The sequence below is a fragment of the Snodgrassella sp. M0110 genome (assembly GCF_016101465.1).
GTDB classification, from domain to species: domain Bacteria; phylum Pseudomonadota; class Gammaproteobacteria; order Burkholderiales; family Neisseriaceae; genus Snodgrassella; species Snodgrassella alvi.
In genome coordinates, this window is the sequence record NZ_JACFQM010000001.1 from 503,263 (window position 1) to 560,933 (window position 57,671).

The 57,671-nt window shown below is 39.7% G+C and carries 52 protein-coding genes, 2 tRNA genes and 1 pseudogene (1 of these 55 running past the window's edge); 26 read left to right on the forward strand and 29 right to left on the reverse strand.

The genetic code is table 11. The annotated features are described in order from the left end of the window. Positions 1-23 precede the first annotated feature (23 nt). The 3 genes and pseudogenes from H3T84_RS02245 to msrAB all read right to left on the reverse strand — a co-directional run. Positions 24-99: transfer RNA gene (locus tag H3T84_RS02245), tRNA-Gly, on the reverse strand. A 107-nt stretch (positions 100-206) separates the two neighbouring features. Further along, complete coding sequence (gene pgsA, locus H3T84_RS02250) at positions 207-779, reverse strand: CDP-diacylglycerol--glycerol-3-phosphate 3-phosphatidyltransferase (protein ID WP_041879843.1); 573 nt, start codon at positions 777-779, stop codon at positions 207-209. Positions 780-1,016: 237 nt separating this feature from the next. Further along, positions 1,017-2,009 (reverse strand): annotated as a pseudogene (gene msrAB, locus H3T84_RS02255) (bifunctional peptide-methionine (S)-S-oxide reductase MsrA/peptide-methionine (R)-S-oxide reductase MsrB); the annotation flags it as partial. Between the two features lie 148 nt (positions 2,010-2,157). On the opposite strand from msrAB, the gene H3T84_RS02260 reads away from it, so the two are divergent. The 5 genes from H3T84_RS02260 (at position 2,158) to rfbD (ending at position 6,521) form a co-directional block, all read left to right on the forward strand. Continuing rightward, positions 2,158-2,646 (forward strand): GNAT family N-acetyltransferase, encoded by a 489-nt coding sequence (locus tag H3T84_RS02260; protein ID WP_198217584.1) that lies wholly within the window; start codon positions 2,158-2,160, stop codon positions 2,644-2,646. Between the two features lie 540 nt (positions 2,647-3,186). Further along, positions 3,187-3,642, forward strand: a complete 456-nt coding sequence (gene nrdR / locus H3T84_RS02265; RefSeq protein ID WP_100116926.1) for a transcriptional regulator NrdR — start codon at positions 3,187-3,189, stop codon at positions 3,640-3,642. A gap of 102 nt (positions 3,643-3,744) precedes the next feature. Beyond that, positions 3,745-4,332, forward strand: a complete 588-nt coding sequence (locus tag H3T84_RS02270; RefSeq protein WP_174833699.1) for a cytochrome C — start codon at positions 3,745-3,747, stop codon at positions 4,330-4,332. Between the two features lie 3 nt (positions 4,333-4,335). Next, positions 4,336-5,478 carry a bifunctional diaminohydroxyphosphoribosylaminopyrimidine deaminase/5-amino-6-(5-phosphoribosylamino)uracil reductase RibD gene (ribD, locus tag H3T84_RS02275; protein WP_198217586.1) on the forward strand — a complete coding sequence of 381 codons (1,143 nt, stop codon included), beginning with the start codon at positions 4,336-4,338 and terminating at the stop codon, positions 5,476-5,478. 182 nt (positions 5,479-5,660) lie between these two features. After that, positions 5,661-6,521 (forward strand): dTDP-4-dehydrorhamnose reductase, encoded by an 861-nt coding sequence (gene rfbD / locus H3T84_RS02280; RefSeq protein WP_198217588.1) that lies wholly within the window; start codon positions 5,661-5,663, stop codon positions 6,519-6,521. A gap of 59 nt (positions 6,522-6,580) precedes the next feature. Here rfbD and H3T84_RS02285 read toward each other — a convergent pair whose 3' ends face one another. Together H3T84_RS02285 and H3T84_RS02290 are read right to left on the reverse strand one after the other, a co-directional pair. Next, complete coding sequence (locus H3T84_RS02285) at positions 6,581-7,018, reverse strand: DNA polymerase III subunit chi (RefSeq protein WP_198217590.1); 438 nt, start codon at positions 7,016-7,018, stop codon at positions 6,581-6,583. Between the two features lie 12 nt (positions 7,019-7,030). Then, complete coding sequence (locus H3T84_RS02290) at positions 7,031-8,440, reverse strand: leucyl aminopeptidase (protein WP_198217592.1); 1,410 nt, start codon at positions 8,438-8,440, stop codon at positions 7,031-7,033. 131 nt (positions 8,441-8,571) lie between these two features. Here H3T84_RS02290 and lptF point away from each other — a divergent pair, with 131 nt between their 5' ends. From lptF to H3T84_RS02305, 3 genes are all read left to right on the forward strand, one after another. After that, positions 8,572-9,681, forward strand: coding sequence for an LPS export ABC transporter permease LptF (gene lptF, locus H3T84_RS02295; RefSeq protein WP_198217594.1), 1,110 nt, complete (start codon positions 8,572-8,574; stop codon positions 9,679-9,681). Then, complete coding sequence (gene lptG, locus H3T84_RS02300; RefSeq protein WP_100116918.1) at positions 9,681-10,769, forward strand: LPS export ABC transporter permease LptG; 1,089 nt, start codon at positions 9,681-9,683, stop codon at positions 10,767-10,769. Before lptF ends, lptG begins: the two co-directional genes overlap by 1 nt. Positions 10,770-11,232: 463 nt before the next feature. Beyond that, positions 11,233-11,925 carry a hypothetical protein gene (locus tag H3T84_RS02305; RefSeq protein ID WP_174833693.1) on the forward strand — a complete coding sequence of 231 codons (693 nt, stop codon included), beginning with the start codon at positions 11,233-11,235 and terminating at the stop codon, positions 11,923-11,925. A 182-nt stretch (positions 11,926-12,107) separates the two neighbouring features. Here the strand turns inward: H3T84_RS02305 and H3T84_RS02310 are convergent, their stop codons facing one another. From H3T84_RS02310 to H3T84_RS02325, 4 genes are all read right to left on the reverse strand, one after another. Beyond that, the gene (locus tag H3T84_RS02310) at positions 12,108-13,628 is read right to left on the reverse strand and encodes a catalase (RefSeq protein ID WP_100116328.1); all 1,521 of its coding nucleotides are present in this window, start codon (positions 13,626-13,628) and stop codon (positions 12,108-12,110) included. A gap of 293 nt (positions 13,629-13,921) precedes the next feature. Then, entirely contained in the window at positions 13,922-14,269 is a 348-nt protein-coding gene (erpA, locus tag H3T84_RS02315; protein ID WP_025330995.1) for an iron-sulfur cluster insertion protein ErpA, read from the reverse strand. Positions 14,270-14,323: 54 nt separating this feature from the next. After that, positions 14,324-15,370 (reverse strand): N-acetyl-gamma-glutamyl-phosphate reductase, encoded by a 1,047-nt coding sequence (argC, locus tag H3T84_RS02320; protein ID WP_174833796.1) that lies wholly within the window; start codon positions 15,368-15,370, stop codon positions 14,324-14,326. Positions 15,371-15,401: 31 nt separating this feature from the next. After that, positions 15,402-17,273, reverse strand: coding sequence for a potassium transporter Kup (locus H3T84_RS02325; RefSeq protein WP_232346081.1), 1,872 nt, complete (start codon positions 17,271-17,273; stop codon positions 15,402-15,404). A gap of 445 nt (positions 17,274-17,718) precedes the next feature. Between H3T84_RS02325 and rimP the strand changes: the two genes are divergently transcribed. The 4 genes from rimP (at position 17,719) to rbfA (ending at position 23,120) form a co-directional block, all read left to right on the forward strand. Then, the gene (gene rimP / locus H3T84_RS02330; protein ID WP_198217602.1) at positions 17,719-18,201 is read left to right on the forward strand and encodes a ribosome maturation factor RimP; all 483 of its coding nucleotides are present in this window, start codon (positions 17,719-17,721) and stop codon (positions 18,199-18,201) included. Between the two features lie 47 nt (positions 18,202-18,248). Beyond that, the gene (gene nusA / locus H3T84_RS02335; RefSeq protein WP_174833690.1) at positions 18,249-19,736 is read left to right on the forward strand and encodes a transcription termination factor NusA; all 1,488 of its coding nucleotides are present in this window, start codon (positions 18,249-18,251) and stop codon (positions 19,734-19,736) included. A gap of 10 nt (positions 19,737-19,746) precedes the next feature. Next, positions 19,747-22,668 carry a translation initiation factor IF-2 gene (gene infB / locus H3T84_RS02340; RefSeq protein WP_198217604.1) on the forward strand — a complete coding sequence of 974 codons (2,922 nt, stop codon included), beginning with the start codon at positions 19,747-19,749 and terminating at the stop codon, positions 22,666-22,668. Between the two features lie 80 nt (positions 22,669-22,748). Continuing rightward, entirely contained in the window at positions 22,749-23,120 is a 372-nt protein-coding gene (gene rbfA, locus H3T84_RS02345; protein ID WP_025330989.1) for a 30S ribosome-binding factor RbfA, read from the forward strand. A 76-nt stretch (positions 23,121-23,196) separates the two neighbouring features. On the opposite strand, the gene H3T84_RS02350 is transcribed toward rbfA, so the two are convergent. Beyond that, a complete protein-coding gene (locus tag H3T84_RS02350) occupies positions 23,197-23,682 on the reverse strand; it encodes a YbhB/YbcL family Raf kinase inhibitor-like protein (RefSeq protein WP_198217606.1) in 486 nt (161 codons plus the stop codon). 218 nt (positions 23,683-23,900) lie between these two features. Here H3T84_RS02350 and H3T84_RS02355 point away from each other — a divergent pair, with 218 nt between their 5' ends. Continuing rightward, positions 23,901-24,593: an alpha/beta fold hydrolase gene (locus tag H3T84_RS02355; RefSeq protein ID WP_037474799.1), complete on the forward strand. Its 693-nt coding sequence runs from the start codon at positions 23,901-23,903 to the stop codon at positions 24,591-24,593. A gap of 526 nt (positions 24,594-25,119) precedes the next feature. On the opposite strand, the gene H3T84_RS02360 is transcribed toward H3T84_RS02355, so the two are convergent. From H3T84_RS02360 to eno, 4 genes are all read right to left on the reverse strand, one after another. Next, entirely contained in the window at positions 25,120-25,614 is a 495-nt protein-coding gene (locus H3T84_RS02360) for a YbaK/EbsC family protein (protein WP_198217608.1), read from the reverse strand. A gap of 51 nt (positions 25,615-25,665) precedes the next feature. Further along, positions 25,666-26,043, reverse strand: a complete 378-nt coding sequence (locus H3T84_RS02365) for an STAS/SEC14 domain-containing protein (protein ID WP_198217610.1) — start codon at positions 26,041-26,043, stop codon at positions 25,666-25,668. Positions 26,044-26,315: 272 nt separating this feature from the next. Then, positions 26,316-26,639 (reverse strand): cell division protein FtsB, encoded by a 324-nt coding sequence (gene ftsB, locus H3T84_RS02370; RefSeq protein ID WP_198217619.1) that lies wholly within the window; start codon positions 26,637-26,639, stop codon positions 26,316-26,318. Positions 26,640-26,668: 29 nt separating this feature from the next. Next, on the reverse strand, positions 26,669-27,952 hold the full coding sequence (gene eno, locus H3T84_RS02375) for a phosphopyruvate hydratase (RefSeq protein WP_198217621.1): 1,284 nt from the start codon (positions 27,950-27,952) through the stop codon (positions 26,669-26,671). Between the two features lie 466 nt (positions 27,953-28,418). On the opposite strand from eno, the gene H3T84_RS02380 reads away from it, so the two are divergent. After that, a tRNA-Ser gene (locus H3T84_RS02380) sits at positions 28,419-28,511 on the forward strand. Positions 28,512-28,806: 295 nt separating this feature from the next. After that, entirely contained in the window at positions 28,807-30,786 is a 1,980-nt protein-coding gene (locus H3T84_RS02385; RefSeq protein WP_198217623.1) for a ligand-gated channel protein, read from the forward strand. Between the two features lie 215 nt (positions 30,787-31,001). Here H3T84_RS02385 and H3T84_RS02390 read toward each other — a convergent pair whose 3' ends face one another. The 14 genes from H3T84_RS02390 to leuC form a co-directional block, all read right to left on the reverse strand. Beyond that, positions 31,002-31,760, reverse strand: a complete 759-nt coding sequence (locus H3T84_RS02390) for a TatD family hydrolase (protein WP_037474264.1) — start codon at positions 31,758-31,760, stop codon at positions 31,002-31,004. Positions 31,761-31,802: 42 nt separating this feature from the next. Continuing rightward, positions 31,803-32,252, reverse strand: coding sequence for a ProQ/FINO family protein (locus H3T84_RS02395; protein ID WP_037474262.1), 450 nt, complete (start codon positions 32,250-32,252; stop codon positions 31,803-31,805). Positions 32,253-32,375: 123 nt separating this feature from the next. Next, positions 32,376-33,473 (reverse strand): chorismate synthase, encoded by a 1,098-nt coding sequence (gene aroC, locus H3T84_RS02400; protein ID WP_198217631.1) that lies wholly within the window; start codon positions 33,471-33,473, stop codon positions 32,376-32,378. Positions 33,474-33,725: 252 nt separating this feature from the next. After that, complete coding sequence (locus H3T84_RS02405; RefSeq protein WP_198217634.1) at positions 33,726-33,968, reverse strand: hypothetical protein; 243 nt, start codon at positions 33,966-33,968, stop codon at positions 33,726-33,728. Between the two features lie 353 nt (positions 33,969-34,321). Further along, positions 34,322-35,467 (reverse strand): AAA family ATPase, encoded by a 1,146-nt coding sequence (locus H3T84_RS02410; RefSeq protein ID WP_198217636.1) that lies wholly within the window; start codon positions 35,465-35,467, stop codon positions 34,322-34,324. Next, complete coding sequence (locus H3T84_RS02415) at positions 35,464-36,327, reverse strand: RNA ligase family protein (RefSeq protein WP_198217638.1); 864 nt, start codon at positions 36,325-36,327, stop codon at positions 35,464-35,466. Before H3T84_RS02415 ends, H3T84_RS02410 begins: the two co-directional genes overlap by 4 nt. Positions 36,328-36,898: 571 nt before the next feature. Then, positions 36,899-37,435, reverse strand: coding sequence for a membrane integrity-associated transporter subunit PqiC (locus H3T84_RS02420; RefSeq protein ID WP_198217639.1), 537 nt, complete (start codon positions 37,433-37,435; stop codon positions 36,899-36,901). Further along, complete coding sequence (gene pqiB, locus H3T84_RS02425) at positions 37,435-39,072, reverse strand: intermembrane transport protein PqiB (RefSeq protein ID WP_198217641.1); 1,638 nt, start codon at positions 39,070-39,072, stop codon at positions 37,435-37,437. The genes H3T84_RS02420 and pqiB overlap by 1 nt, the downstream gene beginning before the upstream one ends. Further along, positions 39,059-40,396, reverse strand: a complete 1,338-nt coding sequence (locus tag H3T84_RS02430) for a paraquat-inducible protein A (protein ID WP_198217644.1) — start codon at positions 40,394-40,396, stop codon at positions 39,059-39,061. Before H3T84_RS02430 ends, pqiB begins: the two co-directional genes overlap by 14 nt. A 108-nt stretch (positions 40,397-40,504) precedes the next feature. Continuing rightward, entirely contained in the window at positions 40,505-41,575 is a 1,071-nt protein-coding gene (gene leuB / locus H3T84_RS02435) for a 3-isopropylmalate dehydrogenase (RefSeq protein WP_084553471.1), read from the reverse strand. Between the two features lie 91 nt (positions 41,576-41,666). Next, positions 41,667-42,308, reverse strand: coding sequence for a 3-isopropylmalate dehydratase small subunit (gene leuD / locus H3T84_RS02440; RefSeq protein WP_198217645.1), 642 nt, complete (start codon positions 42,306-42,308; stop codon positions 41,667-41,669). A 66-nt stretch (positions 42,309-42,374) separates the two neighbouring features. Next, entirely contained in the window at positions 42,375-42,515 is a 141-nt protein-coding gene (locus tag H3T84_RS02445) for an entericidin A/B family lipoprotein (RefSeq protein WP_174833674.1), read from the reverse strand. 18 nt (positions 42,516-42,533) lie between these two features. Continuing rightward, a complete protein-coding gene (locus H3T84_RS02450; RefSeq protein ID WP_198217654.1) occupies positions 42,534-42,659 on the reverse strand; it encodes an entericidin A/B family lipoprotein in 126 nt (41 codons plus the stop codon). A 95-nt stretch (positions 42,660-42,754) separates the two neighbouring features. Further along, entirely contained in the window at positions 42,755-44,161 is a 1,407-nt protein-coding gene (gene leuC / locus H3T84_RS02455; protein ID WP_174833673.1) for a 3-isopropylmalate dehydratase large subunit, read from the reverse strand. 1,528 nt (positions 44,162-45,689) lie between these two features. Between leuC and gshA the strand changes: the two genes are divergently transcribed. The 10 genes from gshA to H3T84_RS02505 all read left to right on the forward strand — a co-directional run bounded on the left by gshA (position 45,690) and on the right by H3T84_RS02505 (position 55,123). Then, positions 45,690-47,048 carry a glutamate--cysteine ligase gene (gshA, locus tag H3T84_RS02460; protein WP_037392328.1) on the forward strand — a complete coding sequence of 453 codons (1,359 nt, stop codon included), beginning with the start codon at positions 45,690-45,692 and terminating at the stop codon, positions 47,046-47,048. A gap of 94 nt (positions 47,049-47,142) precedes the next feature. Continuing rightward, the gene (trpS, locus tag H3T84_RS02465; protein ID WP_198217656.1) at positions 47,143-48,153 is read left to right on the forward strand and encodes a tryptophan--tRNA ligase; all 1,011 of its coding nucleotides are present in this window, start codon (positions 47,143-47,145) and stop codon (positions 48,151-48,153) included. Between the two features lie 70 nt (positions 48,154-48,223). Further along, positions 48,224-49,195, forward strand: a complete 972-nt coding sequence (gene gshB / locus H3T84_RS02470; RefSeq protein ID WP_198217657.1) for a glutathione synthase — start codon at positions 48,224-48,226, stop codon at positions 49,193-49,195. A gap of 50 nt (positions 49,196-49,245) precedes the next feature. Beyond that, positions 49,246-49,653, forward strand: coding sequence for a diacylglycerol kinase (locus H3T84_RS02475; RefSeq protein ID WP_198217659.1), 408 nt, complete (start codon positions 49,246-49,248; stop codon positions 49,651-49,653). Between the two features lie 147 nt (positions 49,654-49,800). Next, the gene (locus H3T84_RS02480) at positions 49,801-50,727 is read left to right on the forward strand and encodes an AEC family transporter (RefSeq protein ID WP_084548018.1); all 927 of its coding nucleotides are present in this window, start codon (positions 49,801-49,803) and stop codon (positions 50,725-50,727) included. Between the two features lie 162 nt (positions 50,728-50,889). Next, positions 50,890-51,822: a DMT family transporter gene (locus H3T84_RS02485; RefSeq protein ID WP_198217661.1), complete on the forward strand. Its 933-nt coding sequence runs from the start codon at positions 50,890-50,892 to the stop codon at positions 51,820-51,822. A gap of 27 nt (positions 51,823-51,849) precedes the next feature. Beyond that, a complete protein-coding gene (locus H3T84_RS02490; protein WP_084553453.1) occupies positions 51,850-52,767 on the forward strand; it encodes a LysR family transcriptional regulator in 918 nt (305 codons plus the stop codon). A gap of 294 nt (positions 52,768-53,061) precedes the next feature. Continuing rightward, positions 53,062-53,919, forward strand: coding sequence for a diaminopimelate epimerase (gene dapF / locus H3T84_RS02495; protein ID WP_174831922.1), 858 nt, complete (start codon positions 53,062-53,064; stop codon positions 53,917-53,919). Continuing rightward, positions 53,916-54,569 (forward strand): DUF484 family protein, encoded by a 654-nt coding sequence (locus tag H3T84_RS02500; RefSeq protein ID WP_198217663.1) that lies wholly within the window; start codon positions 53,916-53,918, stop codon positions 54,567-54,569. The genes dapF and H3T84_RS02500 overlap by 4 nt, the downstream gene beginning before the upstream one ends. After that, positions 54,569-55,123 (forward strand): hypothetical protein, encoded by a 555-nt coding sequence (locus H3T84_RS02505; protein ID WP_174833667.1) that lies wholly within the window; start codon positions 54,569-54,571, stop codon positions 55,121-55,123. The genes H3T84_RS02500 and H3T84_RS02505 overlap by 1 nt, the downstream gene beginning before the upstream one ends. A 107-nt stretch (positions 55,124-55,230) precedes the next feature. Here the strand turns inward: H3T84_RS02505 and H3T84_RS02510 are convergent, their stop codons facing one another. Further along, positions 55,231-55,458, reverse strand: a complete 228-nt coding sequence (locus H3T84_RS02510; protein WP_198217665.1) for a hypothetical protein — start codon at positions 55,456-55,458, stop codon at positions 55,231-55,233. A gap of 1,041 nt (positions 55,459-56,499) precedes the next feature. Between H3T84_RS02510 and H3T84_RS02515 the strand changes: the two genes are divergently transcribed. After that, a protein-coding gene (locus tag H3T84_RS02515; RefSeq protein ID WP_198217666.1) for an electron transfer flavoprotein-ubiquinone oxidoreductase crosses the window boundary here: on the forward strand, positions 56,500-57,671 show its 5' portion. 484 nt of this gene lie beyond the right edge of the window; 1,172 of the gene's 1,656 nt are visible here — the first part of the coding sequence; the start codon lies at positions 56,500-56,502; its stop codon lies off the right edge, out of view.

Genomic DNA, 57,671 nt, shown 5'->3' on the forward strand with positions numbered 1-57,671 from the left:
TTATACATGTGAGCATGTTTTTTTGGAGCGGGAAACGAGTCTCGAACTCGCGACCTCAACCTTGGCAAGGTTGCGCTCTACCAACTGAGCTATTCCCGCGTTTTTCATTCGTACTGAATGAAGAAGCAACATTATATCGATGAAAAAAAATGTGTCAAGATTATTCATACATCTGATGCAGTATTTTTTGCTTTCACTATGATTTTTTAGGATTTAAATTCTTTCGTTGCCATCTTTAAATAATACAGCATGGACCAAATAGTAAGAATACAGGCTATAAGCATAAGAATATTTCCAAGTATCCATAATAAATTGGGTTCTGCTAATGGTGGGGAAGTGAGTAGTAAAAGAAAAATAGCTGCCATTTGCGCTGCGGTTTTAAATTTTCCCAATTTGGCTACGGCAACACTATTTCGTTTGCCAAGCTGAGCCATCCATTCTCGTAAAGCAGAAATGGTAATTTCACGACCGATGATAATCATGGCAAATATGGCATAGGTGCGGCCAGTTGCTACAAGTAATATCAGAGCAACAGCTACCATTAGTTTATCTGCAACCGGGTCAAGAAAAGCACCAAAATTAGATGTTTGTTTCCAACGACGTGCCAGATAACCATCAAACCAGTCAGTTATAGCAGCTACGGCAAAAAAGCCTGCTGCAAGCCAGTTAATGATCTGGCGATCACTAATCCAGTCTGCTGGCAAATAAAATAATAAAGTAAATATTGGAATGATGAGGATACGCAACCAAGTGAGCAATATCGGAAAATTCCATGGCATAACGGGGTGTCCCTGACAAGTTATGATTTGGTTGCTTATATGATACCGCTTTGAGCGCTTTAAGGTGATTTTTTATTATTGATTGATGAATGTATCTCAGGATAAATTGTTGTGATAATTTTATATTTTTATTTAAATATTTAATTATTAATTATGTTTTAATAGTAATTCATGGTATGGAAACTACAGCATCGGACAGCAAAGATGGTTTATATTTTCTGTCCGATGCTGGAGAAGTTACTTCACCATGTCTTTATAGGCAGCATAGCCGGCTGCATCCATCTCTTCATAGGGAATAAACCGTAAACTTGCTCCGTTGATGCAATAACGTAATCCACCGCGATCTTGCGGGCCATCTGTAAATACATGTCCTAAATGTGAGTCTGCCTGTTGACTACGCACTTCGGTTCGTTGCATACCATGACTATTATCCTCATGGTTACTCACCGCTTCCGATTGTATTGGCTGACTGAATGCCGGCCAGCCGCAACCGGAATTAAATTTATCCCGTGAGCTGAAAAGTGGCTCTCCACTGACAATATCTACATAAATGCCAGGGACAAACAGTTCATCATACGGATGACTATACGGAGGCTCAGTACCTGCATTCTGAGTAATTTGATAAGCTTCTTCACTCAGCTGCTGGTGTAAAGTGGCTGCATCAGGTTTATGAAAAGCGTTTGCATCATATAATGTTGTTGTAGTCTGAGATGTTTGCAATTCAGGCAGAGGTTCCCGGGCTTTTTGTAAATCAATATGACAGTAGCCTTGTGGGTTTTTGTCCAGATAATCCTGATGATATTCTTCGGCCGGAAAAAACTGTTGTAAAGGCAAGTTTTCTACCACGATAGGTGCAGTATAACGGCCTTGTTCAGCTTTAATCATTGCCTGAATAACATCATGATCAGCAGGGTCAGTATAGTAGATACCACTACGATATTGAGTACCAGTATCATGTGCCTGACGATTCAGAGTAGTGGGATCTACTATACGGAAAAAATGACGCAGAATGTCAGTTAAGGACAGAATATCTGCATCATATTTAACCTTTATCGTTTCAGCATGGCCGGTGTCCTGTTTGCATACTTCTTCATAGGTTGGGTTATCAGTATGCCCGTTGGCATATCCGGCCTCGGTTTCAATCACGCCATTTAAACGCTTAAAATAGCCTTCTATACCCCAGAAACAGCCGCCAGCTAGATAAATAGTTTTTAGATTCATAATGTTATTCCATATATATTTGTGTGGTTTATTTGTACATGCTAACACCAGCATGTGTTGAATAAAAGATGTTGTTTTGCTTAATTATGTTTAGCTGAGATAAAATCTCTGCCTTACTTTGATAAATTGATGCATTGTCATATTGGTTAAAGATCATATGAGTATTATTACCTATTTACGTCCTGCGAGACCGGAAGACTGTGAACATATCTATAATGCTCATCGCTATGCTGTTCAATATACCTGTGCACGTAAGTATGATGAAACAGTATTAAAAGCATGGTTGTCTTTATTGAATTTACAAAGTTATTTGCATACACTGGCAGATGCTAATAAAGCTTTATGGGTAATTGATTATAAAGGTAATATACAAGGCTTTTTTCAGATGGATCTGGTAGAAGCACAATTGGATGCTTTATATATTCATCCTTTTGTACATAATCAGGGTTTAGGTACTGCCTTATTGCAGCGTGCTGAAGACATTGCCTGTCGTACAGGTCTGGGAATGCTGAAGTTATATGCTTCACTCAATTCGGTAAAATTTTATGAAATTAATGGCTATGCTTCATTGGGTGAATGTGCTTTACCTCTTAATGATCAGGTTACGGTGAACTGCTTACTGATGCGTAAATATTTAATTGGATAAATGAGATGATATGTTAAAACAATTTAGCTTAATCACATGTTAAATATAGAAAATGATCATTTGAGGCAGATAAGCCGGCAGAATCAAGAAATATATTCTTATTTGTAATTATTGATTTGACTAATTTAAACAGTTTACCCGGATCAAATATATTTTGATTCATTTTCTAATACTGAACAATCTGGTATTAAATGAATAATTCTGATTACGAATTTTTTGCGATAAAAATTTTGACTGTGTATTATTTTTTTATGAAATAAACTATTGATTATCAGTTAAATAATTATTTTTAGAATAAGCTTAAATGATTTAATAACATAAATTGCTTATTTTTTAAGCAATAAAAAATAAATAAAAAAAATCAGTTATATAGTTGAGTTATCCCCATATTTTACCTAAAGTTTTGCGCTGAATTTTGTGTACAGGTGGATAATTCAATTTTGTGGATTAAATTATTTTAATCTGACAAATAAAGAAGCTTGCTACTTATAGTACTGCCTGCCACAATAGCTCTTCAATTTAATATTATTTTGTATTTATATGAAATGTCCTTTTTGCCAGCATAACAATACACAGGTAATAGATACGCGTCTGAGCGAAGGTAATAATAGTATTCGCCGTCGCCGTCGCTGTCTGGCCTGTGACTGTCGTTTTAGTACGCTTGAAGTAGTGGAAATGCGTATGCCATTGATTATCAAACGTACTGGAGAAAAGGTATTATTCGATCCGGCCAAGTTATATACCAGTATCAGCAGGGCATTACACAAACGACCGATGGATCGGGAAAGTATTGAAAATGCGGTAGCAGAAATAGAAACTAATCTATATCACATGGGTGTCAAAGAAGTTCCTAGTTATATGATTGGTGATATGGTTCTAAGTTTACTGGCCAAACTGGATGAAGTTGCTTATGTACGCTTTGCTTCGGTGTATAAAAGTTTTCATGATGTTTCAGAATTCACTCAATTAATTGCAGCTTTAAAAAAAACAGATTAGGTTTCATTCAGTTAAAATAGTTTACACAGTTGACTGCATTCGCTACTAATTCTTGTTATACTTTGTAACTATTGTGCCTTATCATGAAAGCTTAAATATATCATGTTGAAATCTCGTATATGGTTGTATGTAATAATTACTTTACTTAGTTTATCTGCTTGTAAAAAAGATGATACTTCTGTAACGATAGATGCAAGTGATGTTCAGGCTGCCAGCAGCAGCGCGACATCTGCCGCTGAAACTCCGGTTACTCAGACTCTGACGAGTAAAGATGATAAACTCAGCATTGTAGTTAATGGAAGTTTTGCTGATGTGATGGACAGTGCAACAGATTGGGTAGATCAGGAAGAGTTAAATAGTCTGACTTTGTTACAGCATGATGAAAATAGTAATATTACTTTAGCAGTAAATAATTTGGGTACAATAAAGATTAAGCCGGATGAATATTTCAAAAATCTTGCTGACAGCCTTCAAAATAATAAAAATATTAGTGATATTAAGGTAGGTGTTGCTACTGAAAACCGTATGAATTATCGTTTCAGTCATCAGCAAAATGGTAGCTTGTTAAATGAAAGCTGTGTTGCCCTGATTGGAGACAATAACCTGTATTCAGTTTGCGCCAGCAGTGAGAGTGCTGATTATGCTGAACTTGCAGGTACTTTAAAAACCATAAATGTACAGAATAGTTAAAATATGAGCTTTTCTGAGCTTGATACAAAATTTATGCAAACCGCCCTTGAGCTAGCCTGGCAAGGGCGGTTTTCTACCAGCCCTAATCCGAGAGTTGGTTGCGTGATCACTTACGGGGAGCAAATTGTTGGTCAGGGATTCCATGTTTGTGCAGGAAAGCCACATGCTGAAATACATGCATTACGTCAGGCCGGAAATTGGGCAAAAGCTGCAACTGCCTATGTTACTTTAGAACCATGCAGTCATACAGGGCGGACAGGTCCATGTGCTCAGGCATTGATTGATGCACAGATTAAGCGGGTTGTTGTTGCTATGAGTGATCCTAATCCATTAGTGAAAGGCAATGGATTAAATATGTTGCGAAAGGCAGGTATACAGGTCGACAGTGGTCTGTTTACACAACAGGCACGTGAACTGAATTCAGGTTTTTTATCCAGGCAAGAAAGACATAAGCCTTATATCAGGTTGAAAATAGCCGCAAGTCTGGATAGCAAAACAGCTCTGAGCAATGGTTTGAGCCAGTGGATAACTGGTGAGGAAGCACGTAATGATGTACAGACTTTACGTGCTGAAAGTTGTGCCATATTAACCGGCATCAATACTATACTGGCAGATGACCCTCTGTTAAATGTCCGTCGTTTTTCGACATTAAGACAACCGTTACGTATTATTCTGGATAGTCACTTACGTCTCACGCCGGAATATCAGGTAATTCAGGATACAAATAGTCCTACACTGGTTATTACTACTATTGATGACAGTGCTAAAAAGGCTATTTTTGCATCTTATTCGCATGTTTCTGTGCTTACTGTACCGGCAAATCAGCGAGGACAGATTAATTTACAAGAACTTTGGCCAATTCTGGCTCAACGTGATATTGGTTCAGTATTGGTGGAAGCAGGCTCTATTTTGAATTCGGCATTGTTAACCGCTAATGCGGTTGATGAAATTATTTATTATCAGGCTCCCAAAATACTGGGAGCTACTGCGCGCAATGCTATCGAACTGGCGGAAAATCCACAGGCTTTAACAGAGCCGGAGTGGCAGACAGTTGATGTAAAAATATTTGGGCAGGATTGTCGCTGGTTATTGCGTCATCGTGAAAGTGCTGAATGGTTAGCGGGTAAAGCTGATTCAGAATCATAATTAGCCTGAATTTCCAAACCAATATTTCTGATTGAAAAACTATTTAGTGCTGAAAATAAATTTTCAATATGTAACAATGAATCTATTGCATGTAAGCATGATTGATTTTTAATGAGCGTGTTAGCATTCTTGTTGTGGATTTATTAATTTTTCTATTGGCAATTTAAAACAAAGGTTTCGTCATGCGTATTTTATTAACAGGTTCAAAAGGGCAGGCAGGTAGTTGTTTAAGAGACAGATTACCAGATAGCTGGGAGTTAATTGCCAGTGACTCGCAGACACTGAATATTACGGATGCACATAATGTGCTCAATATGGTGAAAACTTTTGAACCGGATGTAATTATTAATGCAGCAGGGTATACCAAAGTTGATGCTGCTGAAACGGACATAGATAAAGCCTTTGCAATAAATGCAACCGGAACACTGAATCTGGCTCAGGCAGCTCAGTCAATTGGTGCACGTCTGATTCATATATCGACTGAGCAGGTATTTGATGGTCATCACCATGTGATTCTTTCGGAAAACATGGCACCTAACCCATTGAGTGTATACGGGCACAGTAAGCTGGCTGGTGAACTACTGGCTTTAAATGCACATGTGGATACCGTTATTGTCCGTACTTCATGGGTTTATAGTGAATACGGACATAATTTTGTGAAAATTATGTTAGAAAAAGGGTTAGAAACGCCTAGTTTAAGAGTAGTTGATGATCAGATTGGTTGTCCAACTTATGCTGGAGACTTGGCTGAGGCCATTATACGTCTTGCAGCATTACCTCATTCTCCGCGCGGTTTATTACATTTCGCAGGAAGTCAGCAAATGAGTTGGGCAGAATTTGCTCAGCGTATTTTTGCTGAAGCTGCAAAAATTGACGAACGTTACAAACACGTTAAGGTTGAACATATTGCTACTGCTGATTACCAGTCAGCGGCCAGAAGACCTGAGTTCGGTATTTTGGACAGTCGTACTTTGCAAAATCTGCTTCCGCAACCGGTTGCAGATACACCTTTAGCACGTATTGTCGAAAAATTAATAAGATAAGAAGTATAAAAAAGCGGGTTAACTGATAACCCGTTTTTTTATAAATGATAGTTTCAGCCTTACGTACGCATATCGAAATGCTCAACTTTAAATCCGGCATTACGATAGGTGCGAAAACGTTTCCGTGCAGCTGCAATTTCATCCAGATCATTCCTGACCAGTTCTAATACTCGCTCTGGTTTCCGGGGGGCATTACACCAGTAGGCATCCGCCAGATTGATAACAACATAATCTTTTTCTATTACTGGTAAATCCTCGCCATAAGCCAGTAATACAGCTTGTAAATCAAATAATTGTTGGTGTTGTGGTGTCCAGACTTCATGCGGGATAAAACTTGCAGGCTGAAATGACCATAAAGCATGATCCAGCTGATTAACACGGCTTACATCATCACACCAAATTAAAATATTTGAACCACTTTTAAATACTTTTTGCGTCAGGCGACATGTAAATGAAACGGGGTCAGTAATGTGAGTATAAAAAGTAGTAGTGGCCATATCATTTTAAATTCAGGATTGCAAAATCAGATACTCAAGTAAAAGCGGAACAGGGCGGCCTGTTGCACCTTTATTATTACCGGACTGCCATGCTGTACCGGCAATATCAAGATGAGCCCAGCAATAGGATTCGGTGAAGTATGACAAAAAGGCAGCGGCAGTAATCGTTCCGGCAGGGCGACCACCTATATTTTGTAAATCAGCAAAATTGGATTTTAACTGCTCTTTGTATTCATCAAATAAAGGTAGTTGCCATGTTTTATCGTTAATGCTGTCTGCTGCCTGTAGTAACTGATCTATTAATTGCTGATTATTACCTAATATACCTTGTGCAACATGTCCTAAAGCAATAATACAGGCTCCGGTAAGAGTAGCAACATCGATAACTGCTTTAGGCTGGAAGCGTTCAGCATAGGTAAGTGCATCACATAATATCAGTCTGCCTTCTGCATCAGTATTTAAAACTTCAATATTTAAACCATTCATGGCACGAACAATATCACCTGGTTTAACCGCATTGCCGGAAGGCATATTTTCGCAGGTCGGGACTATTGCAACGAGGTTTATTGGTAGTTTGAGTTTTACTGCCGCTGCAAAAGTACCAATAACCGAAGCCGCTCCACACATATCAAATTTCATTTCATCCATGGCAGCACCCGGTTTAAGAGAAATACCGCCAGAATCAAAAGTAATACCCTTTCCAACCAAAACTATAGGCTTATCTTCAGTATCCGGAGACCCATGGTATTGCAATTCAATAAGATAAGCTCCGGCTGAGCTTCCCTGTGCAACAGACAGTAAAGCATTCATACCCATTTCCTGTATTTCAGTTTCATTTATGATGCGTGCACTGGCACCTAAATCATTGGCAATTTTGGCAGCAGAAGAAGCAAGATATGCCGGAGTACAGATATTTCCCGGTGCATTACCTAAATCTTTACAGATATTCATACCATAGATAATAGCTTCGGCTTTACTGAGATAGGTACTGACAGCGTGATCTGTTTGATAATTGATTTTTTCAAGTAATACAGGTTTTGAATCCTTTTTAAATTTATCGAAACAATAAACTGCCTCACCAACAGCAATAGTAAATGCCTGTACCCATTTCTGAGCCAGAGCTTGCGGCAGCTTACTCAAATCTACATTGAGTAACTGCTGCTCTTTTGCCCAGCTGGCAACAGTTGAAGTCAGTTTCTGAATGCTGGCATAATCATCTTTATCAATGCTTACTACAGCTAAAGCCTGTAAAAATTCATCTTTTACTGTGTGTGTAGCAATAAAATCCTTTTGCTGCTGTTGTAATTGAGTTAGCAAAGTATTAGCTATATGATGTTCTGGTTTGCTTTCTTTGCAATATACAAATAATAACGAACTGTTGTTTTGCGGCTGCAATTGTTCGGCTTTTATGCTAAATTCCATCTTTTCCTCTCCCATTATGAGGGCGTTGTATATACTCTGGACGTATCATGCGTTAAGCTGATCAGGATGCCCCTATTGTAACGCAGGCTGTCGTTAAAGTACGGACAGTTGCAAATGTGTTTAACTATCTTATGATTTATCAACGCCAATTTATTAAAGAATTATCATGGGCTGCCGTAGGCATATTCATGGTTTTGTTGATTGTGCTGGTGGCTACACAAGCAATTAATCTGCTGGGTCGCGCTGCCAATGGTCGTGTGGCTATTGATGCTGTATCAGCGTTAATCGGATTCTGGACAATTGGTCTGACTCCGGTACTGCTTATTCTCACAGCCTATATCAGCATTATTACTGTACTTACCCGTTACTGGCGTGATAGCGAAATGGTTATCTGGTTATCCAGCGGATTGTCATTGAAAAACTGGATTATTCCATTAATGAAATTTGCAATTCCGTTTGCTGTTCTGGTTGCCATCGTTTCCATGCTGATTCAGCCATGGGCGGAGTGGCGTAGTAGGGAATTTGCCGAATTGCTGAAACAGAAACAGGAAATGTCATTATTGGAGCCGGGCGTATTTCGGGAAATAGGTAAAAACCATCCGCGCGTTTATTTTATTGAATCATTTGATCCTGATAGTGGTCTTGCCAGTAATCTTTTTGTCCGGGAAAAAGAAAAAAATGGCAAGGAAACCACGATTTTTGCTAAAAAAGGCGAGTTTAAACAAGATGGTGAAAAACGTATTCTTACTCTTGAAGATGGTTTTCACTACAATGGTCTGCCCGGTCAGGCTAACTATCAAAGAGCTTCATTTCAAAAAATGACATTGGTAATCAGTGTTAATACAACAGTTATTGATCCCAAACAGAACCGGCATACGATTCCTACAACTGCTTTATTTGCCAGCGACAAACCTATTTATAAAGCTGAGCTGATGTGGCGTTTATCTTTGCCAATCAGCGTGGTAATACTTGCTTTAATGGCTTTGCCATTATCCTATTTTAATCCTCGTACGGGGCATACATACAATATTCTGATTGCTATCGCTGTATTTTTAATTTATCAGAATGGTCTGACTTTTATACGCGATCTGGTAGAAAATGGTCATATCCCTTTCTGGCTGGGTTTATTTCCCATGCATCTGATAATGTTTTTGTTGTTCGTATTTTTGTTACGATGGCGTGACCGGCCATCCGCATCCTTCAAAACGACATTTACGTCATTGATGAAAGGTCGATCCTGATGCGTTTGCTTAATCGTTATGTCATCAGTCAAATGACGGTTTATACTTTATATGCATTACTGGCATTAATTAGCTTATATAGTTTTTTCGATATCATGGGTGAAATCAGCCATGTTGGCGACGGGCGTTATACTGCTAATAAGATGCTGTATTATGTTCTTATGCTGATTCCGACACATGCTTATGAGCTTATGCCGCTGGCAGTGCTTGTCGGAGGACTGGTTTGTCTTAGTCAGATGGCCAGCAATAGTGAATTTACTGTAATCAGAACATCCGGTATTAGTTTAACCGGCATTATCGGTATGATGTTGCAGTTTGGCTTATTTTTTGCTGTTATTGCTGCATTACTGGGTGAGTATGTAGTGCCTAAAACAGGCCCCTATGCGGAACAATATCGGTTACATGCGCGACAAAACAGTATTAGTGCCGGAGATAGCGGTATCTGGTTAAAACAGGGAAAAGATATTGTCAATGTAGCTGAAATGTTACCTGATGGTAGTTTAAAAAATATCACTATTTTTCGTCATAATGAACAATTTCAGCTGATAGAGATATTAAATGCTGCTAGTGCGAAAGTAGATATCCATACTTCGGAAAGTAAAAAATCTAAGTGGCATTTATATCAGGTAAATCAATCTATTTTAGAGAAAAATCAGATAACTGCCAATCATATAGAAAATCTGGATTGGCATATATCGATTAATCATCAGCTTCTTAATATATTGCTGGTAGCACCGGAGCAAATGTCGATTATTGCACTTTCAACTTACATTAAGCATTTGAAGCATAATCATCAGCAGACAACTCGCTATGAGCTTGCCTGGTGGCGTAAAATTGTTTATCCGCTGGCTTGTATGGTTATGGCTTTAGTCGCACTGGCATTTACACCTCAACAAAACCGACACGGCAATATGGGATTAAAACTGTTTTATGGAATTTGTTTAGGGCTACTATTCCATTTTTCAGGAAGATTATTTGGATTTACCAGCCAGTTATATGGTATACCGTCAGTAATTGCTGCATTTTTACCCACACTATTTTTTTTATGTCTGGCTGTTTATCTGATTCGACGACAGGAAAAGCGTTAATATTTAAATTAATTTAAAAATAGATTATATATCCTGATAATGATATATATAGCTATTGATATTTGCTAAAAAGATTAATGGATGGCTTATTGCAATGAGATGAGCAAATATCATTATCAGTCTTGTAGTTATCAATTAAATGATACTGAATGGCTTTATTTGATTCAAGTTTGCTTACCTGTAACTGAGCCTAGTGTTCGCGCAATATGGTCTGCGATTGGACATCCAGAGTAAACCAAGTTTGCAACTAATTTATAGCTAATGATTGTGTTTTCATAATCTGATCAGAGGTTAGCTGCCATCTTTAATTTAAAGTTTGCTGTCATTATTCTATAATCTGCGGCCTCAAATAAGTACAATATTTATATTTAAAAAATTTAATATTTTTGAAGATTAGGCAATCTTGTGAAGTATACAATGTAAATTGTATGATTGAGTGTATCAGATATGCAAAAATATTAATATGAAAGAGATAAGAAATATTTTTATTGAATCTTGTAATAAAATAGCAGATTTATTACAGGATAAACATTTTAATGCAATCCAAAAAGGTCAGATACTCAAAAAAAAGTCTAAAAATAAAGATATAGTTTATGAAATAGTATTTCAGTCCAGTTTCAGAAACACAAATTCTCATATTTCAATTCTACCCCACATAAATGTTTACTCAAAACAATTGAAAGAATGGATAATTGAACAAACAAATAACTCGTACAGTAGCGGAATTGTTGTGGCTGAACATTTAGGGAATATCACTCCTTACAAAACATTAAAATCTTGGAATTTAGCAGGATTCAGCCGCGAAAAGTACATTGAAGAAATTGCGGAATTATTAAACAATTATGCTTTACCTATATTTGATCTATTTGAAGAAAAAACCTCGGTAATTGATTTTTTGGCAGTAAACGGACAGCAATTCAATAAATATGTTGATGATTCTTTACGCCCGCTTGGTTTTATGATTCGATTTGCACCAAAAGAAAAAGCAGAACAATTTTTTAACCACTTTATTAATCATTGCAAATTCAAAAGAAAAATTATCGAATTGTATAAATCTTTGGAGAATAGTGAAAATATAGATTTCAATTATTCTGAATTTATGTATGCAAGTGATATAAAACTAGCGTATATAAACAAATTGAAAATAATTAAATAACGAAAATTTTATGATTGAAATCTGTTTTATATAGGATATTTTCTGATTAAATTATTTTAATTTTTTTATAAATTCTGGTTAATTAATATTTAAATTTTAATAATTATCTAACGAAATTATATTTCTATATAAAAATCCTTAAACGTTATTGTTTAAGGATTTTTATCAATTAATGATTAAGTTTAAATCAAAACAGCGCATCCCTGTGCCGGGTCACTACTGCGTGCTGCTATGGCTGCTTCTACTGTCATGCTCAGTGCTTTGGCTACACCTGCACCATAGTCCGGATGGCAGGCATTGCAGTTACGAATATGTCTGTATTTGATAAAGTCAGGTGCATCACCCATAGCTCGTGCTGTGTTTTCAAACAGTACCTGCTTCTGGTTATCATTCATTAAGTTAAATAAGGCGCGGGGCTGGCTGAAATAGTCATTATCGTCTTCGTGGAAATTCCAGAAATCAGCATCACCATGTATTTTAAGCGGAGGTTCGCGAAATTCAGGCTGTTCCTGCCATTGATGGAAACTGTTAGGCTCATAATGGGGCAGACTTCCATAATTGTCATCTACCCGGGTTGTACCATCACGATGGTTACTGAAAACGGGACAGCGTGCTTTATTAACCGGTATCTGATGATGATTGACCCCTACACGGTAGCGGGCAGCGTCTGCGTAATTATACAGGCGTGCCTGTAAAACTTTGTCGGGAGAAACACTGATTCCCGGCACCAGATTACTAGGAGCGAAAGCAGCCTGTTCAACGTCAAGATAATAGTTATCCGGGTTTCGGTTTAGTTCGAATTCGCCCACCTCAATAAGCGGATAATCGCCATGCGGCCATACTTTAGATAAATCAAACGGATGATAGGGTACTTTTTCTGCATCGGTTTCCGGCATGATTTGGATATACATTGTCCATTTAGGAAAATTACCGGATTCGATAGCATTGTAAAGATCGCGCTGATGGCTGTCGCGATCTTGTCCCATAATAGTGGCGGCCTCTTCATCGGTAAGGTTTTTAATTCCCTGTTGAGTGCGGAAGTGAAATTTAACCCAGAAGCGTTCTTTATTAGCGTTAATGAAACTAAATGTATGTGAACCGAAACCATGCATATGCCGGTAACTGGCCGGTATGCCTCTGTCGGACATGGTAATGGTTACTTGATGAAATGATTCCGGCAATAAAGTCCAGTAGTCCCAGTTATAAGTAGGGCTGCGCAGATTGGTACGCGGGTCGCGTTTGACGGCTTTATTAAGGTCTGGAAATTTACGCGGATCTCGCAGAAAAAATACAGGTGTATTATTGCCTACCAGATCCCAATTGCCCTGCTCGGTATAAAAGCGCATGGCAAAGCCACGGATATCGCGCTCAGCATCGCCACCACCGCGTTCAGCTGCTACTTCAGAAAAGCGTACAAACATTTCGGTTTTTTTGCCAATCTGGCTGAATAGTTTGGCACATGTATATTGGGTTATATCGTGGGTAACTGTGAAAGTACCAAATGCACCTGAGCCTTTAGCATGCATCCGACGTTCAGGAATAACTTCACGGACAAAATTGGCCAGTCTTTCGTTCAGCCATAAATCCTGAGCCAGTAAAGGACCGCGTGGTCCGGCTGTGAGACTATTCTGATTATCAGAGACTGGCGCCCCCTGATCTGTTGTGAGATGGGTTACCGGGCATTTTTTTATATCATGGTTCATGGTAAAGCTCCTTGTTAATTTGTTATTAAAAAAGGCCTTTACTGCTTTCGGCTACCCGGATGATTATAGGCTTTTGAATAAAATATGATGTTAATATTTTGTTATTTTATGTTTTATTGTAAATGGAAATTATTTTTTAATATTGTGTGAAATTTTTAATGCATTGAGTTTTAAAGTGAACAATTTTTGGTTATCGCTAGTTGTTGCCCATAAATAAACCAGCCTGCTTTGGCTGGTTTAGAAAATTAATTCAGTTGTTTGAGTAAAGAAATTTTGCTATATAGTCGATTCACTTAAACAGAGAAAGACGAGCCACAGCCACAGGTAGTAGTTGCGTTAGGGTTGCGGATAACAAATTGTGAACCGTGCAGACTTTCAGAATAATCGATTTCTGCACCAACCAGATACTGATAACTCATTGGATCAATCAGAAATGTTAAGCCATCTTTCTGGATTTCAAAATCATCATCATTAACGATTTCATCAAAAGTAAAACCGTACTGGAAACCTGAGCATCCCCCACCTGTCACGAATACGCGCAGTTTCAGGTCTGGATTGTTTTCTTCTGCAATTAAATCTTTTACTTTGGTACAACAGCTTTCAGTAAAGATAATCGGTGTTTCAATATCGGTTTCTGACATGGTGTAGTCCTTTTAATAATATGTGCATACTTGATTGTCTATCCTGCTGAACGGTTATGGCAAGAGAGGAATAAGATTTAATCCGCTTTTTTCATCAAACCCGAACATGATATTCATATTCTGTACAGCTTGTCCGGCTGCACCTTTTACCAGATTATCAATTACAGAAAGAATAATCCAGGTATTATTCTGCGGCGCAGGTTGTATACTGATGCGACAGAGATTTGCTCCGCGGACTGAGCGGGTTTCAGGCGTGCTGCCAACAGGCATGACATCAATAAACGGGCTGGATTGATAATAATCGGCAATCAACTGATATGGGTTGCAACCTTCTTTTACCTGAATATATATGGTGGCATGCATGCCGCGAATCAAGGGTGTCAGATGAGGTACAAACACCAGACTGTTACCTGAATCTGGTTGTAAAAGATTCAGTGTTTGTCTGATTTCCGGTAAATGTCTGTGTCCGCTGATACCATAGGCTTTGAAATTATCGCTGCATTCTGCAAAAAGATTACCAGTATTTGCTTTGCGACCAGCACCAGATACTCCTGATTTACAATCGGCAATAAGCGGCATGTTATGAATCAGACATTGTTGCTGCAATAAAGGTAACAAAGGCAGGCTGACACAAGTCGGATAGCAGCCAGGATTGGCTACCAGCTGCGCCTGAGTAATGGCAGTACGGTTCAGTTCCGCCAAACCATAAACAGCTTTTGTGATCCATTCGGGACTGGCATGAGTAAACGGATACCATTTTTGCCAGACTGCTACATCTTTGATACGGTAATCTGCAGACAGGTCGATTACTTTAACTCCCTGTGTCAGTAATATTGGAGCCTCATGCATGGCTACACCGTTAGGTGTCGCAAAAAATACTAGGTCACATTTACTTAAGTCAGCATGATCGGGATGTTGGAAAATCAAATGATCATAGATGCCGCGCAAACTTGGAAAATAATCGCTCAGCGTTGTTCCGGCAGCGCTGCGGCTGGTAACGGTGATGATTTCAGCTTCCGGATGCTGTGCCAGTAAACGTAATAGTTCTACACCAGTATAACCTGTGGCTCCGACTATGCCGATTTTAATACTCATATGGATCTTTCATAAATTTTTTGCAATTGCTATGTCGTTAAATCACGACCTGAGCGCCGAGTTCGACGACGCGGTTAGCCGGTATATGATAGTAATTACCGGCTGAAGCACTGTTTTTATATAACCATTTGAAAAGGCGTGCACGTAACCGCCCCATATTGCCATGTTTGGTTTTGGCGGCAACAACAATGCTGTCGTGCGACAGAAAAAATGAGGTATCCATGGTGTCAAGTTTAATCCCTTGTTCAGCCATCAATTTCAGAATATGGGTGATATTGGCTGTTTCTTGAAAACCATAATTGGCGATGACTCTGGTAAAACGGGGACCAATCTGTTTCATGGCAATACGGTCATTATCGGCTACATAGGGTATTTCTTTGGTTTTGACGCTGAGTAATACATTATAGCTATGCAGTACTTTATTGTGTTTCAGATTATGCAGGAGTGCTCGCGGAATGCTGAACGGGTCGGAAACCATGAATACTGCATTGCCGGAAACAATCTGAGGCGGGTAGTCGTTCAGGTTTTCAACAAAATTATCCAATGAAAATTCCTGATTTTGCTGTGCCTGTAGCAATTGTGCCTGTCCGCGACGCCATGTTGAGAATAATGTAACCACAATCAGGGCTACCATTACCGGGAACCAGCCGCCATGAATTAGTTTTAGCAGGTTACTGCTGAAGAAAACCAGATCAAAACACAGGAAAACCGAAGTAAGCAGTAAGGCAAGCGGGATTGGCCAGCGCCAGTTTTTAATCATCACTACACAGAACAGACATGAGGTAATAGCCATGGTACCCGTAACTGCAATACCGTAAGCTGAAGCCAGATGTTCTGAATCGTGAAAAGCCAGTACTACTAATGTGACTGCTACCAGTAACAGCCAGTTAACCAGCGGCAGGTAAATCTGACCAACTTCTTCATTATTGGTATGGATAATATTCATACGCGGGGCAAAGCCAAGCTGTATTGCCTGACGGGTAAGTGAGTAGGCTCCGGCAATAACGGCCTGACTGGCAATAATAGTTGCAAAAGTAGCCAGAATAATTAATGGAATTAATAGCCAGTGCGGTGCGCTGAGAAAAAACGGGTTATTAATTGCATTCGGATTATGCAAAATCAGGGCACCCTGACCCAGATAATTGATAATCAGGCTAGGTAAAACGATTTTTATCCATGCTGTCTGGATTGGTTTACGGCCAAAATGTCCCATATCGGCATAGAGGGCTTCTGCACCGGTTACAGCCAGTACAACGCAGCCTAGCCCGATAAAACCGTCCCATCCATGATTAATGGCAAAATTAATTGCATAGAAAGGGCTGAAAGCAAGAATAATTTTCGGAGCCTGAACTATCTGATACAGGCCTATCAGTGCAATAGCACTAAACCATATCAACATAACCGGACCAAACAGTGTACCGATTTTGTGTGTACCTTTTTTTTGAATTAAAAAAAGTCCGAACAGGATAATCAATGCTATAGGCATAACATAAGGGCGGAAGCTTTCACTGATTACCGTTAACCCCTCTGCAGCGGATAAAACCGATACGGCCGGTGTAATCATGGCATCACCGTAAAAAAGGGCGGTGCCGGTAAGCCCCATCATCATCACAATCCATACGGGTTTACCCTTAAGATGCTGCATTGCCTGCTGCATCAGTACAACAACGCCGCCTTCACCATTATTATCGGCTCTCAGAATAAACAGAACATATTTCAGAGTAACGATCAGGAGTAATGACCATACAATCAAAGAAACAAAGCCCAATACATTAGTTTGTGTGGGAGCGATTGTAGAAGCGCGGAAGCTTTCTTTTAAGGCATACAGAGGACTGGTTCCAATGTCACCGTAAACAATACCCAATGCAGCCAGTGTCATTGCGGTATTGGCAGAAAACTGTTTACGCATTTATTTACCTCTTGTAATGATCGGGGAGTGCAGTTTAGTCTTAACGTCAACTTTAGCCAATCCCTTAAGTGTGAGTTTCTATAGAATTTTTTGTTCATTAATCATAGCAACTGATAACTAATTGTTATTGTATTTTGTGTTTGCGGATATGATGCAGATACATTATCAGTTAGTATAGCTGAATGAGGTGTCAAGCTGTTGACATTATTTCGTAATATGTTATTGAGAGTTTATGGGATGTGAGATTTTTACGACTGGTTTCAGAAGGTGCTCAGGCTGAGCGAATAATGCAATTAATTGATATGTCTGATCTAATCGGTATTTGTGTATATTCAGAATAATGGCAGGTGGTTTCTTTTTTTTCAACAATGAGTTAAAATAAAGAAATTTTTCGAATTATTGAGAAATGGCCCTAAGGCCATTTTTTTGTTTTTATGGAGCACAGATGGATATTCAGGGCATTTTAGAAAAAACTTTGCCGGGTCTGGGCTATGAGCTGGTTAATTATGAGCTGACTGCTCAGGGGGATTTACGTGTCTTTATTGATAAGGCGGAAAACGGTATTTCTCTGGATGATTGCGTTGCAGTCAGTAATCATTTAAGCCGGGTATTGGCTGTAGAGGATGTGGATTATCAGCGTCTGGAAATTTCCAGCCCGGGCTTAGACCGTCCTTTAACCAAACCTGCAGATTTTACGCGTTTTGCCGGGCAACTGGCCAAGATTAAAACACGTTTGCCTATAGACGGGCAGAAGAATTTTATTGGCCGGATTAATGGTATTGATGAAAACGATTTAATCAGTATTACCCTGGAAGAAATTAATGAAGCGCGTCGTGCTAAACGTGCTGCTGTGGCAGCCGGTAAGACGGTTTTAATAGAGTGGCAGAATATTGATAAAGCGCGTTTAAAACCAGAATTTGATTTTTAAATTGAAATTTCATATTGTTGTAAGCAAAGGCTTGCAAGGAGAATTAAATGAGTCGTGAAATTTTACTACTGGCCGAAGCTTTGGCGAGTGAAAAAAATGTAGATACAGAAGTAGTATTCAGCGCGCTGGAATTTGCTCTGGCCAGTGCGGCAAAGAAAAAAACTGAGCGTGAAAATATGGATGTTCGGGTAGTGATTAACCGCAATACCGGCGATTACAGTAGTTTTCGTCGCTGGCTGATTGTGGCTGATGAGGATTATACCTATCCTGATATTCAAAAAACCATTGAAGAAATTCAGGAAGAAATTCCAGGAACTACCCTGCAGATTGGTGAGTATTACGAAGAACCGATCGAAAATGTGGAATTTGGCCGGATCGGAGCACAGACAGCCAAACAGGTTATTTTGCAGCGCATTCGCGATGCAGAACGTGAACAGATTTTAAACGAATTTTTGCAGCGTAAGGATAGCCTTGTTCTGGGTACGATTAAACGTGTGGAACGACACGGTGCAATCGTGGAAATTGGTCGTCTGGAAGCACTGTTGCCGCGGGATCAGATGATTCCGCGCGAAAACTTCCGTAATGGTGACAGAGTACGGGCTTTGTTTTTAAGGGTAGATCAGATTGGTAACCGCAGTCAGGTTATTCTGACACGTACTTCGCGTGAATTCCTGTTAAAACTGTTCGAAATGGAAGTGCCGGAAATTGAAGACGGCTTGCTGGAAATCAAGGAAGTAACCCGTGATCCGGGTTTACGTGCCAAAATTGCTGTGAAATCCAATGATGCACGTATTGATCCGCAGGGTACCTGTATTGGCGTACGCGGTTCGCGTGTCAATGCAGTAACCGAAGAGTTAGCAGGTGAGCGTATTGATGTTGTGCTGTGGTCACCAGAAACTGCACAGTTTGTGATTAATGCACTGAGTCCGGCCGAAGTAACTCGCATTCTGATAGATGAAGATCATCATTCTGTTGATGTGATTGTGGCAGAAGATCAGCTGGCCCTGGCAATCGGGCGTGGCGGACAGAATGTACGTCTGGCAGCCGAACTAACAGGTTGGCAGCTGAACATCATGACTGTGGATGAGGCTCAGGAACGCCATGAGGCTGAAGATAAAGCCATACGTGAACTGTTTATCAATAACCTGGGTGTTGATGAAAACGTTGCTGAGGTCTTGGTTCAGGAAGGTTTTACCAGCCTGGAAGAAGTGGCTTATGTTCCTGTTCAGGAAATGCTGGAAATTGAGGGTTTTGATGAAAGTACGGTAGAAGAATTGCGTAATCGTGCCCGTGATGCCATTTTAACCCTGGCCATTGCCTCTGAAGAGCAGTTAGAGCACATGGACGAAGATTTGAAAAATCTGGAAGGTGTTGATCAGGAAATGCTGCATGATCTGGCCAATGAAGGAATTAAAACCCGTGATGATCTGGCCGAATTGTCAGTAGATGAACTGATTGAAATTACAGGCATTGATGAGGAAACCGCCAAGAAAGTGGTGATGGCAGCACGCGCCCACTGGTTTGACGAAGTATGAGGGTACGCGAATGAGTAATCAAATAACTGTAGAACAATTTGCCTCGGAACTGCATTTATCAACCTCAAGGTTGCTGGAACAGTTAGCCGAAGCCGGAGTACATAAACAGGCAGCGTCGGATAAACTGACAGCTGCAGACAAGAAACAGTTGCTGGTTTATTTAAAGCAGGCTAATGGTAGTCAGTCTGCTGGTACTATCACACTGAATCGTAAAAAACCAGCTGAAAAAAGTACTGTTGGCGGTGTTGAAGTTGAAACCCGCCGCCGGCGCCGTATTGCTGTACCGCCGGAAGAACAGGAAAACAGACAGGCAGAAGAAAAACAAAATCTTTCCCAGCCTGAATCCGAACCGGTGAAAACAGCAGATACTGAGACTGAAGAACAGGCAAGAAAGGCTGCTGAAGAACAGGCTGAAGCGCGACGCAGAGAAGAATCTGCTGCGGCAGCGGCTGCAGAAGCAGCGCGTCTGAAAGCAGCAGCGGCTGCCAGTAAAACCGAACAGAAACCTAAAGTGGAGTCTGTGCAGACAGAAGTGGTAAAACAGGAAGTGAAACAGCAACAGAAAGCAGCAGCTCAGCCTGCAGAAGCACCTGCTGATAAAAAACCGGCAGCAGACAAAACCGAGCAGCCTAAATCCAAGCGCAACAACCGTAACCGGAATGCGAAAAAAATTGATTTGGCTGCACTTAAGGCTGAAGCAGCCAAGCCGATTATCAGTCCTGAAGAGCAGGCTCAGCGTGATGAAGAAGCCAGACGTGCTGAAGCTATGCGCGCTCATCGTGAAATGTTACTGAAACAGAAACAGGAACGTCAGGCACGGCGCGAAGCAGCTAAACAGCAAGCTAAGGAAGAAAGTAAAGCAGTTAGTGAGCAGAAAACTGCTGAAGTGCGTTCGGCTAAGCCAACTGAGAAAAAACCGGTGAGCAGTAATGCATCGAAAGCAGCAGAAAACGTGTCTGAATCAGCAGGCCGGCGTAAAAAAGATGAGCAGCGTCATCAGCGTGAAGACGATATGCCAAAAGGTAAATCAGCGCGCGGTGGTAAAAACCGGCGCTCGGCAGATGCGACTAACTCAGAAGAGGGGCGCAGCAGCAGACGAGGTGGTAAAAAAGGTGGTAAGAAACAGCTTAAACTGGAACCGAATCAGCATGCCTTCCAGGCACCTACTGAACCTGTAGTTCATGAAGTGCTGGTGCCGGAAACCATCACAGCTGCTGAGCTCGCACACAAAATGGCTGTTAAGGCTGCAGAAGTGATTAAAACCCTGATGAAGATGGGTATGATGGTGACCATTAATCAGTCACTGGATCAGGAAACTGCGCTGATTGTAGTAGAAGAAATGGGGCATATTGGTAAGGCTGCTGCAGCTGATGATCCTGAAGCCTTTCTGGATGAAGATACTACTGTTACTGAGGCCGAAAAATTACCTCGTCCGCCGGTGGTTACTGTGATGGGGCATGTAGACCATGGTAAAACATCCTTACTGGACTATATTCGCCGTGCTCGTGTTGTGCAGGGTGAAGCAGGTGGTATTACACAGCATATTGGTGCCTATCATGTGGAAACTCCGCGCGGTGTAATTACATTCCTGGATACGCCGGGACATGAAGCATTTACTGCTATGCGTGCCCGCGGTGCGCAGGCTACCGATATCGTGATTCTGGTGGTGGCTGCTGATGATGGAGTAATGCCTCAGACTATTGAAGCCATTGCACATGCTAAAGCTGCAAAAGTACCTTTAGTGGTGGCTGTAAATAAGATTGATAAAGAAGGTGCCAATCCTGAACGTATTCGTCAGGAACTGACAGCACATGAAGTCATCCCTGATTCATGGGGTGGTGATGTACAGTTTATTGATGTTTCGGCCAAACAGGGCACCAATATTGATGCATTGCTGGAAGCAGTATTGCTGGAAGCAGATGTTCTGGAGCTGAAAGCACCTGTAGATTCAGCTGCTAAAGGTATTGTTGTCGAGTCACGTCTGGATAAAGGGCGTGGTGCGGTAGCAACCTTGCTGGTACAAAGCGGTACGTTGCGTAAAGGTGATGTTGTGCTTGCCGGTACAACTTTTGGTCGTGTACGTGCCATGGTAGATGAGAATGGCAAAACCATTACTGATGCCGGCCCGTCTATCCCGGTAGAAATCCTGGGCTTGTCAGACGTACCTAATGCTGGTGAAGATTTTATTGTACTGGCCGATGAGAAAAAAGCACGTGAAATTGCTCTGTTCCGTCAGGGTAAATATCGTGATGTACGACTGGCTAAACAGCAGGCCGCCAAACTGGAAAACATGTTTAACAACATGGGTGAAAATCAGGCGCAAAGCTTGCCGATTATCATTAAAGCTGATGTTCAGGGTTCTTATGAGGCCTTAGCAGGAAGTTTGCGTAAACTGTCTACTAATGAAGTACGGGTTGATGTATTGCATAGTGGTGTAGGTGGTGTGACAGAGTCTGATGTGAATCTGGCTATCGCCTCGGGCGCAGTAATCATCGGCTTTAATGTACGTGCTGATGCCACTGCACGTAAATTGGCTGAACATGAAGGTATTGAGATCCGGTATTACAATATCATTTATGATGCTATAGATGATGTGAAGGCAGCTTTAAGCGGTATGCTGGCACCAGAACAAAAAGAAAATGTGATTGGTACAGTAGAAATTCGTCAGGTTATTAACGTATCAAAAGTGGGTAATATCGCCGGCTGTATGGTAACCGATGGTTTAATCAAGCGTGATTCTCATGTTCGGTTAATTCGTAATAATGTGGTTGTGCATACAGGTGAACTGGCTTCATTAAAACGCTTTAAAGATGATGTTAAGGAAGTACGTCAAGGCTTCGAATGTGGTCTGATGCTGAAAAACTTCAATGAAATTATGGAAGGTGATCAGCTGGAAGTCTTTGAGGTAGTTGAAGTTGCCCGTAAGCTTTAAAATGATTTAGGGTATAACAGGCAGCCAGAGAAGTTTTTGGCTGCCTGAATTTACTGGCCTGATCACAGAAAGGAATGATTATGCGTAAACCTCAGCGTGGTTATGCTCGTCAGGATCGTGTCAAAGAGCAGATTATGCGTGAACTGGCCGAACTTGTGCGTGTTGGTCTCAAAGATCCGCGTGCCGGTTTTATTACAATTAATGAAGTAGAAGTAACTCGCGATTATAGTCATGCTACTATTTATTACACTGTGCTGGATGACAGTACCCGTGCTGTAACCGAAGAAGCACTGGAACATGCTAAGGGTTATTTACGTAGTGAACTGGCTCGTCGAATAACTTTATTCCGTACACCTGAGCTGACGTTCATTTATGATGATTCACTTGAACGCGGTATGAGTATTTCGCATCTGATTGATAAAGTATCTAAAGAAAAACCGGTTGAAGATTAAATGAAGCTTAAAAAAAGAGATTGTCCCAAATTGGACAACCTCTTTTTTATTATTTAGCCTGATTTATATTATTAATTTAGCGACCATAGTGAACCATTACTGAAGCTTTGGCAATGGTATGACTATTCACTACAAAACCCGCATAACTAGTAGTTGCATCCTCGGGTAAATCAATTTTATCGGTATTCAGAGCATAAACAGTAAAAATATAACGATGGGGCGGATGACCTTCTGGCGGATAAAAACCCGAATAACCTAAAGTACCGCTATCGTTACGTAGCTGACGTGTTCCGGCAGGTAAATTCTGCCCGCCTTCTGCGCCAGCATTTCTTTTCAGTTCAGTTAAGTCTTTTGGCAGATTAATAGCCATCCAATGCCACCAGCCTGCACCTCCTGTAGGCGCATCAGGATCATGGCATTGAATTGCAAAACTTTTGGTTTCGGCTGGCGCATTTTCCCAAATTAAAGCAGGAGACTGGTTATCACGATCACTTTGATAAGAGGAATCAACAGTATTGCCATTTTTAAATTCAGGACTGGTTAAGGTAAATGTATTTGGCATTATATTTCTCAATGTCATTGGCAAATAAGATATGTAGTGATTTAATTTTGCTGGATAAGGTTGGTTAAGTCAATGTAAATGTAAAAATATTAAATAACAATGGAATTAGTTAAATGGGTTTTAAATTGGCAGCAAACTAATTGCAAACATTAATTTGGCTGATTGATAAACTGCTATAAAATATCAGACCAGTGGTTTGCTCTATTGGGAATATCAAGATGAAAGAAATATTACCTTGGGTATGCATTCCTGGTTTTATGCTCGATGAAACATTATGGAATGATATGAAAGCTAATTTGGCTGAATCCCAGCCGGTATTATGTGCATCACTGGTAAACGGAGACAGTATTGCTGCTATGGCAGAAAATATTGCTGTTTCTGCTCCTGAACGTTTTGTGCTCATTGGTTTTTCGCTTGGCGGCTATGTTGCAAGAACACTGGCCGCCCAGTATCCGCAGCGGGTTGCTGCCCTTGTCTTAATTGCTACTTCATTGCGTGAGGATACACCACAGCAATATGCAGCAAAACAAAATACTTTACAAATTCAGCAGCATCTAAATTTTCGTGGTTTGGGGCATAAAGCTATAATTCAGACGTTGCGACCTGATAATCAAAATAATCAGGAGATGATCAGCAGAATCCGGCAAATGAGTGAACGTTTGGGTTTTGATGTGTTAAGCAGACAATCTTTGTTAAACCGTAAAACTTCGATAGGTCAGAAAATTTCCTGCCCGACTTTGATTATTGCTGCTGCACAAGATCAGATGCGCTCTATCGATGAAGCCAGGGAGCTGCAGGAATTTATACCACAGGCTAGTCTGAAAATAATCGAAAATAGCGGGCATATGCTGCCATTGGAACAACCGGAAATACTAGCTGAAACTGTTTCCGGCTGGCTCAATCAGCTTTAGAATAATTAAATTTAAATAAAATCATTCCTGGTTTTATCAGGTAAATATATAAAGTTTAATCTATTTTAAATATTCCTGCTGTGAACAAAGTGATCCAAAAATTTTTTTATATTTTATTATGTGGATAGATCAGAATATTACCATTATGCTGATATTTAGCTATGTTGTTCTACATATTTGAAAATGGAAGGTACTTTGATACTAATGACACGATTTATATTTTCGGTACTGACAGGAGTATAGGAAGTTAGATCTTTTTACCATTATTTGTTACTCAAGCTCAACTTTTTAATTTGAATTTAATTAAATTATTTTAGTGGCGTGCAAGCAGAAGCAAGTAGGAGGGGGGGTAGGATTGATTTTTATTTCTGTTGTATCAGGATAAAAGAAGTTAAAAAACTGAGTTCTGTTCAATATAAAATTCAGTCCGTACAGGTCACCTGATTCACTTTATAATTTTTGCAGGAAAAGAGAATGAGTATATGGTTAAGAACCATCATTCATTGCGTTAAAAAAGTTTACAAAGCTAGCAAGGGATTTTGATCACTCCATAGTTATAACCTATGTTGATGGTAAACTGGATCATATCTTCCGTGGATATAAAAATCGTTTTAGTCTTATCGTTAGGGTGAAATGTGATGATCTTTTCCTCCAGTAGATCTATATCAAGATAGAGTCTGATATCTTTTTCAGGGTTGTTTAGCAAACCGAAGATAGAGACTACGCCGGGAGGTAATCGCATTTTCTCCTTTAGCTCATCGTCGGAAGCAAAACGTATGCGTTTATCCCCAAGTAGTTTAGCTAATTTCTTAAAATTCATACATTTAGCAGCATCCATTACTAACAAATAAAAAATGGTATTGTTGCGATTAGTTAAAAATATCGTTTTAGTACGCACTGCCTTTTTGCGTGCAATAAAACTATCCGCTTTTTGTGTCGTTAACGCTGCTGGATGACCCACTACAGAGTACCGTATATGCATATCTTTTAAAATTTTATAAACCTGCCTCTTACGCGACATAAAGTCTCCGAGTCCGAATCTAATAAGTATGCTTACTGATAACTAAAGCGGTTAATTATTGCGGATAACACTTGAATTCTGTGTATACTGTTCCAGCCATTTTTGTGCTGTAACTGTATCACTAAAATACCTGGGGCGCTGCAAGGTTAATAAATTAGCAAGACGTATACCTATACGAATCCAAATATCGTCAACGACAATAGCAGTGCAGCCAAAATCATGAGCGTGCTGACGTAGAAATCTAAGATGTTCTAAAGCCATATCTATAGTGAAATCTTTCATCTGACTCAGGTCCAGTAACAGATTAGGTAAATGAATATGTTCAATAGCTTTTAACAGAGCTTCTTCCAGCTGATGAAAGTCTTCCAGCGTAAATTCGTTATACAGTACGACATTTAAACCATAATTTTTTTTATGGATAGAAATCATATATTTACCTTTGATGCTAGAACAGATTAAGCACACTTGTTTATCTGTAGAATCATCATACTAATTGATTAATATATTGGCTATGACTCTTTTAAATGCAATCTGATATAGTGCGTAAAAATTTGATAGCTGTGGTATTGATACAACCTGGTTTTAAACTATAAAAAATAATTGATTCCAAATCAAAAAAACAGGGCAAATTGTTGATATAAAATAAAACCAGCAGTTTTTATCATTAAAAATTGCTGGTTTATGAAATATTAGTATCAGAGTTATCGTCGAGATGAAGTATTTTCCTGATTGTTGTTTGTAGTTATGAAAGTACCGGAAGGAACAAAGCGATAGAACACTTCTCCTTCCTGTATGTAACCCAGTTTATTCCGTGCCATTTCGTTAATTGCATCCTTGCCTTCGGCAAGATCCTTGATTTCGGCAGTCAAGGCGCGATTTCGCTGTATTAGTGCTTCATTACTGCTATTCTGCTCTAAGACATCGTTTTCTAACTTCCACATGTCTTTCCAGCTGCCATGACCCATCCATAAATCGTATTGTAAACCGACCAGTGCGAATAACAGTACCCAGGTTACCCATTTCATTTTATTTGCCCATATATTCCGGAAAAGGATTAACTAAGCTGATAAAAGGCTTTTTTACCCGGGTAGTAGGCAGCAGAACCTAGTTCCTCTTCAATACGCAGTAACTGATTATATTTGGCAATACGGTCTGAGCGAGAAAGAGAACCCGTTTTGATTTGCATACAATTTGTACCTACGGCCAGATCAGCTATAGTGCTGTCTTCAGTTTCGCCGGAGCGGTGACTCATTACACTGGTATAGCCTGAGCGTTTGGCTAAATCTACCGCTTTAAGTGTCTCGGACAATGTACCAATCTGATTGACCTTAACCAGAAGTGAGTTAGCCAGACCCTGAGCTATACCTTCGCTTAAAATAGCCGGATTGGTAACAAACAGATCATCACCAACCAGCTGTACTTTTTTACCCAGACGTTCAGTCAGAAGTTTCCAGCCTTCCCAGTCATGCTCACTCATACCGTCTTCAATAGATACGATAGGGTATTTGTTAACCAGTTCAGTTAAGTAGTCGGCGAATTGGGCACTGGTCAGACTCAGACCTTCTGCGGTTAATTCATAATGACCGTCTTTGTAAAATTCGCTGGAGGCGCAATCCAGAGCCAGTACGATATCTTTGCCCGGAACATAGCCGGCAGCTTCTACCGCAGACAGAATCAGCCGGATAGCTTCTTCATGGCTGGCTAAATCAGGTGCGAAACCGCCTTCATCTCCCACACTGGTAGACATACCTTTATCATTGCATAATTTTTTTAAATGATGGAAGACCTCGGCACCACAGCGTAATGCTTGACGGAAAGATTCAGCGCCTACCGGCATAATCATGAATTCCTGAATATCAAGGCTATTATTTGCATGTGCACCGCCATTAATCACGTTCATCATCGGAACGGGCATAGACATTGGTCCGGCGCCGCCAATATAACGATATAAAGGCAAGCCGGCATCCTCAGCTGCTGCACGAGCAACAGCCAGTGAAACTGCCAGCATGGCATTGGCTCCAAGACGACCCTTATTATCAGTACCATCCAGATCAATCATAATCTGATCAATATAGCTTTGTTCACTGGCATCAATACCGATAAGTGCTTGTGCAATTTCATTATTAACATTTTCTACGGCCTGTAGCACACCCTTGCCCAAATAGCGCTGTTTATCGCCATCACGCAGTTCCAGTGCTTCTTTTTCACCGGTAGAGGCACCGGATGGTACAGCAGCTCTGCCCATTACCCCGGATTCAAGCAGAACATCACATTCAACTGTAGGGTTACCGCGTGAATCAAGTATTTCACGCGCAAAGATGTCAATAATTGCACTCATGCAGGTCTCCAGAATTTTTAAATTTCATCTTGTTATGCGATAAATAGTACAAACAATAATTCTGCCAGTCATCAGGTTGGTCAGATTGTCAAACTTTGTATTATACCGTAGGCAGTGTATGAGAAAAGGGTAATTTACATTTGAATTTTATTGATAAGGGCTTGGGCAGAACAGTTATTTATTAAGGTGACAGTTAAATAAAGATTAATAGAATCCGGCTATATCAAAATACGGTTAAGAAGATCAATCGGATTAAAATCTGCTTTCATACTTAATATGAAAATATCCGGATCTAATACAATTATTTTAATTAGGTTCAGAGATATGTCTGTTTACAGTTTTTTGATGTAAAGAAAAACCCTTTTTCTGCTATAGTGTTAGCTATTAAAACTCTATTTTAAGCTATTTCTTCGCGGATTTTATTTGACATCCGGGCGTTCATTGGGTATAGTGCGCTCTTCTCTACGGAGAGTTGGCCGAGTGGTCGAAGGCGCTCCCCTGCTAAGGGAGTATACGGGCAAAACCTGTATCAAGGGTTCGAATCCCTTACTCTCCGCCATATACTAAAATCCCTGAATTACATTCAGGGTTTTTTATTTGCCTGCTTTTTAATTAATAACATTTATCACTATTATTTGGGTAGATCAAAAAAGCTTTTATTCGTTCGGCAGTCATTGTGTTGCGTATATGCATACAGCAAACTAATTCAGATGGTATGTTTTTTTGCATTTGTCAATAAATCAGATGCATTTTATGTATATATATGTTAAATTAAATAATGATTACTATTATCATTTAATTTAATAATAATTTTATTTTTTATTAAAATGCAATCATCAGAGGTTTGTTATTATATGCGTAAACTGGTTCATCATTCTTTTTCATTGGCATTATTGTCTTCATTGATATCTCCTTTATATGCTGCAGAGGCAGAATTGGATGATGTGGTGGTAACAGCTTCTGGGTTTAAACAACAGGCAAAAAAAGCAGCTGCTTCAATTACTGTAATCAATGCTAAAGAGCTTGAAACTAAAGAATATCATGATGTAACAGATGCTTTGCAGGATGTCCCGGGTGTGGTGGTAACTGGTGGCGGAAGTACTAAGGATATCAGTATCCGTGGTATGTCCAGTGGTTATACCATGCTGCTGATAGATGGCAAACGGGTAAATTCGCGCGGGGTTCGTCCTAATTCAGATGGCCCGGGAATTGAACAGGGCTGGATGCCGCCAATTTCAGCTATTCAGCGCATTGAGGTGATCCGCGGCCCTGCTTCAGCATTATATGGATCAGATGCAATGGGCGGGGTGATTAATATTATTACCAAAAAAACAGCTGCAGACTGGACTGGTTCAGTTAAAACAGATGCAACCATACAACAGCACAGTAATAGCGGGAATACATTGCAAAGCAGCATTTATGTGTCCGGTCCGCTAATTCAGGATAAATTAGGCATCCGGGCCAATGTCGGGTATTCCCATCGGCAAGAAGACAATATTATTGGCGGATATAAACAGCAGCGTATGCGCAACGGTAATCTGATGCTGTCTTGGACGCCGGATGATAAAAATACAGTTGATTTCGAAGTAAACCGCAGTTTACAAAATCGTAATGGCCGAGTAGGCAAAACCATCGATCCTAAACCAAGCAGAGGGAGAGTTCCTACTGATGATTACACTCTGTATGATCGTAATCAGTATAGCATTACTCATCGTGGCTATTACGATAAAATTGATACTCAGACATATATTCAGCGTGAGGAAAATAATAATCCGTCACGTGATATGCATGAAAAAAATACCATTTTTAATACCCAAACTCAGTACCGCCTGAATAAACATACGCTTAGTGTAGGTGGCAGATGGCAACGGGAAGAACTGAATGATACGGGTAATCAGCTTGTTATTAACGGGCGGCGCTTAACTCATCTGGAACGTGATTCATGGGCAATTTTCGGGCAGGATGAATGGCGTATTTTGCCGAAATTTGCTTTGACTGGTGCAGCACGGCTGGATCATGATGAAAATTATGGTACAGAAATAACCCCAAAGCTTTACGGCGTGTGGACACCTAATAATCAATGGATAATTAAAGGTGGTTATTCCCGTGGATATAAAGCACCTGCGCTACGTGCAGCAAGTGATGGCTGGGGGCAGGTAACCGGAGGCGGGTATTTTAATGGAATTATTGTGGGTAACTCGAATCTTAAACCGGAAAAATCAGATAATTTCGAAATCAGTTTTAACTGGGATAATAACCGTAATCTTTCTGCCGGTTTAACTACTTACTACACAAAATTTAAAAACAAAATAACGGAAGTACGTACCTGTCAGGGGGATGCCGGTTCAAATGCCTGTTCTTGGCGCAATGAGTATTTTGATTTTGTCAGTCAGCGGGAAAATGTGGATAAAGCAGTTTTACGCGGTATAGAGGCAACATTTGCCTGGAAAATAACACCAAAAGTGGACTGGTCTGCTAATTATACCTATACACATAGTGAACAGAAAAGCGGTCAGTTTAGTGGTAAGCCATTAAATGAAATGCCAAAAAATATGTTCAATACAACACTTAACTGGAATGCGACTGAAAAACTCTCTGCATGGGCAAGATGGAATTACCGCAGCAGAACTTCAGATTATTTGTCACGAACTTCTATGGCAATTGGTAAACCATCATATGGTTTTGTCGATACCGGGCTGGTATTCAAACCAAACAAAGATTTCGTTTTAAGTGGTGGTATATACAATATTCTTGATAAAAGAGTAGATCAGAAAGATTATGGTCGTACCCTGGATGGACGTCGCTATAATATTAGCGCACAAATTAATTTTTAAACTAAGGTGTCAATGCCGGGGAAAAGTGATTCCTTTGTTTTAATTGTTTAAAAGAGCCTAAAACCTGCCAGTTTTCAGTCATGAAAACTGGCAGGTTTTAAATGTAAGCTGTATTTAAATCAAAGAATTGTATTAACTATTAAATAAGTCTCTGACTAAATTGAATTGTGTTCAAAAATATATATTCAAATAGAGTAAAATAGGTATATGAAATTTTAATGAATGATTTTAAACATGTTTTTTCTGGTAATAGTAGCAATATCCTCCCAGTGACAGTTGCGTAAGCCAGCTATAATTTCAGCAATCTGACGCAAATTATCAGGGCTGTTTTTCTGCTGAGGATGAGGGGACATATAGGGTGCATCGGTTTCAATTACCATGTGCTGTAAAGGAAGTTTTTCAGCTATATGCCGAATTTTTTTGGCCTGTGTTCGTAAAAGCAAAGAACCGATACCAATGAGGAAACCATGCTTTATCCAAGCCTGAGCCTCCTGTATGCTGCCTGAAAAGGCATGAGCAATGCCTCCATAAGTAAAATGGCAACGTTTAATACTCTGTAAACATGTACCGGTAGCATGAACATGGTGAATAATGGCTGGGCGCCGCATTTTTTTTGCCAGTAATAACTGGGACTCAAAACAATTAATTTGTAAATTTTTTTCTGCTTCGTTATGCGCGCGTGCAAAATCCAGACCAATCTCTCCCATTATTGTGTGAGGATGTGCTTCTAATAGGAATTCAAGTTGATTCAGTGCAGAATCATTATAATTGGCGGTATACCAGGGATGGATGCCTATTCCGGCATAAATGCAGGGATAAGTTTCTGCCAGCCGGATAGTTGTCAGCCAGTCAGCTGGCGCGGTGGCCGGTACAAGAAAGTGGCTGATATGTTTATCACTAGCCTGTTGCAGCACTTGTGCCAGATTTTCTATTAGCGGGCTGTGATTGAGATGGCAGTGGCTATCAAATAGCATAAAATTAAAAACACGAGCCTAAGGCTCGTGTATCTGTAGATATCAGTTTGGTGTTTGTTCTTCGCCGGAACTTTGATTATTTTCTGAATCCGCGCAAGTAGCAATGGTCGCCTCAGTTACAGCAGCTTCAGCTCCTGTTGCCGGCTTAGCTGTCTGCATGCAGGGATGCTGTTTGGCAATTGCCTGTTCTTCCGGTGAAACCTCACCTTTGAAGCGATTATTTAAATCAAAACGCTTTCCTCCGCGGGCTAGAGACTTGATATATCTTGGCCGGCGACAGTGATTAGCCAGAACGCGGGCAATAAGGGTCGGATCGTATTGGGGTAATGCGGTAACTAAATCCTGATCAATGCCGATCGCCAAGGGTTTAAAATGTTTAAATACATCATATTTACGATAGATATGTTCGGCAATCATATCTGTTTGCTTTTTTTTGCTCATGGTTTGTACAGCTGATTTCAGTGCTGCACCCAAAGCAGTTTCTTGACTCATAAGGTTACTTCCTTGTGGGTTTATGGCCATTTCAGTGAATTGATATTAAATTAATTCACCGATTTTTAGTGATAACTTAACAATTATGGCTATCAAAATTAATATTCAGAATTAAGCTTCATGTTATAAATAATGAGCAATATCAGGTGTTTCTACGTGAATGTCTGCATTTTGCGCACGCTGGCGCAAAGCATGATCCATAAGTACCAGGGCAAGCATCGCCTCTGCAATTGGTGCTGCGCGCAGTCCGACGCAAGGATCGTGACGACCGTGGGTAGCCAGTATAACCGGCTGACCATGAATATCTATAGAATGGCGCGGTGTGGCAATGCTGCTGGTGGGTTTAATAGCCAGATTAATATGTATATCCTGACCGCTACTAATGCCTCCGAGGATACCCCCGGCGTTATTGGACTGAAATCCTTCCGGTGTTAATTCATCTCCATGTTCGCTGCCTTTTTGGTATATACATCCAAAACCTGCACCAATTTCAACACCTTTGACTGCATTAATGCCCATCATGGCATGAGCGATATCTGCATCAAGACGATCAAAAACCGGTTCGCCTAATCCGACAGGAACGTGGCTGGCGGTAACATGCAGTTTGGCTCCTATGGAATCACATGCTTTACGTATGCTATCCATATATTGTTCCAGTTCTTTAATCTGGCTTTGATTAGCGACAAAAAAAGGATTATTGTTTATATAGGCATAATTTTCAAAAGAGATTTTCTTTTCACCAATTTGAGTGATATAGGCAATAATTTCAGTATTAAAATGCTGGCGCAGCCATTTTTTTGCTACTGCGCCGGCTGCTACCCTGGCAGCTGTTTCTCGTGCTGAACTACGTCCGCCGCCACGATAATCTCGGATACCGTATTTATGCCAGTAGGTATAATCCGCATGTCCGGGACGGAAGCTTTGAGCAATATTACTATAATCTTTACTACGCTGATCAGTATTTCTGATTAACAGACCTATTGGTGTGCCGGTAGTTTTTCCTTCAAATACTCCGGAAAGAATCTCAACAGTATCTGCTTCTCGGCGCTGAGTCACATGGCGGCTGGTACCTGGTTTACGTCTGTCCAGATCAGGCTGAATATCGGATTCATTCAGTGCCAGTCCCGGCGGACACCCGTCTATAATACAACCAAGTGCAGCACCATGGCTTTCACCAAAGGTGGTAACAGTAAGGATTTGTCCGAAAGTATTACCGGCCATAGGTTTTACTCTTACTTTTTTAAATATCGAAATAATTTTGCTCTTGAGTTTAGCATGGTTTATACGGTTTAGGCATAATTTGTCTGGCGGTTAGCCTGTTTTTGTCGCAGATGCTTTGATATGGTTATAAATTTACCAGTTTTATCAGAAAAATTACCGCTTCTAAGCAAAATACTGATGTTATAAGCCTGATATACAGAATTGATATCAAAGTAAATAATGCTGTTAACTAACTGAATAGAGAAAATATTTTTACTTATTTTGTGGCTGCTTTTTTGAGGTAGGTGTTTTTGCCGGCTGATTGGGTGATTCTGTACCGGCAATAACTGGCGGTTCTGATGGTAACGGTTTGGTTTTAATCGGGAAATTAATTGAGGTGCCTAGGCCGAAATTGTGATTACCACCACCGATGCCAACTGATACATTGGAGGGCATACCAACACTGCATGCACTGAGCAGAAAGAAAGCAATAAGGGAAAGAGGTATGAATTTCATAATTTTTTAGTACAGAATTTTTTTTATTATAAAACTTTCTGACTATCTGGCGAATAAATTTATGCTGATATTGGTGCGATTTTGTTGTACTTACTACAGAGAGCGCTTATTTATTATCAGATATAAAGTTGTCTGAAAGTTGAAATTCTTACAGGGTTCAGATCGTCGATGATGATGTGCAGATTATAATTTAAATATATCTCTGTAATTATTACCTTCATAAAGTTATGGAATAATATGAATTTTACCAATGACTGATATCAGTGAGCTTTAAAGAAAATAGTTTAAAATATAAATGAATATTGATTAATGATGGGCTCTACAGAGCCCATCATAGTTTGTGTCAGTTACATTCAGTTTCTATTTATTAAATAAGTTACCTTATGCGCTTCGGTCGGTAACGGTACTTCCCATTTAGAAAACATTTGTTTAATTCTTTTATTAGGCAAACTGGTATTCCGGCTTGAATTGCGCTGATATAATGTTTTTTCAGATTGTTCAAGGTAAACAATTTCAACCTCAGCATGATAGGCATAAAGTAAATTTAATGCTTTTTGGCGCATATCCTGAGATAGGTGAGTTGCATTCCAGATGAATGGCTGTTTATCTCTTAAATATTGCTTTACTTTGGCCAATACAGCTTGAATTACTAATCCTTCATTTTGACCGTACTTTAATTTAAGCTGATTTCTGGCGTCATCATAAGAAGCTACCGGTAAAGTTGGTTTATATTTGTTTACCCAGCCATTTTTACCTGATGCAGGCAAGCCCGACATTAAAATAACTTTAGCTCCTTTCTGTGGGTACAAAGCATAATCAGGCCAAACATTGGCACCGCGAAAATATTGTATCCGAGTGTAATCGTCTATGAATTGCCGCGGCTGATATAAACATTTTTCTTCAAATGCTAATTGTTTAAAGAGCTCAACTTCATCAAGTATTCTGTTTTTATCAGCGCAAATACGACCCTGTATATCAGCTTTTGCTTGCATACACAGCATCCAGACTGGCAGCTCCCAGGATAGGCAATGGATTAACCATTCTGGTGATTTATTTCTGATATTGTCACTTAATGCATAAAACGGTACCTGATGGACACGTATAATCCGACAGATTTTTTCTCTTAATTCAAACGGAATACCCAGGCGCCATAATAATATTCGACTGCTTATTTCACCTTTTTTTGAATGTCTTGGTTGTGAAATTCGTCCGCTAATCTCATCGATTATTGTCGTTTCTGGCTTGGCAATGTCATGTAACAAAGCAGTCATGAATAATATAAACTGCTCTTCAGGAGCGGATTTTGCAAACTCATCTTGCGCAATTAATGCTCTTAGTACCATTTGAGTGTGAATCCAGACATTACCTTCACCATGGTAATATGGATCTTGAGGCGTGGTAATTAATTTATTCAGTTCAGGTATGCAGTTTAGCCACTGATCAAAATTATCTTTGCTAATACTATAGGTAATTTCCTGTTGTAATTGTGAATAACTCATAAATCATCTCCGGATACAAATTCCTTATTCCAGTTGATGGTTAGTTGTGGCGTATAAAGTTCAACTTTTTCAGCTAATTGGTTGGGAATAAATGGTTGTTCTGAGTGGTGCTGACCAGAATCTAATATGGATTGAACAAAATCCTGTCTGACCCATTTTAAACGACCGGTTGTCGTATTTTCCGATTCAATTTTTAAATATAATCCTTCCATAAAATCGGAGTTATCGCACTGTTTCCATGCTTTTATTAAATCAAATTTTTCCTGAGCGACGATTTTCTCAAAACAAATCCGCCAATTTTTTGATTTGGCTAAAGAAAATTTAACAAGTGTCAGTAAGTCACATAATTTTTCCGGCGCTATACCAGAATACAATACCGGAACAGACAGAACAGGGCCATTTATGAGTAATTGATGGCGTTTGTGTGTCGATAAGAAATGATTATTATGTCTGTCCCAAATATCGAATTCACAAAAATAATGTGGTAATGCATCATAAAAAATTGCATGTTTTTTATGCAACCACTCACCATACATAATATAGCGATCTTCTAAGCGTTCTAACAGCCAGCTTTCATGCACAGTTGCCCAGTGTTTAAATAAATTAAATTGGCGTTCTCTACTGCCTCCTGTCAAATAATGACCGCGTGATTGCAATAAAAGTTCACCACTCCCAGAGAAACTGATTGCACAGTTAGCACCATCAAGTTTTTCTTCTACTACAATATATTGTCCGGCTAATTGATGATAAGGTTGCTGACCATGTTCAATATCACCAGACTGTAAACGCGAACTTTCTAAGTGTGTTGTACGCGGGTATTTAATTAATTCTAAATTTTGAATATAAGTGTCCGTTGTCATTTTGTTTTCTCCGGAAAATTAGGGAAAACCGACAAGGCAAAGATCTATAGATTGAACTGAAAAGTAGAGGCTTTATAAAAAAAGCGAAACGACAATAAGATAGAATATACCGTGCCGGCATTAAGATAAAGTGTTAACTACAGGCATTTTGCCACCTCTTAGAATTTAAATATTAATTGCAAAAGCGGCGCCATTATCATTTTCAGTTGATTTGTTGTCAAGCAGAATAATTATTGGGTATTAAAAATAAGACTGTACGATCGAATAAATAGTAATATTAATATATTTATAAATATTTAATATAATTTAATTTATATTCTGTCTGCTGATTCAATAGCTGTTACTGAATATTAAAACGTTTAGCAATTTCTGATAATTGAGTAACTCAAAAAAATCTGATGTTAATAATAAATTAAATTTTTGAATTAACATCAATCGATTGAATTCGGAAGCAGTATTGATTATTTCTATAGTTTTTATGTTAATCAAAAATTAATCTGCAAAGAAATTGAAGCTTTGATTCAGTTAGTTTAACAATCCGGGTAAAAAATTTATATACCCGGATTAACGATTAATTATATGGAGCTATGCTTTTGGCAACACTACTGAGTCCTTGTGCCAGAGCATGCACCATATTATTGTAGCCATTGCCCTGCTGAGGTAGCCGGACATTAAAATTCTGACCACGTTCATTATTAATACCCTGCCAGCTGCTGTAACCACTGATGTAGATATAACCATCATAGCTACCTTGAAAAGACTGAATATATACAGTTAGTGTGGTTTTGGATTTATTTTCAGGAGTAAACAGATAGCGAATACTTTGTTTATTAAGTTCATTGGCCAGAGTCTGACTAATTTCACCGCTAAGATCATCAGCCCATAGATGCTGCTGAGCAAAGTGCAGAGTTGTCGGACTGTCCTGATAAACTAAATTTCCCTGATTAAGGCGTTCAGCCAGTACTACTTTAAGTTGTACCGGAATTCTCTGGCTGCCGGCCGGCAATTGATAGTTACTACCGGGTAGCTGATAGTAGGTAACCGGATTACCGGCACATGCACCAAGCGTCAGACTGACAGCACAGACAAGTGGTAACAAAATTTTCATTATCTGGCTCCTTTTGGTTCTGGATCATGCCCGCGACGGTTAAAAATCAGGGCATTGGGTTGTTGTTTCAGTGTTTTCAGTGTTGGCTGTGCATCTTTCAGGGTGCTGTCAATACTTTTCAGGGTTTGCTGAATATCACCATATAGAGGTGAGGTGCTGGATACACCTTGTAATGTAGTCCGTAATTCTTTCAGAGTAGCCGCCAGCTCAGCAGGTAGTTGCTGAGTTTTATTTTGTGACAACAAGCGGTCTGCACTGGCCAGAGTCGTTTTTAATTGCGCCAGTGTCATATCGAGCTGTTTCATGGTGTTTTCTATAGGCAGCTTATTCATTTTGGCTAATAGTGCAGTCAATTGATTCTGGATCATATCAAGTCCGGTATGGGTGCTGCTGATAACGGTATATCCCTGATATTGTGCTACTGGTTTAAACAGTGATTCTCCCGCTTGTGCCTGAGATAAACTAATATACTGATTACCAGTAATCAGATTGTCTTTTTCCAGAGATGCAGATAAACCCAGATTAAGTGCCTGCTGGATTTGCTGCTGCCAGATTTTATCATCCTGTTTGCCGGCATTTATTTCCATACGTCCTGGTTCAATACGCAAACGAACTGGTATCCAGCCATGCTGGAAGAGTTTATGGCTGTCATTCGGGGCAAAGTATGGTACATCTGCAACAGAACCGATATTAATACCCTGATATTCTACCGGAGCACCAACGCTCAGGCCGCGTACAGACTGCTGGAAGAATACAACATAGTATTGGGCACGATTTGTCGGCAGGTTATCCAGTTCCCGTTCGCTATTGTAGAGAGTAAATTCTGTGTTGTTGGCAACAGGATTGCCTTTACCTTCAAACATGGTTTTGAATACGATTGCACCGGAGAGCAGTGCGGGTATGGGAGCAGAATCAATATGTACACCGCCGCCTGTAGCAGTAACCTGAAGACCTGTTTGCAGCCAGAATTTAACCTTGTCGCCTATCAGGCTGTCATACGGACTATTGATGTAGACCTGATAATGTACGCTGTTGTCTTTAGGGTCAAAATAGGCTTTTTCAATTTGTCCGGCACTGATATCTCCGTAAAGTACCGGGCTGCCCGGATTAAGCAGCTTGTCACTGTGGCCTTTCAGACGCAAACGCATACCACTTTGCGATATGGCAGTAACAGGAGGTAAATCAGCTACGGTAAATGTTTCTGCTCTTTCTTTGCTGTGCCCCGGAGTAAAAGCGATATATGAACCGGAAACTAAGGTATTCAAACCGGTAATACCACTCTGATCTATACGTGGTTTAACAATCCAGAACTGAGTGTCTTTGCGTAGCATATTTTTGACGTCAGCTGTCATCTGCGCTTTGATTTGTACGCCTTTTTCATCTGGGCTGATTCTAATTGCAGTAACTTTACCGACGGTGACATTCATAACTTTAATGGTAGTCGTGTTAATTTCAAGCCCGTCAGCATCTTTTATATACAGAGTAATTTCCGGCCCTGTATGGCGCAGATGCTGAAAAAGCAGCCATGCACCGGTTAATAATGCCAGTACCGGAATAATCCATACCAGTACGTTGAAGGGGGGGTTACGTTTTACAGTGGCAGTTGCCTGCGGCGTCTGATTATCAGATTGACTCATGATGAGAATGCCTTTTACTGCTGTTTTTATAATGAGGTTTATGGTGTTTTCTTTGTTGTACTGCTTCATCCCAGAGTAAACGCGGGTCGAAACTCAGTGCAGAAACCATGGTCAGGATGACAACTGCACAAAAGTAAATAGTGGCGGCACCCGGGGTTACATTGGCCAGTGGTGTGGAAAATGCCGACATGAGAATGATAACAACAAAAATATCAATCATTGACCAGCGTCCGATTGATTCGGTAATACGGTAGAGTATGGTTAATTTGTGTGCAGACATTAATGGCCGGTAGGCAGCAGAATACAGTAAAACCAGCATAGAAATAATTTTCAATATGGGAATGGCCATACTGGCACTGAATATAACAACTGCAATTAAAACGTCACCATCATTCCACATGTATTCTATACCATCAAGAATGGTACTGGAGAGATTGGTGCCCGGCGAGCGGGTAATCATCATCGGCAATAAATTGGCCGGTATATAGAAAATAATGGCTGCCAGCAGAAAGGCCATACTAATGCTCAGACTTAACGGTTTACGGCGGCTCAGATATGAACCGCAGACGCTGCATACATTCAGGCTGGCTGGCTGCTCAAAAAGACAGTAATTACAGTTAATGGTGTCAGAACCATTGTTCTGTAAAACAGGATCATTGCCGGTAAGGCGCTGTATCTGATAAAAAATCCAGTGTTCAGGTACACCCTGAGAAGTGCGGATAAGTAAAATGGCCAGTACCATCATCAGCCAGAAAGCAAATCCGAAATGAATTTGTGCCATACCACTGATTTTGATATAAGCTACCAAAGTGGCAATATAAAATACATCGACCATAATCCAGTGGCGCAGACGAACCAGTGTACGGGTAGCGTATAGCATACCGGGTAATATTTGCCGGTAGCGCAAACCTGTGTATACATACAGACACAATAACAGAAATAGTACCGGCGAACCGAAAGTTAACAGGAACATGACTTCTGCCAGCAAAGAATAATCTTTCTGAGCCAGTGTCTCAACCATATACGGAATAGTTAGCTCTACATGTATGCCAAGTAAATCTATGTTCATGTATAACTGTGTATACACAATTAACATGATAATTAATGAAGCAATAGCATAAGCTGTTGGCGTATCCAGTGGATGATGCTCAATTCGGACCAGATGCTGTCTGCAACGGGGGCAATGAGCATATTCGCCGGGAGTCAGCGAAGGAATAGACAGAGAGAGACCACAGCAGGGGCAGCCAACATGATGTGCCGGCAGGCTGCCATCTGGCAAGTCAGCTAATGAAGTTTGCGCCTGTTGTGTGGAACGGTAGCTCAAGATATCAAATTTCAATTATAAAAATAGCTATATAAAAAATAACTTAACAGAGATATGAATTCTCTGTTAAGTTTAATATACGTAATTTAATGATAATGTGCAATTATCTTATAACGCAGCAAGTACGGCATCACCCATCTGGCTGCATGAAATACGCGTACAACCTTCTTCAAATATATCATTTGTCCGCAAACCTTGAGCCAGCACTTTGCCTACAGCTGCTTCGATTCGCTGAGCCGCATCTTCGTTATTCAGGCTGTAACGTAAAAGCATTGCTAAAGAGAGTATAGTAGCCAGTGGATTAGCCAGATTCTGACCGGCAATATCAGGAGCAGAACCATGTGAGGGTTCATACATACCCTTACCGGTTTCATTAAGAGAAGCGGAGGGCAGCATACCAATAGAGCCGGAAAGCATTGAAGCCTGATCAGAAAGAATATCACCGAAGATGTTGCCTGTTACGATAACGTCAAACTGCTTAGGTGCTTTAACCAGTTGCATGGCGGCGTTGTCTACGTACATATGGCTGACGCTGACATCAGGATAATCTTTACTCATTTCTGTAATGATTTCACGCCATAACTCTGTTGTTTCCAGTACATTGGCTTTATCGACGGAACAAAGTTTTTTGTTGCGTTTTTGTGCTGCTTCAAACGCAATTTTACCGATACGGCGAATTTCACTCTCACTGTAACGCATGGTGTTGATACCTTCGCGTTCACCGTTAGCTAATGTATGAATTCCGCGCGGTTCGCCAAAATAAATATCGCCGGTTAATTCACGTACGATAAGAATATTCAGTCCGGAAACCACTTCCGGTTTTAATGTAGAAGCATTGGCCAGCTCTGGATAGAGAATTGCCGGACGCAGATTGCCAAAAAGATTAAGGTCTTTGCGTATGGCCAGCAGACCGCGTTCGGGACGTAAAGAACGTTCCAGTTTATCGTATTGAGGGCCGCCGACTGCGCCAAGCAATACTGCATCAGCCTGACGACAGATATTCTGAGTAAATTCAGGGTAGGGATGTCCGTATTCATCATAGGCTGCTCCGCCTAATGGTGCATACTGATAATCTGCATCCAGCCCCTCTGCAATCAGTTTGTCCAGAACGCGTACGGTTTGTCCGATGATTTCCGGTCCGATACCGTCACCCGGAAGAATAGCAATATGTTTGCTCATTTTATTCTTTCTGCTTATCGATTAATGACTGATAATTTTGAGTCGTCAGTTAGTTTTTCAGATTATAAATGATTGAAAATTTCTGATTCAGTCAGGACTGATACAGCCATGGTTGTTGTTGCTTATGTTTATTTTCATATGCTTTGATAGCATCAGCATGTTGCAATGTCAGTCCGATTTCATCCAGACCGTTAAGCAGACAGTGTTTGCGGTGTTCAGTAATCTCAAAATGATAATGTTTTCCGTCCGGCGTGTTAACAGTTTGTTCCGGCAGATTAATATTTAGCTGATAACCTTCGTGAGCTGTCACATCGTGAAATAAGAGATCAACGATTTCTTCAGGCAGAACGATAGGTAATAAACCATTTTTGTAGCAGTTATTGAAAAAGATATCAGCAAAAGAAGGTGCAATAATGGCACGGAAGCCATAATCATCCAGAGCCCAGGGAGCATGCTCACGGCTGGAGCCGCAACCGAAGTTTTTCCGTGTGAGCAGAATATGCGCGCCCTGATAACATGGCTGATTAAGCACAAAATCAGGATTTAGCGGACGTTTACTGTTATCCATACCTGGCTCACCATGATCCAGATAACGCCATTCATCAAATGCATTCGGCCCAAAGCCGCTGCGTTTAATGGATTTAAGAAATTGTTTGGGAATGATTGCATCAGTATCTACATTAGCGCGGTCAAGAGGCGCTACGAGTGCAGTAAGAGTAGTAAAAGATTTCATGCGGTATTTCAGTATTTTGTAGTTTATGATTGAATTTTATGCAAGCCCTTGCGGGCTTGCATACAGTTACATTTCTGAGCGTACGTTGTCAGAAGCATTACTTACAGCCTGGCCACCGGCAGAAATATCGCGACCTACACCGGAAATAGTATGACAACCGGACAGAAAACCAACAATAGCAAGACTCAAAAGCATTAATTTTTTCATGATTTTATCCTTGTATTATTATCTGTTGGCAGCATTGGATAAGTGTTGACCACCAGCTTTGACGTCCTGTCCCACGCCGTGAATTGTATGGCAGCCAGTAACTACGGCCATAACTATTGCAGCAATTAACAACATTTTTTTCATACCATACTCCTTTAACAAAGATAAATATTTACAAATTCAATCAGAACTACATGCTTATCATGCACGTGCTGGCTTAAAACTGCAAGTTATTCACTTTATATCTGTCGCACATCGGTAAAATGTCCGGCAATGGCTGCAGCAGCGGCCATTGCCGGACTAACCAGGTGAGTACGTCCGCCGTTGCCCTGTCTGCCTTCAAAATTCCGGTTAGATGTTGAGGCACAGCGCTCTTGCGGCTGTAAACGGTCTGCATTCATGGCCAGACACATTGAGCAGCCCGGTTCACGCCACTCAAAACCGGCTGCTGTAAAGATTTTATCCAGTCCTTCTGCTTCTGCCTGCTGTTTAACCAGACCGGAACCGGGCACAATCAATACCCTTTTTACATTATCTGCTTTGTGATGTCCTTCTGCGACACTGGCAGCAATGCGTAAGTCTTCAATTCGTCCGTTTGTACAGGAACCAATAAAAACAACATCTACCGGAATCTCGTTAACTGGGGTACCAGCTGTTAATCCCATATATTGTAATGCGCGCTGCATACCTTCCCGTTTAACTGGATCAGTTTCAGCAGCCGGGTCTGGTACCTGCTGATTGACTGCAATCACCATTTCGGGTGACGTTCCCCATGTTACCTGTGGTTCTATATCTGCAGCATTAAAGTGATAGGTTTTATCAAAATGTGCGCCTTCATCGGATACTAAAGTGTGCCAGTAGCTAACAGCCTGATCCCACAGTTCACCCTGAGGTGCAAAATGACGGTCTTTAATATAATCAATAGTTGTCTGGTCGACGGCAACCAGACCGGAGCGGGCACCGGCCTCAATGGCCATGTTGCATAAGGTCATGCGGCCTTCCATAGAAAGATTACGTATAGTCTCGCCGCCAAATTCAATTGCATAGCCTGTACCGCCGGCTGTACCAATTTGCCCGATAATATATAAAGCAATATCTTTGGCTGTGATACCTGTTTTGAGGGTGCCATCGATTTTAATCAGCATGGTTTTTGATTTTTTTGCAGTAATACACTGTGTTGCCATCACGTGTTCTACTTCTGATGTGCCAATACCATGAGCAAGCGCCCCGAATGCACCATGTGTAGAAGTGTGTGAATCACCGCATACTACTGTCATCCCAGGTAAAGTTGCTCCCTGTTCAGGTCCGACAACATGCACAATACCCTGATTGATATTTTTAAATGGATAATATTTCTCTACACCGAATTCGCGAATATTTTTATCCAGTGTATTGACCTGAAGTTTGGATATCGGGTCAGTAATTCCTTCATCCCAGTGATCGGTCGGGGTGTTATGGTCAGCAGTGGCCACAATGCTTTGTTCACGCCAGAGCGGACGGTGAGCAAGTTTCAGTCCCTCAAAAGCCTGCGGACTGGTTACTTCATGTACAAGATGGCGGTCAATATAAAGTAAAACTGTACCATCAGCCTGTTCTTGGACAATATGGCTATTCCACAGTTTTTCATATAAGGTTTGTGCTTTCATTGTAGTAGCTTTGTTTTGTTATGTTTTATGTGTGGTGCATCTTAATACTGTTAAGGTGGTTTTACAAGTATTTTGTCTAAAAATAAATTTTTGGACTAAAATAAGTGAAATTAAAAAATATTTTAGACTAAATGTCTAATTTGTACCTATAAAATTCTCTACAAATTACACGGATAAATGACTCTTTAATATATAACAATCATTTTAATATATAACAATCATTTAGTTTATGCTGGTTAATCAGAACCCTGTGTAATAAAAATTATAAATAATGGAGATTACTGTTTTACAAAGGTTAGAAGTTATCGGTCCCAGGCTTTCTGGTATTTTTAAATTGATGGTGATGCTTTTGCTTTGATATCTGTGTTAATTTAATAAATGTGTCTGCTTAATTCAGCAGTAATCAGAAAAGAGCATGTACAAAGAATGATTTACCTGTTGATGTCTAAATTTTTATATTATGAAAAATTAATATTTTCATTAAATTATATATAGCCTAATTTATTTTACCACAATTTAGAGATAATAAATCTTTTATAATCAAAGTTTTTTACCAGTAAATTTTAATAGTATGAAAGTAATTTTTTATCTGCTTACTAAAAAGAGCTTGTTAGAATTATTAATCATTCTCATAATATCCTTTATGTTGTTTTTTTTATATTTTGGTGGATTTCCTTACGGGGAATGGATAGCCTTAAATATATACCCTTTTATGGCAGGGTTGAGTTCATGGATGTTTGTAAAAATAATAATACATACATTTAAAATAAAGAATTTATTAAAGTATAATTTATTTATATTTTTAGTTATTGTTCTATTATGTATATTTTTTATGTATATTCTAAAAAAATTATAATAACATTTTGAGAGTCTGTATGACTTTCATGAATTATTAATAACTACATTACATTATTATTTATCAAAAAGATATTAATTCAGGTACAAAAAGCAAAGCCGGAAATAATTACAATAAGCCTTGGGACAATACCAGTATATGTAAAGTAGAACATACTGGACGTAAATCACGTTCACAGGTTAAATAAAGTAAGATAACTTTCGATATGGGTATAAATTGCAATACTAAGGGTGATAGCATACGAAAATTATTTATCTGGGAAAACTATCTGATTAATTCAAAATGCCTAAATTTCACTATATCTGTTTGTTATGTGAATTAGAACAGGCTATTTATCTGCTGTAAGTATAAAACCTATATGGGAATTATGAAAAATCCCAAGTGATGTCCTATGATTTTATAACATGCAAAAGAAAATAAATAAAATATTGAAAGAAAAATTACTGGGGAGAATTTGCTGAAGGTTTGAAAAACTAGTTATAGAAATATTTTGAGACCATTCTCGCGGCTGGTATTTAGATTTATATTTATGGTTGCCTGCTTGAATCTGTCTGAAAATAAAACTTTTAGTTCAGCCAAACTTAAAAAGAATACCCTCTGAACTAGCAAAATTATATAGAATACCGCATGTGCAGCAAAAATGCTGGGTATGAATGTGGAAAGGAATGAAATATGAGTTTACCTGATGTAGCCTCAGCGCATCGTGAAGAATTGCAGGATTTTGAACGTGCAATTTTAGCCAGTCAAACACAGATTGAATCATGGTTTCGTGCTCAATGGCGACATCACCACGCTCCTTTTTACGGTTCTGTGGATATTCGTAACAGCGGATATAAATTAGCCAGCATAGATATGAATCTGTTTCCGGGCGGATTTAATAATCTGAATCCCGTTTTTCTTCCGCTGGCATCAGTAGCAGCACAGGATGCCGTAGAACGTGCCTGTGCAGATGCACAATCAGTTTTACTAATTCCCGAAAATCATACGCGCAACACTTTTTATTTACAAAATGTCTATGCGCTGTATTCTATCTTGCGCCATGTCGGATTAGATGTTCGTATCGGAACCCTGAATCCTGAGATTACAGAGATTACCACGCTGGAAACAGCGCTGGGTGATCACATTACACTGGAACCTGTACAGCGACAGGGCAATCTTTTACAGCTGGCCGACGGTTTCACCCCTTGTATGATTCTCCTAAATAATGATTTATCTGGCGGCGTGCCGGAAATATTGCAGGGTCTGGAGCAAACATTATTGCCTCCGTTAAAAGCAGGGTGGACTACAAGGCGTAAAAGTACACATTTTCAGGCCTATAATCAGGTAGCTTCTGAGTTTGCACAATTAGTAGGTATAGATGAATGGACAATTAATCCTTACTTCGAAGTATGCAGTGGTCTGGATTTTACCAGTCATGAAGGAGAAAACCGGCTGGCTGAAACTGTAGAAAGATTATTGCAGCGTATTCAGCACAAGTACGATGAATTAGGTATTCAGGATAAACCATTTGTTATTGTTAAAGCCGATGCCGGTACTTATGGTATGGGTGTCATGAGTGTGCATTCTGCTGAAGAAGTACGCGGTTTAAATCGTAAAAAACGTAATAAAATGGCTAAAATCAAAGAAGGCCTGGAAGTAAGCGAAGTAATTGTACAGGAAGGAATTTATACTTATGAAACGCTGAATGGGGCAACAGCCGAGCCTGTGGTATATATGATGGACCGGTTTGTCATTGGTGGTTTTTACCGGGTACATCAGGATCGCGGTCCGGATGAAAATCTGAATGCAGTTGGTATGCATTTTGTACCATTACAATGCAATATTGCTTCTCTGGATACTCAGAGTGCTGAAGAAGCAGCCAGTAAACGGGAATTTAAACCATGGGAACAGCTGGGTATACCGCAAACAGAAAATGTCACTCAAGCCAGAGATTGCGAAAGTATCCGCTTATATGTTTACGGAGTGCTGGCCAGACTGTCACTTCTGGCCGCTGCCATTGAGTTGGAAAATATGTCTGAACCGGCGGTTTAATTTATCCGGATCGATTATATGATTCGCTGAATATCAAAGTATGAAAACCGGCCTCAGTATTAATAAAAATTTATTTTTAAAGTAAGTGTTTATAATGAAAAAAATTCGTGTTTTAACTGGTGTAACGCCAAGCGGATTTCCTCACCTGGGTAATTACGTAGGGGCAATTCGTCCGGCAATACAAGCAAGTATGAACTCAGAAGTAGAATCTTTTCTGTTTTTATCTGATTATCATGCGCTAATTAAATGTCATGAGCCTGAAAAAGTCCATGAATCTACCAAAGCAGTAGCAGCAACCTGGCTTGCCTGCGGTCTTGATCCGGAACGGACAACTTTTTATCGTCAGACTGATATTCCTGAAGTAATGGAGTTGAACTGGATACTTACCTGTAATACAGCCAAAGGCCTGATGAACAGGGCACATGCCTATAAAGCTGCGGTACAGGAAAATGCAGAAAAAGGGCAGGAAGATCCGGATCACGGAGTTGAAATGGGGCTGTTCTGTTATCCGATGCTGATGAGTGCGGATATACTGATGTTTAATGCGGATAAAGTACCGGTAGGACGTGATCAGATTCAGCATCTTGAAATGGCGCGCGATATTGCCGGTCGATTTAATCATCGTTATAAACCGTTATTTACGTTACCGGAAGCTCAAATTGATGACAACGTTGAAACTCTGTTAGGGCTGGACGGCCGGAAGATGAGCAAAAGTTATGGTAATACCATTCCATTATTTGAGTCTGAGAAAAAATTGCAGAAAGCTGTTAATAAAATTGTTACCAATCTGAAAGAACCCGGTGAAGCCAAACAACCGGATGAAAGTCCGCTGTTTGATATTTATAAGGCATTTGCGACTCCGGCAGAAACTTTACAGTTTACTCAGATGCTGGCTGACGGGCTGGCCTGGGGTGAGGCTAAAAAAATTCTGGCTGCAAAAATTAATGAAGAACTGGCTGAAAAACGTGAACGTTTCGAGCAGCTTAACGCACAACCATCCTTAATTGAGGATATTTTGCAGGCTGGAGCAGTAAAAGCACGTCAGACAGCAAAACCTTTGCTGGAAGCTGTACGTGAAGCTGTGGGTATCCGCTCACTCAAATAAATAACGTGGTAATTATCCGGACGGGAATAATTTTATCCTGGCCGGATAAAAATTCTAACAGGTAAATTCAATGAAAATCTTATTTATTGCAGACCCGATGGCGAGTTTCAAGACTTATAAAGATACGACTTATGCCATGATGCGCGAAATGTCTCAGCGGGGCTGGAAACTGTTTCACACCTTAGCCGGTAACTTGAGTGTGCAAAATGAGTATGTGACAGCAAAGGCAGATGAATTTGATTTTATTGAAGCAAAAGATAAATATGACCATGCATGGTTTAATGTTTTATCTCAGCAGCAATATACCTTAAATAGTTTTGATGCAGTAATCATGCGTACAGATCCGCCTTTTGATATGCAGTATCTGTACGCTACTCATTTGCTGACACTGGCTTCTACTCAGGGTGCGCATGTATATAACAGTGGTCAGGCTATGCGTGATTTTAATGAAAAACTGGCTATTCTGAATTTTCCTGAGCTTATCGCACCAACACTGGTTACTACCCGCGCTGCAGACATACGTGAATTTTTAACCCGGCATCATGACATTATTATTAAGCCTCTGGATGGTATGGGAGGAATGGGTATCTTTCGTCTGACGCTAAGTGATCCCAATATCGGCAGTATTCTGGAAATGCTGATGCATCTGGATAGTCGAACTATCATGGCACAACGTTATATTCCAGAAATTGTGCATGGTGATAAACGTATATTGGTTATTGGTGGAAAAGTCGTTCCGTATGCGTTGGCTCGTATTCCGCAGCATGGTGAAACGCGCGGAAATCTGGCTGCCGGAGGAAAGGGTGTGGCTCAGCCATTGAGTCAACGAGATCAGCAGATTGCAGAAACACTTGCTCCGGAACTGGTACGCAGAGGGATTTTACTTGCCGGTCTGGATGTTATTGGTGATTACCTCACTGAAATTAATGTAACCAGCCCGACAGGTTTTCAGGAAATTACCAGTCAGACTGATTGTAATGTACCGGCACTTTTTGCTGATGCAGTGGAAGAAGCCGCCCGCTTATATGGCTCTCCGGTTTGATACTTAAAAACTCAATTAAAAATTCAATATAACAAGGATAATATTTGATCATGCCTGAAAATAATCAATCGTTTGCAACATCGATTAAAGGTAAAAAGGGCTTACGCCGTATATTCAATGCCTATGGTTATTCTCTGGCGGGTTTGAAGGCTGCTTGCAGTGAATCGGCTTTTCGCCAGCTGCTGGCATTAAATAGCGTATTGATTATACTTGTATTTGTGCTGGATTTTGGTAGTTTGACACGAATGGTATTAATCATGGCATCGTTTTTAAGCTGGATTGTGGAATTATTTAATACTGCAATTGAAGCTGCAGTAGATCATACTTCGCTGGAAAAGCATCCTCTGGCAAAGCGAGCCAAAGATACGGCTTCAGCCGCTCAATTGTTAACTATGCTATTGCTGGCTGTATTATGGTCAATGGCATTGTGGCGAGACTATTTTGTAAACTGGTTTTAAGTCACAATTAAATTTAGGATCTGGGCAGAATAATTACATAATAATGACAGCCTGATTCTGAAAAATATTGCCAAACTATTTACATTTTCTTCATATAGCAGAATATATACATATCTGGCAGATATACTGAGAAGGAAAGGGCAGACAATGCATTTTTTGCTGATTTTATTACCGGTATTTGGTATTTTCGTCACGGGTTTTATCGCTCAGAAGACATTGAAATTTGATATTGCCGGTTTATCAAAAATGTCTTTGTATATTCTGTCTCCCTTTCTGGCTTTCAAAACTTTCTATAATCACCCGCTAACTAGTGCTTATGTTTATTATGCTTTTTATGTTCTGGCATTGTGTGTCGGGCTGATTATACTGGTTTATCTCTGGTCGGCATTTTGTCATTATAAAAATCAGGATAATTGTGCTCTGATTCTGGCTTCATGCTTTATGAATAACGGTAATTATGGCACTCCGGTAATTCTGGTATTTTTTGGTAGTGCTGGTTTTGATATTGCTGTTATTCTGATGGTATTACAGCAATTTATTATGAGCACCATCGGCACTTATTATGCAGCTAAAGGCAGTAGCGATGTTGATGGTATTAGCCAGAATACCGTACTGAAAAAAGTCTTACGAATGCCGATTATTTATGGCGCATTGTTCGGATTAATATTTCAATTACTGCATATTCCTTTAAGTAAGGAAATTATGCTGGCAGTGGGTATGATCGGGGATTCATCTATTCCGGTAATTATGCTGATTCTGGGCATGCAGCTGGCTACATTGCATATCAGGCAGATTGAAACAGCCAAAATCAGTTTTGCGCTGGTTATTCGATTACTGATTTCACCTCTGTGGGCAATGCTGCTTGTATATTTTATGCCAATAGATCTAATGGCTAAAAAAGTGCTTATAGTGCTGGCGGCAATGCCTACCGCGGCTAACACTACATTACTGGCTGTCCAGTTCAATACCAGACCACAGCTTGTATCTACAGCTACCTTTATCAGCACGGTTTTAAGTTTAATTACTTTGCCTGTTGTTCTGATGCTGGTTCAGCCTCCGGTTATGCATTTATAAATAATATAAATAAAATTCTTACAAATGCTTCTGGTTGAGATATCTGTATTTAATAACAGTTATTACCTGATGTAATAACTGTTATTACGGCTGCTGTAATGCACTTTTACCTGAGAACTGCTATAAAAATAAAAAATTTAATACTGAATCAGGTTTAATGATATGAAAGTCAGTCAGCTGCAAAATTATAAAAGTATCTTGTATTTATTAATCACGGTTGCAGGCTGGGGAATTATGTATCCTGCCTCAAAACATGCTGTTTCTTCTGGTATTGATGGTTATTATCTTACCTGTATTCGCTATGTGCCTGGTGCCCTGCTGGTTAGTCTGGTATTGATTATTCAGGAAGGAAAACAGAGTTTTCGAACAGAAAATAAAACTTTGCAGCTTTGGTTTTTCGGTAGTATCGGTTTTGCCGGATTGAATTTTTTTACATTTATCGGTATAGGATTCTCATCAGCCGAACATGCAACGATTATTCTGGCTTTAATGCCTTTATTATCCCTGATTTTATTTTCAATAATTCATCGCATTTTGCCGGATTTTCGCACAATCATCTGCATGCTATTGGCTTTTACTGGTATTGTTCTGGTTATTACCGATGGAAATTTTAACCATTTACTTGCCTCATCAAGTTTTATTGGTGACTTATTATTACTCACAGCAACTGTTTGCTGGGTAATATATACTTATTTTGCCAATACGATGATTTCAAAATATGATTGGAGTGCATTGCGTATAACTGCTCTGAGTTCTTCATTAGGAATGTTAACTATCATAGCAATAACTATGATTGCGACTTTGCTGGGATATGCCGGCAGGCCGGAAATGAAAGCCATACTAGCAAGCAGACTGGATATTTTTATACTGATTATCACTGCGCTGGTTATCATTAGCTGGAATGCCGGTATTAAAGGTCTGGGTGCAGTTAATGGTATTTTATTTGTTAATCTGGTACCGGTTATTTCGTCTGTTATCGGTATTTTTCAGGGGCATAAAATTTCTGTAGTGGAAATGTGCGGTATGGCTATAACTTTGGTCGCGTTGGTGCTAAATAATATTTTTATGCGAAATAATCAACAGACTAATGATTAGATTCAAATCATTTAAAGCATTATCAGAATGAAAAAACGTTTAAAAAGCATGCATATAGCTAGTCTTGAATTGTTTTTGACGGCTGCTGAAAATGAAAATTTTTCTACAGCTGCACAATATCTGAATATTACACCGGCAGCAGTCAGTCGTTCAATTAAGCGTCTTGAGGAAAGAATAGGGGTTGAATTATTTAGTCGCAATACTCGTAAAACAAAATTAACGCCAGAAGGACGAATTTATTATACAAAATGTACTGAAGTTCTGGAGTCATTAATCAGTACCGAAAAGGCACTGAAAGTAAACAAAGAGGCAATTTCCGGTAAATTGAAAATAAGCGTTCCGGAAACTTTTTTTAATTATAAAATAATACCCTATGTAAAATGCTTTTGTGCACAGTATCCGCAGCTTAAGCTTGACTTTCATGTAACAAACCGCAATATTGACTTTGTAACGGAAACTTATGATATTGCTGTAAGACTGATTCAGCCGGATACCAGACTGGAACCATTTTTAGTTAAAAGGAAATTATATTGTGCCACATCCGGTTTGTTTGCCAGTCCTGAATATTTGTCTGAGAATAATATAATATATGAACCGGCTGATATTCAAAATCATAAGTGTATCAATTTCAGTATCAGCCAGAATAATAAAAAATTTTCATGGAAATATATAGATAAAAGCACAGCACACAGTAATGGAACTGATCAGATACACGTATTTGACAGTATGCTGGCAACAAAATTTCTGGCCATTAATGGCAATGGTATTGTTCAGCTTTTTCGATTTGCTGTTCAGGAAGAGTTACAATCCGGCAAGCTGGTCGAAATATTACCGGAATGTTCTCAGGATAATCAATGGGAGTTTTGTTTTCTTTATCCGCAAAGCAATAAAAATTCGGCAAAACTACGGGTTTTTATTGATTATTTCAGTAAACAAATAAAATAATCAGTTTTTCTGCATAATTTATATAAACAGATTTATTTATCTGGATAGGTTCTGTTTGATAAATTGACAAAATCTTTTGCTGCTGTTTTCTCTTGCCGGCAAAATAATCGGACTATTTGGGTTAATTGTAAATAAAATAGCTGGTTTAGTGATCATTAACGCCTGTTTTCAAGATAATTGTATTTTTTCCGGATAAAGATATTTGCTAATTAGTTCAGTGCAGAACTTATCGTTACGGTGATAAATCGGTATCATAGCTGCTTAAACCAGTTGTGATGACAGACTGAATGGCATATGACTAAACTAAAATTTACTAAAATGCATGGTTTGGGTAATGATTTCATGGTGATAGACGGAATTAGCCAGAAATTTTATCCGGATACAGCACCAATCGCTGCATGGGCTCAGCGCCATACAGGGGTGGGATTTGATCAGCTTCTGCTGATTGAAGCACCGCAGACACCGAACGCTGATTTTCGTTATCGTATTTTTAATGCAGATGGCTCCGAAGTAGAGCAATGTGGTAATGGTGCACGCTGCTTCGCCCGTTTTGTTTATGATAAAGGATTAACCAGCAAAAAACAGATTGTGGTAGAAACTGCCGGCGGAATAATTGTGCCGCGATTGAATGAAGATGGGCTGGTAACAGTGGATATGGGTATACCGCTGTTTGCACCGGAACAGATTCCGTTTGCGGCTATTGATGAAAATGATGCCAAGAGTATCAGCCATGAACTGGTTGTCGGAGCTGATACCGTTAGTGTGACCTGTATCAATATGGGTAATCCGCATGCAGTGATGGTTGTAGAAGATATTAATCATGCGCCTGTGCACCGGCTTGGTGCAGCCATTGAAAGTCACAGACAGTTCCCTCAGCGAGTTAATGTCGGATTTATGCAGATAAAAGCGCCACGAGAGATTTATTTGCGTGTGTTTGAACGAGGTGTTGGAGAAACACAGGCATGCGGTACCGGTGCCTGTGCTGCGGTTGTAGCCGGAATCAGTCTGGGCTTACTGGGTGATGATAAACCAGTACAAGTGAATTTACCCGGCGGACAGCTATCAATAAGCTGGCAGCAGAAACCTGATGCGCATGTCTGGATGACCGGGCCGGCAGAAACTGTATTTGAAGGAGAGATTAATTACTTATGAGTATTAAGGAAGCTGAAGTACTAAAATTTTTACATGCACAGCCACAGTGGTTATACGAGCATGCTACTGAATTTAATCTGCGTCCGATTGAAAGCAAAATATTGTCATTTCAACAGGGCAAAATGCAGGTAATGCAGCAAAAAACTGAAAAAATGGCCTCACAGCTTATTCAAATGCTGGGCGATGCTGATGCTAACCATACATTAATGGCCAAATTTATGGCGTTTACTCAGCGTCTGCTTATCGTCAATACTCTGGCACAATGGCAGCGAGCCATCAGCGATGGATTAAACAATGAATTTACTTTACCTTATCATGCACTAATCATCATTGCAGATATTCCTAAAAATGTTCGTGTACCTGTAAATTTACATGTGAATGAGAAATTTAAGGTTATTGGTAAAAAATTAACTGCTCCTGCTTGTGGCACTTTACCGGTTGCTGCTCTACTGGAATTATTGCCTGAACAACCACGACTGGAAAGTTTTTTGCAATTACCTTTACGCTGGAAAGAACAGACGCTGGCTATTCTGGTAATTGGGCATGAAGATGAAGCACATTTTTCCCCTGATATGTCTACTGAATGGGTCGCTGCTATAGCTGATAATATGGCGGCTGTGCTTGCACGTTTGCTGAAACTGGTGCGTTAATGGGTACGCTAATCAGTTATGCAGTAGTATTGGCATATGCAGGAGTATTTGTCTGGCAATGCTGTAAATATCGGGTTTATGGCTGGCTGGTTATTTCACTGGTACTCTGGATAGTTCTGGCAGGAATGAGTAGTCTGGTATTACCAGGTATTGCTGGCTTATTTAAGCCATTAAATCTGTTTTTGATGCCAATGTACATCTTACTGGGTTCATGTTTTACCTTTTACCAGCGTGACCGGATGAAACAAAGCTTGTATTTAACTACGTTGCGATACAGTGGGTTGCTGCAATTTGTTACTTATATAATTTGTCTGGTTTTGGTTTTATACCTGGTGAAAAACACTATTTTGCTGATTCCGTTTCTGGCCAGTTTATTTCAGATGATTATCTGGCAGCCGATTTTCTGGATAGGTAGCCAGGGAATAATAATGCTTCTGTTATTTCTGCGCAGTACTGAAACTGAAAACCCTGTCTGGAGTGTACGAACTGTATTATTTTTCTGTTTATTTGAACAGTTATTGTATTTGATAATGAGTTTCAGGGGCAAAATGTAAAAAAGTTTAATCAGTACAGGTTGCTATAATAATTTTTATTATTAATGCTTAGTATTAAGCAACAAAAAAGCCAGACTTTCCAGTCTGGCTTTTTTGATTTTTTGTGCTTAGTGAGAAGCAGCAGAAGCTTCAGAAGCTACAGCAGGAGCAGAAACTTCAGATGCCTGAGCTGGAACCTGAGCTGGTTCAGAAGTCTGAATTGGTTCAGAAGTTGCAGGAGCAGAAACTTCAGATGCAGCAGAAGCTTCAGAAGAAGCTGGAGTTTGGTTGTCATTTTTACATGCAGCCAAGAACAAAGACATCAGGGCAGCAGCTACTAACAAAGATTTTTTCATGATTATGTACCTTAATCTGTATCAAAAAGTATTACTTTAGTGATGGAAATCCAGTTTTTGCGCACCATATCATTCGTCAATAAATAGCAATAGTGCGCATAACTTGTGCAAAGCGAATTATGCCCCGCCTTGCCAACTAATGCAATCAGCCAAGTGCGTATTTTCGTTAAATAAGCATTTTGATCAATTTTTCTGCATGGCTGCAAGCCCTGACTAATACCGCATTCACTTCATTGCAAGTCAACAATATACTGTAGTTATTTAAAGTATAAATTATTGATAAAACTTAATAAAAATAAATAATAGATAACGATAATGTTATAAAAAAGTACCTGCAGGGTTTAATTGTTGAGATTTGGAGAAGTTGCTTTTTTACAACAATTATATCTGTTTGTTGTATTATTCACTCACATTTATTATGTGCATGGTTAATGTAACTGATAATAATGTTAAGAAAAAGTATTATGAAAAATAGCTGTATCATTACGGATCATTTTAATATTAAAATAATAAGATTACTATTTATATTTATTTGATATAAATATAAATTATCTATATATTTTCAGTTTAATTTTTATATATCCAATTTAAAAGATAGCTAGTGAAAATATTTGATATCAGATACTTTTTTCAGATGCATGATTTAATTTTTACTGGCAAAATATGTATCAATTTTGGTATTTTTTATTAATTAATGTTAATTTAATATAATAATTTCTTGCGGTTAACAATTGCTTTAGTATAAAAACAGTCTCATATTAATCAGAATTTACTTTAAGCTCGGCAGTAAAGTTATTATTTTGAAGTTCTGGTTAATTTAAACTAATTGCTCTTATCGATTTTTTGTTCAAACAGTTCATTAATCCATATTGCATATTTTCTTTACCTGATTATTATGTTTATTAAATGGTATGTTAATTAGTGTAGTCGATGTTTGTAACGATTATTCGTTATAATGATTGATTTCAACTTTTCGGCATGTGTACTTTGGGCATGTCAGCCGTATGTTAGTTATCATAGTTTCAATGCAGGAAATCGACCATGACAGAATCCATAGAACGTGAAAGCATGCATTATGATGTTGTGATTGTTGGTGCTGGACCGTCTGGATTAGCTGCTTCCATACGATTAAAGCAACTTGCAGCTAAAGAGCAACGTGACATTAGTGTATGCATTGTCGATAAAGGTTCTGAAGTGGGGGCGCATATTCTTTCAGGAGCCGTCATTGATCCGCGTTCATTATCTGAACTGATTGAAAACTGGCAAGAAAAAGGCGCACCTTTAACCTGTGCAGTTAAAGAAGACCGGCTGCTGTTTCTGACTGAAAAAAAAGCTTATCGTTTACTTACTCCGTCCAGCTTTAATAATCATGGTAATTATATTATTAGTCTGGGGTTGTTTTGTCGCTGGCTGGCTCAGCAGGCTGAGGAAATGGGGGTAGAGATTTATCCTGGTTTTGCAGCTGCAGAAGTTCTTTATCATCCTGATGGTTCCGTACGCGGAATTGCTACCGGTGATATGGGACTGAATAAAGACGGACAACCGGGAAGTAATTATCAGCAGGGTATGGCGTTACTGGCAAAACAAACTATATTTGCTGAAGGATGTCGGGGTTCGCTTACCAAAACTTTAATTCGGCAGTTTCAGCTGGATAAAGATTGTCAGAATCAGACTTATGGAATTGGTATCAAAGAATTATGGTCTATTGTTCCGGGAAAATCCAAACCGGGTACAGTTATTCATTCAATTGGCTGGCCGCTTGACCGGAAAACTTATGGTGGTTCATTTCTTTATCACTTAAATGATAACAAAGTTGCTGTCGGGTTTGTGGTTGGACTGGATTATCAGAATCCGTATATGTCACCATTTTCTGAAATGCAGCGCTATAAAACCCATCCGGCTATCCGGGAGGTGCTTGAGGGTGGTACCCGTATTGCTTATGGGGCACGTGCATTAAGCGAAGGTGGATTGCAAAGTTTGCCTAAACTGACTTTTCCTGGTGGCGTGCTTGTCGGTGATACTGCCGGTTTTCTGAATGTTCCCCGAATCAAAGGCATTCATGCGGCAATGAAGTCAGGTATGCTGGCTGCAGAGGCTATTACAGAGGTATTAAAAGAGGAACATGTCAGTGATGAAAGTAATACTGAAGCAGTGAAATATAGTGAATTGTTTCGAAACAGCTGGCTGTATCATGAGTTACATAAAGTACGAAA

Coding starts and splice junctions, on each gene's coding strand:
- pgsA (WP_041879843.1), bottom strand. CDS start 779: ATGCCATGGAATTTTCCGATATTGCTCACTTGGTTGCGTATCCTCATC.
- H3T84_RS02260 (WP_198217584.1), top strand. CDS start 2,158: ATGAGTATTATTACCTATTTACGTCCTGCGAGACCGGAAGACTGTGAA.
- nrdR (WP_100116926.1), top strand. CDS start 3,187: ATGAAATGTCCTTTTTGCCAGCATAACAATACACAGGTAATAGATACG.
- H3T84_RS02270 (WP_174833699.1), top strand. CDS start 3,745: ATGTTGAAATCTCGTATATGGTTGTATGTAATAATTACTTTACTTAGT.
- ribD (WP_198217586.1), top strand. CDS start 4,336: ATGAGCTTTTCTGAGCTTGATACAAAATTTATGCAAACCGCCCTTGAG.
- rfbD (WP_198217588.1), top strand. CDS start 5,661: ATGCGTATTTTATTAACAGGTTCAAAAGGGCAGGCAGGTAGTTGTTTA.
- H3T84_RS02285 (WP_198217590.1), bottom strand. CDS start 7,018: ATGGCCACTACTACTTTTTATACTCACATTACTGACCCCGTTTCATTT.
- H3T84_RS02290 (WP_198217592.1), bottom strand. CDS start 8,440: ATGGAATTTAGCATAAAAGCCGAACAATTGCAGCCGCAAAACAACAGT.
- lptF (WP_198217594.1), top strand. CDS start 8,572: ATGATTTATCAACGCCAATTTATTAAAGAATTATCATGGGCTGCCGTA.
- lptG (WP_100116918.1), top strand. CDS start 9,681: ATGCGTTTGCTTAATCGTTATGTCATCAGTCAAATGACGGTTTATACT.
- H3T84_RS02305 (WP_174833693.1), top strand. CDS start 11,233: ATGAAAGAGATAAGAAATATTTTTATTGAATCTTGTAATAAAATAGCA.
- H3T84_RS02310 (WP_100116328.1), bottom strand. CDS start 13,628: ATGAACCATGATATAAAAAAATGCCCGGTAACCCATCTCACAACAGAT.
- erpA (WP_025330995.1), bottom strand. CDS start 14,269: ATGTCAGAAACCGATATTGAAACACCGATTATCTTTACTGAAAGCTGT.
- H3T84_RS02325 (WP_232346081.1), bottom strand. CDS start 17,273: ATGCGTAAACAGTTTTCTGCCAATACCGCAATGACACTGGCTGCATTG.
- rimP (WP_198217602.1), top strand. CDS start 17,719: ATGGATATTCAGGGCATTTTAGAAAAAACTTTGCCGGGTCTGGGCTAT.
- nusA (WP_174833690.1), top strand. CDS start 18,249: ATGAGTCGTGAAATTTTACTACTGGCCGAAGCTTTGGCGAGTGAAAAA.
- infB (WP_198217604.1), top strand. CDS start 19,747: ATGAGTAATCAAATAACTGTAGAACAATTTGCCTCGGAACTGCATTTA.
- rbfA (WP_025330989.1), top strand. CDS start 22,749: ATGCGTAAACCTCAGCGTGGTTATGCTCGTCAGGATCGTGTCAAAGAG.
- H3T84_RS02350 (WP_198217606.1), bottom strand. CDS start 23,682: ATGCCAAATACATTTACCTTAACCAGTCCTGAATTTAAAAATGGCAAT.
- H3T84_RS02355 (WP_037474799.1), top strand. CDS start 23,901: ATGAAAGAAATATTACCTTGGGTATGCATTCCTGGTTTTATGCTCGAT.
- H3T84_RS02360 (WP_198217608.1), bottom strand. CDS start 25,614: ATGTCGCGTAAGAGGCAGGTTTATAAAATTTTAAAAGATATGCATATA.
- H3T84_RS02365 (WP_198217610.1), bottom strand. CDS start 26,043: ATGATTTCTATCCATAAAAAAAATTATGGTTTAAATGTCGTACTGTAT.
- ftsB (WP_198217619.1), bottom strand. CDS start 26,639: ATGAAATGGGTAACCTGGGTACTGTTATTCGCACTGGTCGGTTTACAA.
- eno (WP_198217621.1), bottom strand. CDS start 27,952: ATGAGTGCAATTATTGACATCTTTGCGCGTGAAATACTTGATTCACGC.
- H3T84_RS02385 (WP_198217623.1), top strand. CDS start 28,807: ATGCGTAAACTGGTTCATCATTCTTTTTCATTGGCATTATTGTCTTCA.
- H3T84_RS02390 (WP_037474264.1), bottom strand. CDS start 31,760: ATGCTATTTGATAGCCACTGCCATCTCAATCACAGCCCGCTAATAGAA.
- H3T84_RS02395 (WP_037474262.1), bottom strand. CDS start 32,252: ATGAGTCAAGAAACTGCTTTGGGTGCAGCACTGAAATCAGCTGTACAA.
- aroC (WP_198217631.1), bottom strand. CDS start 33,473: ATGGCCGGTAATACTTTCGGACAAATCCTTACTGTTACCACCTTTGGT.
- H3T84_RS02405 (WP_198217634.1), bottom strand. CDS start 33,968: ATGAAATTCATACCTCTTTCCCTTATTGCTTTCTTTCTGCTCAGTGCA.
- H3T84_RS02410 (WP_198217636.1), bottom strand. CDS start 35,467: ATGAGTTATTCACAATTACAACAGGAAATTACCTATAGTATTAGCAAA.
- H3T84_RS02415 (WP_198217638.1), bottom strand. CDS start 36,327: ATGACAACGGACACTTATATTCAAAATTTAGAATTAATTAAATACCCG.
- H3T84_RS02420 (WP_198217639.1), bottom strand. CDS start 37,435: ATGAAAATTTTGTTACCACTTGTCTGTGCTGTCAGTCTGACGCTTGGT.
- pqiB (WP_198217641.1), bottom strand. CDS start 39,072: ATGAGTCAATCTGATAATCAGACGCCGCAGGCAACTGCCACTGTAAAA.
- leuB (WP_084553471.1), bottom strand. CDS start 41,575: ATGAGCAAACATATTGCTATTCTTCCGGGTGACGGTATCGGACCGGAA.
- leuD (WP_198217645.1), bottom strand. CDS start 42,308: ATGAAATCTTTTACTACTCTTACTGCACTCGTAGCGCCTCTTGACCGC.
- H3T84_RS02445 (WP_174833674.1), bottom strand. CDS start 42,515: ATGAAAAAATTAATGCTTTTGAGTCTTGCTATTGTTGGTTTTCTGTCC.
- H3T84_RS02450 (WP_198217654.1), bottom strand. CDS start 42,659: ATGAAAAAAATGTTGTTAATTGCTGCAATAGTTATGGCCGTAGTTACT.
- leuC (WP_174833673.1), bottom strand. CDS start 44,161: ATGAAAGCACAAACCTTATATGAAAAACTGTGGAATAGCCATATTGTC.
- gshA (WP_037392328.1), top strand. CDS start 45,690: ATGAGTTTACCTGATGTAGCCTCAGCGCATCGTGAAGAATTGCAGGAT.
- trpS (WP_198217656.1), top strand. CDS start 47,143: ATGAAAAAAATTCGTGTTTTAACTGGTGTAACGCCAAGCGGATTTCCT.
- gshB (WP_198217657.1), top strand. CDS start 48,224: ATGAAAATCTTATTTATTGCAGACCCGATGGCGAGTTTCAAGACTTAT.
- H3T84_RS02475 (WP_198217659.1), top strand. CDS start 49,246: ATGCCTGAAAATAATCAATCGTTTGCAACATCGATTAAAGGTAAAAAG.
- H3T84_RS02480 (WP_084548018.1), top strand. CDS start 49,801: ATGCATTTTTTGCTGATTTTATTACCGGTATTTGGTATTTTCGTCACG.
- H3T84_RS02485 (WP_198217661.1), top strand. CDS start 50,890: ATGAAAGTCAGTCAGCTGCAAAATTATAAAAGTATCTTGTATTTATTA.
- H3T84_RS02490 (WP_084553453.1), top strand. CDS start 51,850: ATGAAAAAACGTTTAAAAAGCATGCATATAGCTAGTCTTGAATTGTTT.
- dapF (WP_174831922.1), top strand. CDS start 53,062: ATGACTAAACTAAAATTTACTAAAATGCATGGTTTGGGTAATGATTTC.
- H3T84_RS02500 (WP_198217663.1), top strand. CDS start 53,916: ATGAGTATTAAGGAAGCTGAAGTACTAAAATTTTTACATGCACAGCCA.
- H3T84_RS02505 (WP_174833667.1), top strand. CDS start 54,569: ATGGGTACGCTAATCAGTTATGCAGTAGTATTGGCATATGCAGGAGTA.
- H3T84_RS02510 (WP_198217665.1), bottom strand. CDS start 55,458: ATGAAAAAATCTTTGTTAGTAGCTGCTGCCCTGATGTCTTTGTTCTTG.